The 54540-nt window shown below is 62.5% G+C and carries 60 protein-coding genes and 1 pseudogene (1 of these 61 running past the window's edge); 25 read left to right on the top strand and 36 right to left on the bottom strand.

The window, feature by feature from the left end:
• Window positions 1-573, bottom strand: the 5' portion of a protein-coding gene (locus tag EJ066_RS16615) for a hypothetical protein (protein WP_126039754.1). 108 nt of this gene lie to the left of the window's left edge; the window shows 573 of its 681 coding nt (coding positions 1-573); the start codon lies at window positions 571-573; the stop codon falls past the left edge of the window.
• Between the two features lie 128 nt (window positions 574-701).
• On the opposite strand from EJ066_RS16615, the gene thrC reads away from it, so the two are divergent.
• From thrC to EJ066_RS31650, 7 genes are all read left to right on the top strand, one after another.
• Entirely contained in the window at window positions 702-2099 is a 1398-nt protein-coding gene (gene thrC, locus EJ066_RS16610) for a threonine synthase (RefSeq protein ID WP_126039752.1), read from the top strand.
• A 14-nt stretch (window positions 2100-2113) separates the two neighbouring features.
• Window positions 2114-3406 carry a pitrilysin family protein gene (locus EJ066_RS16605; RefSeq protein ID WP_126039750.1) on the top strand — a complete coding sequence of 431 codons (1293 nt, stop codon included), beginning with the start codon at window positions 2114-2116 and terminating at the stop codon, window positions 3404-3406.
• Between the two features lie 15 nt (window positions 3407-3421).
• The gene (locus EJ066_RS16600; RefSeq protein WP_126039748.1) at window positions 3422-4018 is read left to right on the top strand and encodes a GNAT family protein; all 597 of its coding nucleotides are present in this window, start codon (window positions 3422-3424) and stop codon (window positions 4016-4018) included.
• A 3-nt stretch (window positions 4019-4021) separates the two neighbouring features.
• Complete coding sequence (locus EJ066_RS16595; protein ID WP_126039746.1) at window positions 4022-6910, top strand: EAL domain-containing protein; 2889 nt, start codon at window positions 4022-4024, stop codon at window positions 6908-6910.
• Window positions 6911-7169: 259 nt separating this feature from the next.
• Window positions 7170-7484: an antibiotic biosynthesis monooxygenase gene (locus tag EJ066_RS16590; protein WP_189644285.1), complete on the top strand. Its 315-nt coding sequence runs from the start codon at window positions 7170-7172 to the stop codon at window positions 7482-7484.
• 114 nt (window positions 7485-7598) lie between these two features.
• A complete protein-coding gene (locus tag EJ066_RS16585) occupies window positions 7599-8600 on the top strand; it encodes an MFS transporter (RefSeq protein WP_210211026.1) in 1002 nt (333 codons plus the stop codon).
• Between the two features lie 103 nt (window positions 8601-8703).
• On the top strand, window positions 8704-9051 hold the full coding sequence (locus EJ066_RS31650; protein ID WP_210211025.1) for a hypothetical protein: 348 nt from the start codon (window positions 8704-8706) through the stop codon (window positions 9049-9051).
• Between the two features lie 323 nt (window positions 9052-9374).
• Here EJ066_RS31650 and EJ066_RS16580 read toward each other — a convergent pair whose 3' ends face one another.
• Window positions 9375-9983 carry a YqgE/AlgH family protein gene (locus tag EJ066_RS16580; RefSeq protein ID WP_126039742.1) on the bottom strand — a complete coding sequence of 203 codons (609 nt, stop codon included), beginning with the start codon at window positions 9981-9983 and terminating at the stop codon, window positions 9375-9377.
• Window positions 9984-10153: 170 nt separating this feature from the next.
• Here EJ066_RS16580 and EJ066_RS16575 point away from each other — a divergent pair, with 170 nt between their 5' ends.
• The gene (locus EJ066_RS16575; protein WP_126039740.1) at window positions 10154-10960 is read left to right on the top strand and encodes a protein-disulfide reductase DsbD domain-containing protein; all 807 of its coding nucleotides are present in this window, start codon (window positions 10154-10156) and stop codon (window positions 10958-10960) included.
• A 392-nt stretch (window positions 10961-11352) separates the two neighbouring features.
• Window positions 11353-11841, top strand: a complete 489-nt coding sequence (locus EJ066_RS16570; protein ID WP_126039738.1) for a hypothetical protein — start codon at window positions 11353-11355, stop codon at window positions 11839-11841.
• Window positions 11842-11884: 43 nt separating this feature from the next.
• On the opposite strand, the gene EJ066_RS16565 is transcribed toward EJ066_RS16570, so the two are convergent.
• Window positions 11885-13579, bottom strand: coding sequence for a winged helix-turn-helix domain-containing protein (locus EJ066_RS16565; protein ID WP_189644284.1), 1695 nt, complete (start codon window positions 13577-13579; stop codon window positions 11885-11887).
• A gap of 466 nt (window positions 13580-14045) precedes the next feature.
• Between EJ066_RS16565 and EJ066_RS16560 the strand changes: the two genes are divergently transcribed.
• The 6 genes from EJ066_RS16560 (at window position 14046) to EJ066_RS16535 (ending at window position 17155) form a co-directional block, all read left to right on the top strand.
• On the top strand, window positions 14046-14243 hold the full coding sequence (locus EJ066_RS16560; protein WP_126039734.1) for a hypothetical protein: 198 nt from the start codon (window positions 14046-14048) through the stop codon (window positions 14241-14243).
• A gap of 108 nt (window positions 14244-14351) precedes the next feature.
• Window positions 14352-14726 (top strand): hypothetical protein, encoded by a 375-nt coding sequence (locus EJ066_RS16555; protein WP_245454906.1) that lies wholly within the window; start codon window positions 14352-14354, stop codon window positions 14724-14726.
• An 86-nt stretch (window positions 14727-14812) separates the two neighbouring features.
• The gene (locus EJ066_RS16550) at window positions 14813-15442 is read left to right on the top strand and encodes a DUF6647 family protein (RefSeq protein ID WP_126039732.1); all 630 of its coding nucleotides are present in this window, start codon (window positions 14813-14815) and stop codon (window positions 15440-15442) included.
• Window positions 15443-15555: 113 nt separating this feature from the next.
• Complete coding sequence (locus tag EJ066_RS16545; protein ID WP_126039730.1) at window positions 15556-15969, top strand: c-type cytochrome; 414 nt, start codon at window positions 15556-15558, stop codon at window positions 15967-15969.
• 179 nt (window positions 15970-16148) lie between these two features.
• Window positions 16149-16643, top strand: coding sequence for a peroxiredoxin (locus EJ066_RS16540; protein ID WP_126043917.1), 495 nt, complete (start codon window positions 16149-16151; stop codon window positions 16641-16643).
• A 35-nt stretch (window positions 16644-16678) separates the two neighbouring features.
• Window positions 16679-17155: a DUF2938 domain-containing protein gene (locus EJ066_RS16535; RefSeq protein WP_126043916.1), complete on the top strand. Its 477-nt coding sequence runs from the start codon at window positions 16679-16681 to the stop codon at window positions 17153-17155.
• Window positions 17156-17174: 19 nt separating this feature from the next.
• On the opposite strand, the gene rnhA is transcribed toward EJ066_RS16535, so the two are convergent.
• From rnhA to coxB, 11 genes are all read right to left on the bottom strand, one after another.
• Window positions 17175-17714 carry a ribonuclease HI gene (gene rnhA / locus EJ066_RS16530; RefSeq protein ID WP_126039728.1) on the bottom strand — a complete coding sequence of 180 codons (540 nt, stop codon included), beginning with the start codon at window positions 17712-17714 and terminating at the stop codon, window positions 17175-17177.
• Window positions 17711-18673: a homoserine kinase gene (locus tag EJ066_RS16525; RefSeq protein ID WP_126039726.1), complete on the bottom strand. Its 963-nt coding sequence runs from the start codon at window positions 18671-18673 to the stop codon at window positions 17711-17713. The genes rnhA and EJ066_RS16525 overlap by 4 nt, the downstream gene beginning before the upstream one ends.
• 7 nt (window positions 18674-18680) lie before the next feature.
• A complete protein-coding gene (gene ispH / locus EJ066_RS16520; protein WP_126039724.1) occupies window positions 18681-19691 on the bottom strand; it encodes a 4-hydroxy-3-methylbut-2-enyl diphosphate reductase in 1011 nt (336 codons plus the stop codon).
• A gap of 239 nt (window positions 19692-19930) precedes the next feature.
• Complete coding sequence (locus EJ066_RS16515; protein ID WP_189644283.1) at window positions 19931-20728, bottom strand: SURF1 family protein; 798 nt, start codon at window positions 20726-20728, stop codon at window positions 19931-19933.
• Window positions 20725-21111 carry a DUF983 domain-containing protein gene (locus tag EJ066_RS16510; protein ID WP_126039722.1) on the bottom strand — a complete coding sequence of 129 codons (387 nt, stop codon included), beginning with the start codon at window positions 21109-21111 and terminating at the stop codon, window positions 20725-20727. Before EJ066_RS16510 ends, EJ066_RS16515 begins: the two co-directional genes overlap by 4 nt.
• A gap of 81 nt (window positions 21112-21192) precedes the next feature.
• On the bottom strand, window positions 21193-22074 hold the full coding sequence (locus EJ066_RS16505) for a cytochrome c oxidase subunit 3 (RefSeq protein WP_126039719.1): 882 nt from the start codon (window positions 22072-22074) through the stop codon (window positions 21193-21195).
• 1 nt (window position 22075) lies between these two features.
• Window positions 22076-22717 carry a cytochrome c oxidase assembly protein gene (locus EJ066_RS16500; RefSeq protein WP_126039717.1) on the bottom strand — a complete coding sequence of 214 codons (642 nt, stop codon included), beginning with the start codon at window positions 22715-22717 and terminating at the stop codon, window positions 22076-22078.
• A gap of 8 nt (window positions 22718-22725) precedes the next feature.
• A complete protein-coding gene (locus tag EJ066_RS16495) occupies window positions 22726-22887 on the bottom strand; it encodes a hypothetical protein (RefSeq protein WP_126039715.1) in 162 nt (53 codons plus the stop codon).
• 2 nt (window positions 22888-22889) lie between these two features.
• Window positions 22890-23834 (bottom strand): heme o synthase, encoded by a 945-nt coding sequence (locus tag EJ066_RS16490; RefSeq protein ID WP_126039713.1) that lies wholly within the window; start codon window positions 23832-23834, stop codon window positions 22890-22892.
• A gap of 78 nt (window positions 23835-23912) precedes the next feature.
• The gene (gene ctaD, locus EJ066_RS16485) at window positions 23913-25565 is read right to left on the bottom strand and encodes a cytochrome c oxidase subunit I (RefSeq protein WP_126039711.1); all 1653 of its coding nucleotides are present in this window, start codon (window positions 25563-25565) and stop codon (window positions 23913-23915) included.
• A gap of 37 nt (window positions 25566-25602) precedes the next feature.
• A complete protein-coding gene (coxB, locus tag EJ066_RS16480) occupies window positions 25603-26505 on the bottom strand; it encodes a cytochrome c oxidase subunit II (RefSeq protein WP_126039709.1) in 903 nt (300 codons plus the stop codon).
• 374 nt (window positions 26506-26879) lie between these two features.
• Between coxB and EJ066_RS16475 the strand changes: the two genes are divergently transcribed.
• From EJ066_RS16475 to EJ066_RS32055, 3 genes are all read left to right on the top strand, one after another.
• Window positions 26880-27485, top strand: a complete 606-nt coding sequence (locus tag EJ066_RS16475) for an invasion associated locus B family protein (RefSeq protein ID WP_245454905.1) — start codon at window positions 26880-26882, stop codon at window positions 27483-27485.
• A gap of 142 nt (window positions 27486-27627) precedes the next feature.
• Entirely contained in the window at window positions 27628-29040 is a 1413-nt protein-coding gene (gene tldD / locus EJ066_RS16470) for a metalloprotease TldD (RefSeq protein ID WP_126039704.1), read from the top strand.
• 96 nt (window positions 29041-29136) lie between these two features.
• Window positions 29137-29358 carry an AbrB family transcriptional regulator gene (locus tag EJ066_RS32055; protein ID WP_126043914.1) on the top strand — a complete coding sequence of 74 codons (222 nt, stop codon included), beginning with the start codon at window positions 29137-29139 and terminating at the stop codon, window positions 29356-29358.
• Window positions 29359-29391: 33 nt separating this feature from the next.
• Here the strand turns inward: EJ066_RS32055 and EJ066_RS16460 are convergent, their stop codons facing one another.
• The 4 genes and pseudogenes from EJ066_RS16460 to EJ066_RS16445 all read right to left on the bottom strand — a co-directional run.
• Window positions 29392-29898, bottom strand: coding sequence for an RES domain-containing protein (locus tag EJ066_RS16460; protein ID WP_126039702.1), 507 nt, complete (start codon window positions 29896-29898; stop codon window positions 29392-29394).
• Window positions 29891-30262, bottom strand: coding sequence for an antitoxin Xre/MbcA/ParS toxin-binding domain-containing protein (locus EJ066_RS16455; protein WP_126039700.1), 372 nt, complete (start codon window positions 30260-30262; stop codon window positions 29891-29893). Before EJ066_RS16455 ends, EJ066_RS16460 begins: the two co-directional genes overlap by 8 nt.
• Before the next feature lie 75 nt (window positions 30263-30337).
• Window positions 30338-31579, bottom strand: coding sequence for a class I SAM-dependent RNA methyltransferase (locus EJ066_RS16450; protein WP_126039698.1), 1242 nt, complete (start codon window positions 31577-31579; stop codon window positions 30338-30340).
• 31 nt (window positions 31580-31610) lie between these two features.
• Window positions 31611-32369, bottom strand: a pseudogene (locus EJ066_RS16445) (TlyA family RNA methyltransferase); the annotation flags it as partial.
• A 175-nt stretch (window positions 32370-32544) separates the two neighbouring features.
• Here EJ066_RS16445 and EJ066_RS16440 point away from each other — a divergent pair.
• A complete protein-coding gene (locus tag EJ066_RS16440) occupies window positions 32545-32946 on the top strand; it encodes a GFA family protein (RefSeq protein ID WP_126043913.1) in 402 nt (133 codons plus the stop codon).
• 95 nt (window positions 32947-33041) lie between these two features.
• On the opposite strand, the gene EJ066_RS16435 is transcribed toward EJ066_RS16440, so the two are convergent.
• The 7 genes from EJ066_RS16435 to EJ066_RS16405 form a co-directional block, all read right to left on the bottom strand.
• The gene (locus EJ066_RS16435; protein WP_245454904.1) at window positions 33042-33281 is read right to left on the bottom strand and encodes a hypothetical protein; all 240 of its coding nucleotides are present in this window, start codon (window positions 33279-33281) and stop codon (window positions 33042-33044) included.
• 148 nt (window positions 33282-33429) lie between these two features.
• Window positions 33430-35370 carry a 1-deoxy-D-xylulose-5-phosphate synthase gene (dxs, locus tag EJ066_RS16430; protein ID WP_189644281.1) on the bottom strand — a complete coding sequence of 647 codons (1941 nt, stop codon included), beginning with the start codon at window positions 35368-35370 and terminating at the stop codon, window positions 33430-33432.
• Between the two features lie 105 nt (window positions 35371-35475).
• On the bottom strand, window positions 35476-36396 hold the full coding sequence (locus EJ066_RS16425; RefSeq protein ID WP_126039694.1) for a pirin family protein: 921 nt from the start codon (window positions 36394-36396) through the stop codon (window positions 35476-35478).
• 10 nt (window positions 36397-36406) lie between these two features.
• The gene (locus tag EJ066_RS16420; RefSeq protein ID WP_126039692.1) at window positions 36407-36673 is read right to left on the bottom strand and encodes a DUF2277 domain-containing protein; all 267 of its coding nucleotides are present in this window, start codon (window positions 36671-36673) and stop codon (window positions 36407-36409) included.
• Window positions 36674-36786: 113 nt separating this feature from the next.
• On the bottom strand, window positions 36787-37038 hold the full coding sequence (locus EJ066_RS16415; RefSeq protein ID WP_029355594.1) for an exodeoxyribonuclease VII small subunit: 252 nt from the start codon (window positions 37036-37038) through the stop codon (window positions 36787-36789).
• Window positions 37039-37041: 3 nt separating this feature from the next.
• Complete coding sequence (locus tag EJ066_RS16410) at window positions 37042-37968, bottom strand: histone deacetylase family protein (protein ID WP_126039690.1); 927 nt, start codon at window positions 37966-37968, stop codon at window positions 37042-37044.
• 171 nt (window positions 37969-38139) lie between these two features.
• Window positions 38140-38769 carry a TetR/AcrR family transcriptional regulator gene (locus tag EJ066_RS16405; protein ID WP_126039688.1) on the bottom strand — a complete coding sequence of 210 codons (630 nt, stop codon included), beginning with the start codon at window positions 38767-38769 and terminating at the stop codon, window positions 38140-38142.
• Window positions 38770-38890: 121 nt separating this feature from the next.
• On the opposite strand from EJ066_RS16405, the gene EJ066_RS16400 reads away from it, so the two are divergent.
• A complete protein-coding gene (locus tag EJ066_RS16400) occupies window positions 38891-40114 on the top strand; it encodes an MFS transporter (protein ID WP_126039686.1) in 1224 nt (407 codons plus the stop codon).
• 57 nt (window positions 40115-40171) lie between these two features.
• Here the strand turns inward: EJ066_RS16400 and EJ066_RS16395 are convergent, their stop codons facing one another.
• From EJ066_RS16395 to aroC, 3 genes are all read right to left on the bottom strand, one after another.
• Complete coding sequence (locus EJ066_RS16395) at window positions 40172-40594, bottom strand: hypothetical protein (protein WP_126039684.1); 423 nt, start codon at window positions 40592-40594, stop codon at window positions 40172-40174.
• Window positions 40595-40611: 17 nt separating this feature from the next.
• Window positions 40612-41712, bottom strand: coding sequence for a 3,4-dihydroxy-2-butanone-4-phosphate synthase (gene ribB, locus EJ066_RS16390; RefSeq protein WP_126039682.1), 1101 nt, complete (start codon window positions 41710-41712; stop codon window positions 40612-40614).
• Window positions 41713-41817: 105 nt separating this feature from the next.
• On the bottom strand, window positions 41818-42927 hold the full coding sequence (gene aroC, locus EJ066_RS16385) for a chorismate synthase (protein WP_126039680.1): 1110 nt from the start codon (window positions 42925-42927) through the stop codon (window positions 41818-41820).
• A 282-nt stretch (window positions 42928-43209) separates the two neighbouring features.
• Here aroC and EJ066_RS16380 point away from each other — a divergent pair, with 282 nt between their 5' ends.
• A complete protein-coding gene (locus EJ066_RS16380) occupies window positions 43210-43464 on the top strand; it encodes a DUF1344 domain-containing protein (RefSeq protein ID WP_126043912.1) in 255 nt (84 codons plus the stop codon).
• A gap of 156 nt (window positions 43465-43620) precedes the next feature.
• On the opposite strand, the gene EJ066_RS16375 is transcribed toward EJ066_RS16380, so the two are convergent.
• Window positions 43621-43908: a hypothetical protein gene (locus tag EJ066_RS16375; protein ID WP_126039678.1), complete on the bottom strand. Its 288-nt coding sequence runs from the start codon at window positions 43906-43908 to the stop codon at window positions 43621-43623.
• 470 nt (window positions 43909-44378) lie between these two features.
• Between EJ066_RS16375 and EJ066_RS16370 the strand changes: the two genes are divergently transcribed.
• Window positions 44379-45908, top strand: coding sequence for an adenylate/guanylate cyclase domain-containing protein (locus tag EJ066_RS16370; RefSeq protein ID WP_245454903.1), 1530 nt, complete (start codon window positions 44379-44381; stop codon window positions 45906-45908).
• On the opposite strand, the gene EJ066_RS16365 is transcribed toward EJ066_RS16370, so the two are convergent.
• The 5 genes from EJ066_RS16365 to EJ066_RS16340 all read right to left on the bottom strand — a co-directional run bounded on the left by EJ066_RS16365 (window position 45859) and on the right by EJ066_RS16340 (window position 50130).
• A complete protein-coding gene (locus tag EJ066_RS16365) occupies window positions 45859-46830 on the bottom strand; it encodes an IS481 family transposase (RefSeq protein ID WP_126039676.1) in 972 nt (323 codons plus the stop codon). The two genes, EJ066_RS16370 and EJ066_RS16365, sit on opposite strands and share 50 nt — an antisense overlap.
• A gap of 231 nt (window positions 46831-47061) precedes the next feature.
• Entirely contained in the window at window positions 47062-47649 is a 588-nt protein-coding gene (locus tag EJ066_RS16355) for a histidine phosphatase family protein (protein WP_126039674.1), read from the bottom strand.
• Between the two features lie 56 nt (window positions 47650-47705).
• On the bottom strand, window positions 47706-48524 hold the full coding sequence (gene fabI, locus EJ066_RS16350; RefSeq protein ID WP_126039672.1) for an enoyl-ACP reductase FabI: 819 nt from the start codon (window positions 48522-48524) through the stop codon (window positions 47706-47708).
• A gap of 106 nt (window positions 48525-48630) precedes the next feature.
• Window positions 48631-49554 (bottom strand): J domain-containing protein, encoded by a 924-nt coding sequence (locus EJ066_RS16345; RefSeq protein WP_126039670.1) that lies wholly within the window; start codon window positions 49552-49554, stop codon window positions 48631-48633.
• A 99-nt stretch (window positions 49555-49653) separates the two neighbouring features.
• Window positions 49654-50130, bottom strand: coding sequence for an RT0821/Lpp0805 family surface protein (locus EJ066_RS16340; RefSeq protein WP_126039668.1), 477 nt, complete (start codon window positions 50128-50130; stop codon window positions 49654-49656).
• Window positions 50131-50170: 40 nt separating this feature from the next.
• Between EJ066_RS16340 and pdxH the strand changes: the two genes are divergently transcribed.
• Entirely contained in the window at window positions 50171-50788 is a 618-nt protein-coding gene (gene pdxH / locus EJ066_RS16335) for a pyridoxamine 5'-phosphate oxidase (protein ID WP_126039665.1), read from the top strand.
• Between the two features lie 53 nt (window positions 50789-50841).
• Complete coding sequence (locus EJ066_RS16330; protein WP_126039663.1) at window positions 50842-51474, top strand: LysE family translocator; 633 nt, start codon at window positions 50842-50844, stop codon at window positions 51472-51474.
• A gap of 16 nt (window positions 51475-51490) precedes the next feature.
• On the opposite strand, the gene EJ066_RS16325 is transcribed toward EJ066_RS16330, so the two are convergent.
• Both EJ066_RS16325 and EJ066_RS16320 read right to left on the bottom strand, forming a co-directional pair.
• Window positions 51491-52243, bottom strand: coding sequence for a crotonase/enoyl-CoA hydratase family protein (locus tag EJ066_RS16325; protein WP_126039661.1), 753 nt, complete (start codon window positions 52241-52243; stop codon window positions 51491-51493).
• A 36-nt stretch (window positions 52244-52279) separates the two neighbouring features.
• Window positions 52280-54049, bottom strand: coding sequence for an acyl-CoA dehydrogenase (locus EJ066_RS16320; RefSeq protein WP_126039659.1), 1770 nt, complete (start codon window positions 54047-54049; stop codon window positions 52280-52282).
• A 210-nt stretch (window positions 54050-54259) separates the two neighbouring features.
• Here EJ066_RS16320 and EJ066_RS16315 point away from each other — a divergent pair, with 210 nt between their 5' ends.
• Window positions 54260-54496: a hypothetical protein gene (locus tag EJ066_RS16315; RefSeq protein ID WP_126039657.1), complete on the top strand. Its 237-nt coding sequence runs from the start codon at window positions 54260-54262 to the stop codon at window positions 54494-54496.
• Window positions 54497-54540 lie beyond the last annotated feature (44 nt).

The raw sequence follows: 54540 nt of genomic DNA, 5'->3' as shown, positions 1-54540 counted from the left end.
GTTCGAATCGGTGAAGACGAACTGGGTGGCACTCGAGGGATTGGTAACCTGGACCTGATATTGGTGAAGCTGCGAGTAAAGGACCTCGGTGCCATGCATCACGGCGACGCGGATCGGCATGGTGATGGTGCCCGGGCTGAACATCGGTCCCGGAACGACCTTGCCGGCGACGGCGATCTTCATCGTCAGCGAGCCATCGGCACGGTTGCAGTCGCGGGTCACATCGGTGATCGATGCCTGGTAAATGATCTTCGCGGAATCGTCCTGCTCGTCGCTGCTCGCATCAAGCGCAGCAGCTTCGGCGTCCTGAGCCGCAGCTTTTTTCTTGGGCTTCTGGCTGCCCTTGGCGTAGGTGTTGAAGAATGCCGTGCCGTCGCGCAGCGTCACTTTCGGACAATAGGCCAGCAATTGGCTGGCGAGAACCTTGGGATCGCGCGGTGGCGGCGGCGTCGTGTCTTTCTTTCCAAAGCCGAGGATGCCATTGCCGCCTGATTGGCAGCCGGCGGCGGCAAGCATAAAGCCGGTGAGCGCCAGACCCGCGATAAAACGACCATTGAATGAATGAAACGCCATGAACTGCACTTCCCTCTCGCAAAGCGGGTGACGTATATCAACCGCGCGGCAAAAATGCGACTGAGCAAGCGCGGAAATTAACCACTTTGCCGAAGACGAAACCGCCCGGCAGCAATGGACATGTGACGATGCAATATGTGAGTACCCGCGGGGAAGCGCCCGTGCTTGGATTTTCCGACGCGGTGCTGGCGGGACTGGCGCGCGATGGCGGGCTTTATGTGCCTGATAGCTGGCCGCAGTTTTCCGCGGCCGATATCCGCGCCATGCGCGGCCTTGCCTATCCCGACCTCGCCATCCGCGTACTGTCGCCGTTTCTAGGCGGCGAGATCGCGGTACCGGTCTTCGAACGCCTGGTGCGCGAAGCCTATGCGACCTTTCGTCACGAAGCCGTCTGCCCGTTGGTGCAGACCGGGTCGAACATTTTCGTTCTGGAGCTCTTCCACGGTCCGACGCTTGCCTTCAAGGACGTGGCCATGCAGCTTCTCGCCCGGCTGATGGACCATGTGCTTGCCGAACGCGACCAGCGCGCCACCATCGTCGGCGCCACGTCCGGCGACACAGGCGGGGCCGCCATCGATGCCTTCGCCGGGCGCGACCGCACCGACATCTTCGTTCTTTTCCCGCACGGCCGGGTCTCGCCGGTGCAGCAGCGGCAGATGACGACATCCACCGCCGCAAACGTCCATGCACTGGCGGTCGAAGGCAATTTCGACGATTGCCAGGGCCTGGTGAAGGACATGTTCAACGATCACGGTTTTCGCGACCGGGTGTCGCTGTCCGGCGTCAATTCGATCAACTGGGCCCGCATCATGGCCCAGATCGTCTATTATTTCTCGTCGGCGCTGTCGCTCGGCGCGCCAGACCGGCCGGTTTCCTTCACAGTGCCGACCGGCAATTTCGGCGACATCTTCGCCGGCTACGCCGCCAAGAAGATGGGCCTGCCAATCGAGCGGCTGATCATCGCGACCAATGACAACGACATTCTGGCGCGCACGCTGTCGAGCGGCGAGTACCGCACGAAGGACGTCTTTTCGACCACGTCGCCATCGATGGACATCCAGGTTTCTTCCAATTTCGAGCGCTTGCTGTTCGAGGCGGCCGGCCGCAATGCTTCGACCGTGCGGCGCTACATGAGCGGCCTCAAGCAGTCCGGCGCCTTCACCATCGAAGCGGACGAGATCGACAGGATCCGCTCCGAATTCGATGCCGGCCGTTCGACCATGGACGAAGTGGCCGCCACGATCCGCTCGACGCTCGCAGCCAGCGACTATCTGCTCGACCCGCACACGGCCGCGGCCATGCATGTTGCGGTTGCGAAGGCCGCCAAAGCCGTACCCATGGTGGTGCTGGGCACTGCCCATCCGGCAAAGTTCCCGGCAGCCGTCGAAGCCGCCAGCGGCGTGTCGCCAGCCCTGCCCGCATGGCTAGGCGAGTTGATGACATCAGAGGAAAAATACACGGTACTTCCATCCGACCTGAAAATGGTGGAAGATTATGTTAGCCGCCACACGCGGGCGGCAAATTAGGGAGTATTTGCTATATGGGTGTTGAGGTAAGCCGTCTGTCGAACGGCCTGACAGTCGCCACCGAAACCCTTCCAAGCCTCGAATCCGTCGCTCTTGGCGCCTGGGTCAAATCAGGAGCCCGCAACGAGCGTAACGAAGAGCACGGAATGGCCCACCTGCTTGAACATATGGCGTTCAAGGGAACCAGAAGGCGCAGCGCCTTCGAGATCGCCTCGGAAATCGAGGATGTCGGCGGCGAGATCAATGCCGCCACCAGTGTCGAGACCACCTCTTACTATGCCAGGGTGCTGAGCGACGACGTGCCCCTGGCCGTCGATATCCTCTCCGACATCCTGCAGGAATCCGAATTCGACCCGCAGGAGCTGGAGCGCGAGCAGCATGTGATCCTGCAGGAGATCGGCGCCGCTCACGATACGCCCGACGACGTCGTCTTCGACCGCTTCACCGAGACTGCCTTCCGCCACCAGACGATCGGCCGCTCCATCCTCGGCACGCCGGAGACCGTCAAATCCTTCACCTCGAAACAATTGCACAAATTCATCGAACGGCAATATGGCGCCGAGCGCATGGTGGTCGTCGCCGCCGGCGACATCAAGCACGACAATTTCGTGCGCGAGGTCGAGAAGCAGCTCGGCGGTTTCCGCAGCAAGTCCGACAACACGATGCCGCAATATGCGCAATATGTCGGCGGCGATTTCCGCGAGGACCGCGACCTGATGGACGCGCAGATCGTGCTGGGGTTCGAGGGCCGCGCCTATCATGTACGCGACTTCTACGCCTCGCAGGTCCTGTCGATGATCCTTGGCGGCGGCATGTCGTCACGTCTCTTCCAGGAGGTCCGCGAAAGGCGTGGGCTTTGCTATTCGGTCTATGCCTTCCACTGGGGGTTTTCCGACACCGGTATATTCGGCATCCATGCCGCGACCGGACAGAGCGATATCGCCGAATTGGTGCCGGTGGTCATCGACGAGCTGCAGAAGGCCGGCGAGAGCATACTGCAGGAGGAACTCGACCGGGCACGCGCCCAGTACCGCGCGGGCCTGATCATGTCCGCTGAAAGCCCGGCCAGCCGCGCCTCGCAGATCGCCAGGCAAATGCTTCTGTTCGGCCGGCCGATCGCCAAGGAAGAGCTGATGGAACGGCTGGCGGCGCTGACGGTGGAGCGGCTGACAGACCTGTCGTCGCGGCTGTTTTCGACCAAGCCGACGCTGACTGCCGTCGGACCGGTGGGTACGCTCGCTCCCTACGAGGCGATCCTCGACTCGCTTTCGGGCACGCAGACCACGGCCCGAAAGCTCGCCGTCTAAGTCCATCAAAGCGTCATGTTCGCGCTCCCTTTCTTTCGCCGCGACCTGCCGGCACTGAAGGGCGATCAGGTCACGCTGCGCGTGCCGCTGACCAACGACTATCGCGAATGGTCGGCGCTGCGTGGGGAAAGCCGCGCCTTCCTGGAGCCGTGGGAGCCGCGGTGGAACCCCGACGAGCTCGACCGCACGGCCTGGCGGCATCGCCTCAGCCGCTATCGCGAAGATTACGCGCAGGGAACGGCCATAGCCTTCTTCATCTTCGAGAAAAGCAACGGCAAGCTTGTCGGCGGAATCACCCTTGGCAACATCCGCCACGGCGTCGCGCAAAGCGGCCATATCGGCTACTGGGTCGGCGAGCGCTACAGTGGCCGCGGCCTGATGACCGACGCGGTCAAGGTGGTGGTGCGCTTCGCCTTCGATACGCTGAGGTTGCACCGGATCGAAGCTGCCTGTATCCCCGACAACGCCCGGTCGATCCGCGTGCTTGAAAAAGCCGGATTCCGGCGCGAAGGACTTCTGCGATCCTATCTCAGGATCAACGGCATCTGGCAGGACCATTACCTTTACGCCCGGATCGAGGACGATCCGCCGGGCGCGGGAACGAAGGACTGATTTTTGACGAATTTCCTGCGAATCGGGTCGCTGTTCGCCTTTGTCCTGACGGCAATCGTCACGCTCTGCGCGGCATCCTCGGCCTTCGCCGTCGAACCGATCAAAATCGCCCGCGACGACGTGGCGCTCGACCTTTCGGGCGCCGTCGAAATCTACCGGAACCAGGGCGAGAACTTCCAGGTATCGACCGCGCCGGGACCGGACGGCATCGTGCGGCGCATCGAGGTCGAGGCCAATGATGCGCGCTCGACCGGCGATTGGGCGGTGTTCGCGCTTGCCAACACCACCGACCAGCAGCTCGACAGGCTGATCGTCGCGCCGCATTTCCGGCTGGTGAATTCCGGCATCTTCTGGCCGGATCTCGGCTCGACCCGCATTGCCGCGATCACGCCCAGCGAGGGCTTCGCGCTCGACCGCCAGACCAGCCCCGACGCCGATGTGTTCCGGGTGACGCTGAATCCCGGAACGGTGGTCACCTTCATTGCCGAACTTGCCTCGCCCAAACTGCCGCAGGTCTATCTATGGGATCCGGAATCCTACAAGGATTCGGTCAATTCCTACACGCTGTTTCGCGGCATCGTCATCGGCATCGCCGGCCTGCTGGCGCTGTTCTTGACCATCCTTTTCGTCGTCAAGGGGACCTCGATGTTCCCGGCAACCGCAGCACTCGCCTGGGCGGTGCTCGCCTATATCTGCATCGATTTCGGCTTTCTCAACAAGGTCATCGAAATATCGCCCGGCAACGAGCAGATGTGGCGAGCCGGAACGGAGGTGGCGCTTGCGGCGACATTCGTGGTGTTCCTGTTCGCCTATCTCAACCTCAACCGATGGCATGGCCATTTCAGCTACGGCGCGCTGGTCTGGATCCTGGGGCTGGTGCTGATCGCGGGCGTTGCAATCGTCGATCCGGCGGTCGCTGCAGGCATCGCCAGGCTGTCCTTCGCCGCCACCGTGCTGACCGGCCTCGGCCTGATCGTCTTCCTCGGCATACGCGGCTACGACCGTGCCATCATGCTGGTGCCCAGTTGGGTGATGGTGCTGTTGTGGCTATGCGGGTCGTGGATGGCGGTCACCGGCATGCTCGACAACGACATCGCCCAGCCGGCGCTGGGCGGCGGGCTGATCCTCATCATCCTGCTGATCGGCTTTACCGTCATGCAGCACGCCTTTGCCGGCGGCGCGCTGCATCAGGGCCTGTTCTCCGATCTCGAACGGCAGGCACTGGCCGTCGCCGGATCGGGCGACACGGTGTGGGACTGGGACGTGATGCGCGACCGCGTCGTCACCAAGCCAGATGTCAGCATCCAGCTTGGCCTTGCGCCCGACAGTCTGGGCGGGGCTGCCCGCAACTGGTTGCCGGTGCTGCATGCCGACGACCGCGACACGTTCCGTACCACGCTCGACGTAGTGCTCGAACACCGGCGCGGCCGGGTGTCGCAGAACTTCCGCCTGCGCGGTGCCGATGGGCACTATCACTGGTTTTCGCTGCGCGCCCGACCAGTGATCGGATCGGACGGCGAGGTCATCCGCTGCGTCGGCACCATGGTCGACGTGACGGAGCAGAAGAAGTCCGAGGAGAGGCTGCTGCACGATGCCGTGCACGACAATCTGACCGGCCTGCCGAACCGGGAATTGCTGATGAACAGGCTGGAGGCGATCATCTCGATCGCGCGCACGGAAGAGAAGGTACGTCCGACCGTCTTCGTCATCGACATCGACCGGTTCAAGCAGGTCAATGACGGGCTTGGCATCTCGGCCGGCGATACCATCCTGCTCACCATTGCGCGCCGGCTGCACCGGCTGCTCAAGCCGAAGGATTCGCTGTCGCGCTTTGCTGGCGACCAGTTCGCGCTGATGCTGCTTTCCGAACAGGATCCGGCCCGCATCGCGGCCGTCGCCGACGCCATAAAGCATGCGATCAACAACCCGATCACCTTCGCCAAGCGCGAGATCGTGCTGACCGCGTCGATCGGGCTGGTTACCTGGACCTCGGCGCAGAGTTCGGCCGAGGACATGGTCAAGGATGCCGAGCTTGCCATGCACCAGGCCAAGCGTTTCGGCGGCGACAGGATCGAGCCGTTCCGCCCCGCCTTCCGCACTGTCGGGACCGACCGGCTGCAGTTCGAGTCCGACCTGCGCCGCGCCATCGAACGGCGCGAATTCACACTCGCCTACCAGCCCATCGTTCGGTTGGAAGACGGCAGTGTTGCCGGCTTCGAGGCGCTTTTGCGGTGGGACCATCCGCGCCGCGGCATGATCCCGCCGGGCGATTTCATCCCGGTCGCCGAGAGTTGCGGCCTCATCGTGCAGCTTGGCCTGTTCGCCATGCAACAGGCCGCCGAAGATCTGGCGGGATGGCAAAAGCAGATCGGCGACGCGCCACTGTCGGTTTCGGTCAACTTGTCCAGCCGCCAGCTCATCCGCCGTGACCTGGTCAGCGACGTCCGCTCGGTGATCGCGCGGGCCAATCTGAAACCACGCTGCTTCCGGCTCGAACTCACCGAATCGCTGGTGATGGACAATCCCGAGCAGACGGCCCACGTGCTGACAAAGCTGAAGAAACTTGGTATCGGCCTGTCGCTGGACGATTTCGGCACCGGCTACTCATCGCTGGCCTATCTGACGCGCTTCCCCTTCGACACGATCAAGATCGACAAAAGCTTCGTCGACGACGCGACACCGAAGCGCGCGGTGCTGCTCAGATCCATGGTAAACATGGCGCATGAACTCGGCCTTTCGGTCGTGGCCGAGGGCATTTCGGACGAAAGCAACGCGCTCGAACTGCGCCAGATGGGCTGCGAGTATGTGCAGAGCTTCATGTTCGGCGCACCGATGCCCGGCGATCAGGTTCTGAAGACGCTGAAGGAACAGTATCCGCTGACTCAGGCTTGATTTTGCAGGTCGTGTCCCAAGAACCGTTCGGCAGTTTTGGATGACATTCACTGGTGCTGAAGCCTGACGCTTGGTACCCGCTTGGAATGGCAGAGAACGCACCTTCCACGGCAATCCGTGGCGCCTGCTTGCGCTACGATTGCCGTCAGCGATTTTCTTCCCCGAGATGTCACAAATGCCTCCTCTCGAACGTCACATGGGGCATGGGCACCGAGCCCGCCAACAGCGGCCGCAGGCCGCGCTGTTCGAGGAGAAGATCATGAGCAAAAGCGCAACTTTCGTCAGGCACAAGGCAAAACCCGGCATGCGCGACGAGGTCAGGCGCGTGTGGGAAAAATACGCACGGCCCTATGTCGCCGGCAGTAACGGCGCGCTCAGCTACTACTACTGCTACGATGACAATGATCCCGATACGGTCGTCGTGTTTCAGCTTGCCGCTGATCAGACTAGCGGTCAGGAATTCGTGAAGCAGCCCTGGTTCGCCGACTACCAGCGGGAAACGGCCGATCTGCTCGCGGGACCGTCCGAGGTCCGCACGGCGACGCCGCAGTGGGTGAAAGGCGGCGCCGCTTAGCCGATCGACAAGGATCGGCGGGTGGATCGCCACCCGCCGGTTCCTCGACGAAGAAGCGAACGTTCTTCAACTCCCGACGAATTCCAACTGCAGCATCGCTGCTGGAGGTCTCCCATGAGTACGATAGAAAATGGAACGAGCGAGGCTCGCCCGGGGTGGGCTGCGCTCCTCAGCGGCAAGAACGCCGTCCACTCCATCATCCTGGCGGGCGGCGTCACGCTGCACGCGCTCAACATCTACATCGTGACCACGATACTGCCGTCCGTCGTCGCAGACATCGGCGGGCTCGAATACTACGCCTGGAGCACGACACTGTTCGTGGTTGCCTCGATCCTCGGCGCCGCACTGTCGTCGCGCCTGCTTGAACGTGCGGGTCCGGGACGCGCCTACGCATCCGCCACCGCCTTGTTCGTAACGGGCGCCCTGATCTGCGCGGCTGCCCCGGCCTTTCCCGTGCTTCTTGCCGGACGCTTCGTGCAAGGTCTTGGCGGCGGGCTTCTCTATGCCCTGGCTTACGCTGTCATCCGCCTCGTCTATCCCGAGGCGCTGTGGTCGCGCGCCATCGGCCTGATCTCGGCAATGTGGGGCGTATCGACATTGATTGGTCCCGCCGTTGGCGGCGTGTTTGCGGAACTGAGCATCTGGCGGGCGGCATTCTGGTCCCTGGTTCCGCTCTCGGTGATCTTCGGAGCGATCGCGATCACGGTTCTTCCGAGGGGACGTCGCGACGAGGCCGAGTCCTCGCCGCTGCCACTCCCCCAACTCGTCCTCCTGACTGCCTCAGTGGTCGCGGTCTCCGCCGGGAGCGTCAGCGTCAATCCCTTGTGGAACGCTGTGGGATTGGTGCTTGCCGGGCTGCTGGCGGCGCTCCTTGTGCGGGCGGAACTAGGCGCGCGTCCGCCTGTTGCCGAAGGGAGCGCTCGATATCGGCGGACGACTTGTTGCGCTCTACGCGACGATCGCCCTCCTGGTGACGGGGATGCAGGTCGATATCTTCGTGCCGTATCTCCTCCAGGTACTTCACAATCAGTCGCCTTTGATCGCCGGCTACCTCGCCGCGCTGATGGCCATGGGCTGGACGCTCGGCTCCATGCTAAGCGCGGGTCGGTCCGGTGAGGCGGGGATTCGCGCAATCCGTACCGGCCCCGTGTTTGTCCTAGCCGGTCTCGCGGTTCTGCTTTTCTTTGTTCCGGTGCCGGGTGGCGTCGGATTGCAGCTATTGCCGATATGTGCGGGCCTGCTCCTGGTCGGACTGGGCATCGGTGTCGCCTGGCCGCACCTTGTGACGAACATCTTCAAGGAGACGCCGGTGTCGGAACAGGGGCTGGCAGCAGGCTCGATCACGACCGTCCAGCTCTATGCGACAGCATTCAGCGCCGCGGCTGCGGGCATGGTGGCCAGTCTCGGCGGGCTCAGCGATCCGGGCGGCGCGGAAGGTGCCTCGGGCGCCGCGCTCTTGCTGTTCGGCGCTTTCCTGGTGTCACCCGTTCTCGGCGTCGTCTCTGCCGGGAGGCTCGCACGACGCCGCAACCCGGGGGGCGCCGCTGAGGCTGTCCGCGGAAGCTGATGTCCGGCGGCAAAGCCCTTGGTCCGATGCGGCACAGGACGCATCGGACCAATTTAGACAAAGTTGCTGTGCGGCGGTCGGGAGCAAATGAGTCCGCGATTGACGATCTGTCGGCTAGGCGGTGAACGTGCGCAACGATGGTTGCGCGCTGGCGGCCACCCCAAACAGTTCAATGACCGCTCAGCCCCAACCAGCCATTCGGACTATCAGCGTCAAAAATGCTGTTCATGGCACTGGCTTCACATTCAGGCAGTCAGTTCAGACGGCAAGATCCCACCCAGGGCAGCTGTTGTATTCGGGCCCCAAGTGTCGGGTCTTCACAACTAGGCGTGACCGGCGGCCACGCTGAGATGCGCCAGGTCAATGCCGATCGAAGCAAGGATCCGGTCGTATTTGCGCTCGATGTCAGTATCGAACAGAAGCTCGGCAGTTGCCGGGCAGGTCAGCCAGCCATTCTCGGCGATCTCGCTTTCCAGCTGGCCGGCGCCCCAGCCCGAGTAGCCGAGCGCCATCAGCGCGTGCCGGGGCCCACGGCCCGACGAAATGGCGCGCAATATGTCGACGGTCGCGGTCAGGCAGATGTCGTCGGAGACGGTTAGCGACGATTCCACCCGGTAGTCGCCCGAGTGCAGGACGAAGCCGCGGCTGCGGTCCACCGGTCCGCCGTTGCGCACGACGAAGTCGCGAGCGTGCGCGGGCAAGCGGATCGCCTCCTGTTCGTTCATGATGCCGAGCTGCACGAGAAGATCCGGAAACAGCATCTGCTGCGTCTGGTTGATGATCAGGCCCATCGCGCCTTCGTCGCTGTGCGCACAAATGTAGATGACGGAGCGCGTGAAGCGGTCGTCCTTCATGCCGGGCATGGCAATCAGGAACTGATCGTCGAGAAAGCCGCGTCCTGCGACCATCTTCTTGTGGCGCAACAAGTCCATAACCAAGAGCGTAACGCGTTTCCGGGGCGCCGAAAAGATGCGCCGCGCGCGATTTGGTATCGGCTGCGCATCCAAGGTCACGCAAAGCTGTGCCCGAGGTCACGTAAATATGATACCAGCGACATCATGAAATCATTGTGCAGCCATGAACGGACGCTCAAATCACGGCCATGCAAAGCTTGAAAATCATGCTGCTCAGCGCCGCTGTCGGATTGGGAACAGGCCTTCCCGCCGCAGCCTCCTCTTCGCTCTGGTACGACAGCGAAGGCGGCAGAGTGCGGCTTGTGACCAGCGGCCAGCCCGATGAAGCCGGGCGCATCCATGGCGTCCTCGATATTGCGCTCAAGCCCGGCTGGAAAACCTACTGGCGCGATCCGGGCGACGCGGGTGTGCCCCCGCAGCTCGATATCTCGGCCAGCACCAACATTGCCAACGCGACATTTTCGTTTCCGCCGCCGCAGCGCCATGACGACGGCTACGGCAAATGGGCCGGCTACGACCACCCGGTTTCGCTGCCGGTGACGTTCACGCTGTCGGCGCCAAACGAGCCGGCCGTCATCGACGCCGATATCTTTCTCGGCATTTGCGAGACGATCTGCATCCCGGTGCAGACGAAGCTGACCGTCGATCCCGGCGCCGATCCGGACAATGTCGAAGACGCCGCGCTGGTGAAGGCGGCGCGGGCAACTTTGCCTGCCCCCGCAAGGCCCGATTTCGGCATCAATATCCTGCCGGGCGACCTCGAGACATTGATTGTCGAGGCGAACTTTCCGGGCAATCCGGAGGCGGCGGATTTCTTCGTCGCCGGCGAGCGGGATTACATGTTCGGCGTGCCGGCTCGCAGCGAGAAGGACGGCAAGCTGGTGTTTACCGTGCCGATCCTCGATCGGCCGACGACAACGCCGACCGACGGCGGACTTTACTACACGCTGACAACTGCCGACGGTGCGGTCGAAGGCCTGCTGCCTTTCCCCTAGGCTAGCATCAAGATTCAATCAGCTGGTTGCCGCAAATGGCCGCGATGGGGGTGGAATGTTGCCACTCGTCTCATCGACCGGAACGAGCAGGTAGCGCCAATTGCAGACGGCTGACGGACAGTAGCAAAGTTTGGATTCCGATAGGAGGCCAGACGTTGAAAAACGATAGGGCCCTTCCATGAGCCACCCTTGTGAGGGTGGGTTCGATTAGGTGTAGCATTCTCCGAGATTGCAGCGGGGATGTCAGCCTTCGTGACACACAGCCCCCTTGGCATTGCAGATATTTCGTCCCCATTTAGTTAGACTTCGGCTCAGTTTCGGGACTTCCGTGACATTCCTGATCATCCTCCACCTGTAGGTCCAACGGGACCTACTACTGAGAGGAGGAAACCATGTCACTTCTAAAATACGCCGCAGTCGCGATTGTCGCCTTGTCCGCTTCGCCGGCAGTCGCCGGCGACCCATATGCGGCAGGACCCGATGTGTTAGCCGCATACAAGGCGTACAGCGTTGCTCTTAACCAAGGTGATGCCGAGGCGGCGGCTGCGGCATTCGCCGAGAAGACCTACATGGTGGCCGGCATGACCTGCACGCCGAACTCTCCATGCCTCGATCGCGAGGCGGTGAAGGCCAACATCGAGGGCTGGGTCGGCATCAGGCTCAAGGACAGGCAGGTTACCGAGCCGCAGGTGCTCGCCAACATGTTAGTCTCTCGCGTCGAGGTCGTCTGGGATGGCATCGCCGATATGGGAATCGAGCGCATTGTCGGCACCGATTTCGTGGAGGCCGAGAATGGACTGCTGATCCGGAAGATATTCATCCCCGACAGGAACGACGAGCAGACCAAAAATTTCTTGAAGATCATTGCTGACAGTCAATAGTGTGCAAAGGCACATCGGTCTCTCCGAGTGCGGAGAGACCGGCCTAATTTGCCGTATCGGCTTTCGCCCGCTCTTCCTCGCATTCCTCGAGCCGGTAGACTCCCGAATATGAGGCGATCTGGCCCGGCGTCATGCAAACCGGCAGTCCCGCCTTGGCGGCGCCTTCGGGCAGCAGAGTCTCATGTCTGAACTTCGGATAAGGGAACATGCTCTCGGCTGTCCAATCCGGCTTCATCCGCAGAACGTTTGCCGCTGCCTCGGATGCCTCCTGTGTCTTTCCGAGCTGGGCTGCGCTCATTGCAAGAAATGCGGTCTGGTTGGGCGACTCGCCGATCTGCTTTGCAGCCGCGTAAGCCTTGTCGAACCTTCGCGCCGCGAAATAGGCCTGCGCGATGGGAAAGTTCCACCAGGAGGGATAGCGCGGGTTGAGCCTCAGCGTCCGCTCCACGAGCGCAATAGCACGTTCCGGCTGCTGGCCACCACAAGCCCAAGCCAGCTGCATCAGGATGTCCGGGTTGTTGGGTGCAAGCTGTAGCGCTCGTTCCCGGTAATGTTCAGCTTGTTCCGTATCGCTTACGACGCTCGACATATTTAGGTGTGCGGTCGCATCGTTTGGGTCGAGCCTTAGGGCTCTTTCGGAATATTTCCGGAAGGCGTCCATCGATGTCCGGAAATCTACCGCCGAACCGATATCAATATCCACAATGTGGGTAAGGCCGATATCGCGCAGGATAGGCACGAAATCGGGTGCGAGGGTTAGCCCCTTCTCGAAATGGGCGCGGGCCTCGACTTGGCTTTCCGGCGTCATCCGATGCTTGGCCTCGATGCCGAGCAGCCAGTGGTCGTAGGCATCGAGGTCGGTCGCGTTCTTGCGCCGCATCTGCGCCCGTTCGGCTTCCGCCACCTGCCCTTGCCAGCCGACCAGCGTGGCCGCGATCTTGTGTGTGATCTCGTCCTGCACATCGAGGAGTTCCGCAGCGGGGCGGTCATAGCGTTCCGACCAGACATGCGCGCCTGTCCCGGCATTGATGAGTTGCGCCGTCACGCGCATGCGGTGGCCATCGACCTGCAGGCTGCCTTCCAGCACGTATTTGACGTTCAGCGCCCTGCCGATCTCACGCACATCGTGCGCCTTGCCGCGGTAGACCTCGGTCGATGTCCGCGCGATCACCGGAATATCGCGAAACTGGGCGAGATCGGTGATGATGTCTTCCGTCACGCCGACAGCGAAACGGCCCCATTTCTCGTCGCCGCCGATGTTCTCGAACGGCAGCACGGCGATCGCCGGCGGCTCGGCTTTGCTTTTCGTCGTCGGCAGGAGATACGCGCCCGCGCCGATGAGGATCACTAGCCCCGCTGCGAGGCCCAACCAGAATTGTCGGCGCAGCATGAACGAGCGAATGCCGTTAGCCTGGCCGCCACCCGCTCCCCCCTCCAGCACGTAGCCGCGCTTCGGCAGCGTCCGGACAATCTTATGCTTGTCGTCGCCGAGCGCCTTCCTGATCTCGATGATGCACTGGACGAGACTGTCGTCGGTTACGGCAATCTTTCCCCACACCGCCTGCATCAGTTCGTCCTTGGTGACGATCTCGCCCGGCTTGGCGGCCAGCACCCTCAAAACCTCCGCCGCCTGCGGCCGCAGGGTCACGACATGCCTGCTCTCATCCGTGACGGACCCGCGCTGGAGGTCGACCATGCGGCCGTTCAGGTGAAGCAGACTAAGCGCCCGATTATCCATTGAAACGCCTCCCCCGCGAGCGGTGTCGTTTCTGGACGATGAACTTAATGCAAAAACCGCCGCCATTCCAGCAAATGGCAGTATTTCCGCCGGCCATCGGGAAGATTTCGTGCAATTTCGCCTTCCGAATCGTGGCGCCCTCGTTACCGAATGACCTGATCGGGTTCACGCTGCCCCCAAGATCGCCAGCGTTCGGCGGAGCCGGCCAAAGGGGAGCAGATCATGATCGAACTCGTCATCGCCACCTGCCTCGTGACAGGTGAATGCACGAGGATCGGGCTGACCTATGTTGCAGATGCGGTCTCGGCGGCCCCTGCTTCGTGTACCCAGCGATCCCCCATTGGCCTGCGGCAGCAAGCCGCCGACAGTTCTCGATTCCCCCCAGCAACCAAGGGTATTCCCAGCGGCCTTGTTCGCACTCGGCTTTTCGGAATGGGGATCGGATGGACTTCTACAGCAGAAGCTGTTGCACCGGGTCCAAGCCTGGCTTGCCTCCCAGGAGGTCGTGTGGAGCCTGTCGCGTTCGCCGCGAACGATCGAGCATCAGGTTTTCGCCGTACTCGGCAAATTCAATGCCGCCAACCGGATGGAAGTCCTCCTGCGCCTGCGTGGCGAGCCGTGGCTCCTGTCCACCGCCGACATACTCCAAGTTCACGAAAACTAGGCAAGCGGCCGCCAAAAATTGGGCGACCGTACCGATGCGCGCAGGTGGAGCCGCGCATAGAGTGATCCCAGCCTGTTCCTGAGTTCGTTGCTTTAGGAGGAGATAACGATGACCAGACATCCTGCCACATTCGCAATGACATTGCTCGCCATGACTGCCGCCGCCACCGCTTCGGAATTGCCCCCGGGGGACGGCCACAGCTTTCATCTCGGCAGCTTCACTGGTGTTGTCTATTATACGGTCGAGCAAGACGGCTACCGGGTCGTCGCAACCCTGGCTTCTAGGGCTCAGGAGCAGCCTATCCAGTTTGTCTCCACGCTCGGACCGGGACAGCGCTTGGCGATCTCCGTGCCTCAGACCTCCGGCCAGCAATCTGTCGATTTCGAGATCCTGCGGAATGGCGAAGCGCTCGTCGTGAGCGACCCTATTTCGATGGCCGATCTGGTTGACGAAGTGTCGGCCTCGGCCGCGGTCGCCCCGTGACGGGTCCGTAGCCATCCGGCCGAGCTTAACGCGTCCTCATCACGGCGGTGTTCAGACCACCGCCGCCACGGAAGGAGACTGTCATCATGAGCGTGTCCATCAAGGCCATTGTGCCCTGGATTCTTAGTGCAGTCGCATCGGCCCCACTTGCCGCGTCCGCGGACGAGTCTGAACTTGCACGGCCCGACACCAGACCTGCCGTGCTATCACGACAGGCGGTCCTGTCCGGGGCTGGACTCGTTGCGGAGCGGGATTCGGAACCCGCCCTCCTGAAGGTGATCGCGGACTGGCTTTCGTCCGAATTCGATCTCCCATCGGTCAATGAACCACCCGCCATAGCTTTCGCATCCGAACGTCGCATGGTCGGCTTGCGCCATCGGGACGTGCCGTCGGACCGGTGGGGTGGCGGCGATGCCTATCTGGACATAGTGGGCGAACGATCCGATGTCATTGCCGTCTACGATGACGAAGCAAGGACCATTTATCTGCCGGAGGGATGGTCAGGCAAGACTCCGGGTGAACAGTCCGTGCTTGTGCATGAGATGGTGCATCATATTCAGAACGTTGCCGGAATGAGGTTCGCTTGCCCGGAAGAGCGCGAGAAAACGGCCTTTGAAGCGCAGGAACGATGGCTTGGCCGGTTCGGCAGTGACCTTGTGAGGGAATTCGGGCTTGATCCTTTCACGTTGTTGGTCCGCACGAATTGCCCATATTGATTGTTCGAGCCGTCTTCGCCGACAGGAACAGGGTCCGGACGATAAGAACGTCGCCTTGCCTCGGACAAAACGCGGCCGGCCGCATTGCGTAGGAGCTTCAAAGGCAACGGAAGATGCATCCATTGCAGCAACTGGTTCTGTTATGTTCCGTTATCTGCGGCGTCGCGGTTGGTTCTGATGCATCCGCGCAAGATCGGGCGGCGGCCGCCAAATTCTACAGAGTTGTCGACGGCAAGGCCGATGCGCGGACCTATAACGGATACCGACGTTACCATGCGGGCTGCAACCATTGCCACGGCGCAGATGGCTTGGGTTCGACCTTTGCATCCTCTCTCGTCGACCGGCTGCCCGGCGTTGAATCATTCCGCCGCGTCGTCCGCGACGGTCAGAGAAACGGCGCTTCGGTCATGAAGGGCTTCGCAGACGACCCCAACTTTGCTCCCTATATGGATGACATCTATGCCTACCTGCAGGCACGCGCCGATGGCGCGCTCGGACGCGGGCGTCCAGGCAGATTGGAGCCGTAAAACGCTTCGGGGGGTCGGGCGCATCACCGGTTGACGCCGGGCGGCTGGTCGAACAGGCCCGCTTCGGTGACACGCATGAGGAACGACCGCTCCTCCATCCTATGCGGACAACGGTTGCGGGAGCCGCCTGAGTTCGCTATCGCAAGGACACTCCCTTCATTTCCCAAGCGAGGATCATGATGACGATTGCCGTTGGCGATAAACTGCCCGATGCGACCTTCAAGACGATGACTGCCGACGGCGCGAAAGTGATCACGGCGGCCGAGATTTTCTCGGGCAAGAAGGTGGTGCTGTTCGCCGTTCCCGGCGCTTTCACGCCGACCTGCAGCAACAACCATCTGCCTGGCTACCTGGACAATTATGACGCCATCCTGGCGCGCGGCGTCGACACCATCGCCGTCGTCGCCGTCAACGATGTTCACGTCATGGGCGCCTGGGCCCGCTTCAGCGGCGGTGAAGGCAAGATCCTCTATCTTGCCGACGGTAATGGCGATTTCGCCAAATCGATCGGCCTCGACGCCGACCTTTCCGGCGGCGGCATGGGGCTGCGTTCGAAGCGATTCTCGATGATCGTCGACGACGGCAAGGTCACCGCGCTCAATGTCGAGACAAAGCCCGGCGTCGACGAATCCGGGGCGGCCCATATTCTTGGGCAGCTTTCCGCTGGCTCTTAAACCAGGGATTGCCTGCTTTTTGGGGGACCTCAATGATGTTTGACATCTTCTGGCGCGCTGTGGCGATCGGTATCGGCGCCACGGCGCTCATGGACCTCTGGGCGATTTTCCTGAACGCGGTGTTTGCTCAGCCGCGGCCGAACTGGGGACTGGTCGGCCGCTGGGTCTGGCACCTGCGTGACAAAGTCTTTCACGACGATATCGGCGAGGCAGCACCCTACGCGCATGAATCGGCGCTCGGCTGGGCCTTCCACTATTTTGTCGGCATCGTCTACGGCATCATCCTGGTGGTGGCGGTGGGGGCAGCGTGGCTGGCGGCACCGACCTTCCTGCCGGCGTTCGTCCTCGGCATGGTCACCGTCGGCGCCGGCTGGTTCCTGCTGGCGCCCGGCATGGGTGCCGGCTGGGCCGCCTCAAAGCGCCCCAACCCAATGCAGATCCGCGCCCTCAACCTCGTGTCGCATACGGTGTTCGCGCTCGGGCTTTTCGGCACGGCCCTGCTGATCCGCTGAAAATGGCGGATCAGTGTCCTCAATAGCTCTGGGTCGAGCGCCGGACGGGTTTTGATGCCGTCGGCTTCCTGGCCTGAGCGCCTTCCTTCGGCGCAGCAGCGACAGCAGTCTTGACCGGGCCTTTCTTGAACGGCGCCATGCCTTCGCGGGCAAGCTCATCGGCGCGCTCGTTTTCGACATGTCCGGCATGTCCCTTCACCCAATTCCAAATAACCTGATGGCGCCTGTTGGCCTCATCCAGCGCCTGCCACAACTCGCCGTTTTTGACCGGCTTCTTGTCGGCGGTTTTCCAGCCGTTCTTCTTCCAACCATGGATCCACTTGGAAATACCATCCATGACGTATTTGCTGTCGGTGTGAAGGTCGACCGCGCAGGGCTCCTTCAGCGCATTGAGCGCCGAGATGGCGGCCAAAAGTTCCATACGGTTGTTGGTGGTTTCGGCCTCGCCGCCCGACAGCTCTTTTGTGACACCGTTGAAGCGCAGGACCGCCCCCCAGCCGCCAGGCCCCGGATTGCCCGAACAGGCACCATCGGTGAAGATTTCAACACGTTTGGTCATGTCAGTCCGTATTCGGAAGGAGATTTGATCGCCCGGTGGAAGCGCATCCTGCGGATGTACTCGGTCGGGTCGCGTTTCACGACCAGCCCACCGTTGGCAACAGTCAGCCAGTCGTAAAGCCGGGTCAGCATGAAGCGCAGCGCCGAGCCGCGCGCCAGAATCGGCAGCGCGGCTTTCTCGTCGCCGCTCAGGGGCCGAACGCTCTGGTAGCCGGCAAGCAGCGCCGTGCCCTTGGTCAGGTTGAAGGAGAAATCCTTTTCGAAGCACCAGGCGTTGAGGCAGGTGGCGACATCAAAGGCATAGAGATCATTGCAGGCGAAATAGAAGTCGATCAGTCCGGACAGTTTTTCGCCGAGGAAGAAGACATTGTCGGGAAAAAGATCGGCATGGATGATGCCTTGCGGGAGGCCTTTGGGCCAGTTCCGCTCGAAATCGGCGAAGTCGGCGTCGACTTCGGCCGCCAGTCCCGGCTCGACCTCGTCGGCGCGAGGGCGAGCGGCGCTCCACAGCTTGCGCCAGCCATCGATGGCAAGGGCGTTCGGGCGGGTCATCGGAAAATCGGCGCCGGCAAGATGCAGTGCCGCCAGCGCCTTGCCGACCTCGCCGCAATGCGCTGACGTCGGCCGCCGCAGCGAAAGGCCTTCGAGGAAGGTGATGATCACCGCCGGCCGGCCGGCAAGCGTTCCGATGACGCCGCCATCATGCGCGGTAACCGGAAGCGGGCAGGAAATGCCCTTCCTGGCGAGATGGCCCATGAGGCCGAGGAAGAACGGCAGGTCGGCCTTGTCGACCCGCTTTTCGTAGAGCGTCAGGATGTAGGAGCCGCTGGTCGTGTGCAGCAGGAAGTTCGAATTCTCGGTGCCTTCGGCGATGCCCTTGTAGGACAGGAGATCGCCGACCGGATAGGCCTTCAGGAACGCGCCGAGTTCGCTTTCGTTGACGTCGGTGTAGACCGCCATGAGCTGTTCACGCGGCTCCGTTGACGAAGGCCATGTCGGCCTTCGTCAGTTCGACATCGCGCAAGACCCGCATCACCGGAAAATCCTCCGTTTCCGTCGCCGTCACCGCCAGCTCGATCGTGACGTCGAAGCGCTGCCGGAACGCATCGATGATCTCGTCGACGATGATTTCCGGCGCCGACGCACCCGCCGATAGACCGAGCGTCGAGATGCCGGCAATGTCATTCCACGGAATTTCGGAGGCGCGCTGCACGAGGAGCGACATCGAAGCGCCGGCGCGTTCGGCAACTTCGACTAGACGCCGCGAATTGGAGGAGTTGGGCGCGCCGACGACCAGGAAGAGATCGGCGCCCGCGGCGGTCTCCTTGACCGCTTCCTGGCGGTTGGTGGTGGCATAGCAGATCGATTCCGCGGCCGGCGCCTGCAAATCGGGAAAACGATCCTCAAGTGCACGGATGATGCCGGCGGTATCCTCGACCGACAGCGTCGTCTGGGTGACGAAACCAAGCGCCTGTGGGTCGGCGGGTACTAAACTCGCGGCGTCGGCTTCGGTCTCGATCAGGGTGACGGCGCCGTCCGGCAACTGCCCCATCGTGCCGATCACTTCCGGGTGGCCAGCATGGCCGATCAGAAGCACATGGCGGCCGAGCCGCTGATGGCGCATCGCCTGCTTGTGAACCTTCGACACCAGCGGGCAGGTGGCGTCGAGATAGAAGAGGTTGCGCGCCTGGGCGTCCGCCGGCACCGACTTCGGCACGCCATGCGCTGAAAAGACGACAGGGCTCTGGCGATGCTCCGCCGGTATTTCGGAAAGCTCCTCGATGAACACCGCACCGAGACTTTGCAGCCCCTCGACGACGTAGCGATTGTGTACGATCTCGTGGCGGACATAGACCGGCGCGCCGTATTTCTTCAGTGCCAGCACGACGATCTGGATGGCGCGGTCGACGCCGGCACAAAAGCCCCGCGGCTGGCAGAGCCTTATCGTCAGCGGTGGCTTTGTAGTCGTGTGAAGCATGATTCCCGGCCGGTTGGTCGTATCGTGAACTCAAGTCGCGAACTCAAGCGCGAAATGAGGTGTGCACCCCCGCCCTGTCAAGGGCGCTGGTGGCGACCATTAGAGCGACGTGCGTCCATTTGGACGCACAAAGTACGCTGTAGAGCCGTCGTAAAACGGCTCTACCTCTCTTTGCTTAACGCAATTCCGGACGGGAAACCGTTTCACACTTTTCCTGAAATTGCTCTGGCACTTTCAATCTACACATCGTGCTTTCCGAAAATCGATTCCGATTTTCGGGCCGATGCGTCTTTCGCCGGACGACGAAGCCTGAAGATGAGGACGCCGGCAAGGGCGGCGGCAAGTCCGTACCAGGTTACGGCGTACTGCAAATGGCTGTTCGGCAGGTCGATGACGGTAACGCCGCCGACCGGCAACCCGCCGGGATTCGGCGTGGCATCCGCGTCGATGAAGAGTGGTACCAGTCCGGCACCGGCCGGCAGACCCGCACTCGCCGCCATCGCGTCGCGATCCTTCCAGTAAAAGATGTTCTTCTGCGGATCATTGTCGGGAAGCATCATCGAGGGCTTTGCCGGCAGCGAGTTGCGGGCGAGCCCCGTCACCGTCACCTGGCCCGCTGGCTGGCTTTGTGGGCGCGTGGCCGCGTCCTTGAGATCGTAGGGCACGAAGCCGCGATTGATCAGGACGAAGCGGCCATCCTCCAGATGCAAGGGGGTGAAGACATCGAAACCGGACTGGCCTTCCCAGGTCGCGAAGAAATGCCGCTCGCCTCGATGCAGGAAAGTGCCGGTTACCGTCACCGGCATGTAGTCGACGTCGCCGGTGGCGGCGAACCGCTTTTCGACCTCGGCCAGCGGCACAGGCGCCGAGTGCGTACGTTGGTCGATGGTCTGGAGAAGACCCTCCTTCCAGTACAGGCGCTGGACCTGCCAGGTGCCGAGCGCCAGTAGGGTAAACAACAGCACGAGGCCGAGGCCAAGCAGCAATGCCGTCTTCGGCCGCGAACGGCTTGCAACCGAACCGGATGTCGCGCTCATTCGCCGCGGTCCAGCCTGCCCTCGGCTGCCTTGTTGCGGTATTGCAGCGTCAAGAGCACACCCTTGATCAGCCTGAGCGCGCCCAGGCAAAGCACCAGTGTCAGCGGTATCCACAGCACGAGATGCAGCCAGAGCGGCGGGCTCAGCGTCACCTCCATCCACAGCGCCAGCCCGACGACGATGAAGCCGATGATCAGGATGACGAACACCGCCGGCCCATCGCCGGCATCGGCATAGGAATAGTCGAGGCCGCAATTGGCGCAGCGTTTTCCGACGGTGAGGAAGCCGGAAAACAGTCGTCCCTCGCCGCAGCGCGGGCAGCGGCCGTGCAGGCCTGCCGAAATGGGATCGATTGGTGGCCAGATCGCCTTATCGTCGCTCATTCCACTACCTTATTGCCGTTCGCCCCAAAAGATAAGGCGGCCACGTCGCCGCAGCCGCCCGCTCAATTCCTCAAGAGGATTTCAGTGGCCTTCGATCACCGCGCCGCTCGAGGCCCAGACATAGACGGACGTGAACAGGAACAGCCAGACCACGTCGACGAAGTGCCAGTACCAGGCGGCCGCCTCGAAGCCGAAATGCTGCTTGGGCGTGAAATCGCCCTTCATCGCGCGGACCAGGCAGACCAGCAGGAAAATGGTGCCGATGATGACATGGAAACCATGGAAGCCGGTCGCCATGAAGAAAGTGGCGCCGTAGATCGAATCCCTGAAGCCGAACGGCGCGTGCATGTACTCGTAAGCCTGCACCATGGTGAACAGCATGCCGAGACCGACAGTCAGCACCAGGCCGTTGATCAGCCCCTTACGGTCGCCATGAATGAGCGCGTGGTGCGCCCAGGTCACGGTTGTGCCCGACAGAAGCAGGATGACGGTGTTGTAGAGCGGCAGGTGGAAGGGGTCGAGAACCTCGAGGCCCTTGGGCGGCCAGACGCCGCCGGTGAAGGCGGTGCGGGCGTATTGCTGTGCCTCACCCGGAAACAGGCTGGCGTCGAAGAAAGCCCAGAACCAGGCGACGAAGAACATCACCTCGGAAGCGATGAACATGATCATGCCATAGCGCAGATGCAGCGACACGACACGCGTGTGGTGGCCTTCATGCGCTTCCTTGATGGTGTCCGACCACCAGGCATACATAGTGTAGATGACGATCAAAAGGCCGATGAAGAACAGCCACGGATTGGCGATATTGAAGCCGAAAATGGGGAAATCGCCGCCCTTGAGATACTGCATGTAAGAGACGCCGCCGATCGCGGTGACCAGCGCGCCGACCGAGCCTAGGAACGGCCACGGGCTCGGGTTGACGAGGTGGTAGTCATGTTCTGGTTTTGCGTGCGCGTCTGCCATATCAACCCCCGAGGCTTCCTTCGGTATGTGAAACTTTGCTGCTCTTGCCTTTGACCGGCGCTGATGACACCACCGGCTTGCTTTTCTCGTTCTTCTCGACCGGGAACATCGTGTAGGACAGGGTAATCGTCTTCAAGTCCTTCAGTTCCGGCACATTGACGATGTCGGGATCCACATAGAACACGACCGGCATGTCCAGCGTCTCGCCGGACTTCAGCGTGGTGTCGGTGAAGCAGAAACACTCGACCTTGTTGAAGTAAGGCCCTGCCAGTTCCGGCTGCACGTTGAAGGTCGCGCGACCGGCGGTGGCGTGGCTGAGCTTGTTGGTCGCGCTATAGTGCGCCTGCGCCGTCTCGCCTATCTTGACGGTGATCGAGCGGGCGACCGGCTGGAACTGCCACGGCACGCCGGCTGTGTTGGCGTCGAAACGGATGGTTATATCGCGGTCGAGCACGCGATCGGCATATTGCTGCGTTGCGCGTTTTACGGTGCCGCCGTAACCGGTCGCCTGGCAGAACATCGCGTAGAGCGGCACCGCCGCATAGGCCATGCCGATCATGCCGCCGAAGAAGGCGACGCAGACGCCGGCGACGATGCGGTTGGTGTTCTTCTTTCGGGGATGGGTCACTGCCTGGCGGTCCATCTTGAGCCTCACATCGTTCCGGTGAGGTTGTGACCGAATTTCACGACGGTCGCGATATAGAAGATGACGACAAGCACCGCCAGCGCCAGGCCGATGGCTACCGAGCGGTTGCGCCGGGCCTTCTGCTGGCGCTCCGTCAGCGCGACGAGTTCAAGCTTGTTGTCGGCCATGGTCATGCTCCACCCGTGGCCAGGGCGCGCCCGACAACGCAGTCGGCAAGGTAGATAGCGAAGATGGCGAAGAGGTAGAGCAGCGAGTAGCCGAACAAGGCCTTGGCCGGCTTCATCACATGGTCGTCTTCGGCCATCCGCAGCACCTTCCACGCATACGAGACGAAGCCAGCGCCAAGCAGCACCGCAAGGACGCCATAGGCTGATGTGGTGAAACCGAGCGCCCAAGGCAGCACGCCAACCGGCGCAAGGATCAGCGCGTAGGCGAAGATCTGGCGTCGGGTCGAAGCCTGGCCGGCGACATTCGGCATCATCGGGATGCCGGCCCTGGCATAGTCCTCGGATTTGAAGAGAGCGAGCGCCCAGAAATGCGGCGGCGTCCACAGGAAGATGATCAGGAACAGGACGACGCTTTCCAGGCTGACCGTTCCGGTCGCAGCGGCCCAGCCGATCACCGGCGGGATGGCGCCGGCAGCACCGCCGATGACAATGTTCTGTGGCGTCCAGCGCTTCAGCCACATCGTGTAGACAACGGCATAGAAGAAGATGGTGAAGGCCAGGAGCGTCGCCGACAGCCAGTTGACCAGCACGCCAAGCGTCATCACCGACAGCACCGACAGCACCAGGCCGAAACTCAGCGCCTCGCGTGGCCGGATGCGGCCGGCCGGCACTGGACGGCCGGCGGTCCTGCTCATCATCGCATCGATATCGGCGTCATACCACATGTTGAGCGCGCCGGAGGCGCCAGCGCCAATGGCAATAGCCAGGATCGCGATCACCGCCAGAAGCGGATTGATGGTTACGGGTGCTGCGACCAGGCCGACAAAAGCGGTGAACACCACCAGCGACATGACGCGCGGCTTGAGCAGGGCGAAAAAATCACCCGCCGTCGCTTCCGACATGCGAAAGCCCGGTTCATCAATCAATTGGTCGTCGACAAGGGCCATGCGTACTTAAAGTCCATCATTCCGTTGGCCAAAACCGCCAGGCGGGCCGGCGGTTTCGTATTTCGCCCAGGCTGCCGCCTATTTGATCTTCGGCAGCTTTTCCCACTGGTGGAAGGGCGGCGGCGAAGGCAGCTGCCATTCGAGCGTCGTCGCACCCTCGCCCCATGGGTTGGCGCCGGCCACCCGCTTCTTCTGGAAGGCCTCGAACACGCCATAGAGGAAGATGACCACGCCGACGGCCGAAATGTACGAGCCGTAGGAAGACACCATGTTCCAGCCGGCAAACGCATCCGGATAGTCGATGTAGCGGCGCGGCATGCCGGAAAGGCCGAGGAAATGCTGCGGGAAGAAGACGAGGTTGACGCCGATGAAGGTGATCCAGAAGTGGGTGTTGGCGATGACGGGCGAATACATGTAGCCGGTCATCTTCGGGAACCAGTAGTACCAGCCGGCGAAGATGGCAAAGACCGCGCCCAGCGACAGCACATAGTGGAAATGCGCGACCACGTAATAGGTGTCGTGCAGCGGGCGGTCGAGACCGGCATTGGCAAGCTGGACACCCGTGACGCCGCCGACGGTGAACAGGAAGATGAAGCCGATCGCCCACAGCATCGGGGTCTTGAGCGAAATCGACCCGCCCCACATGGTGGCGATCCACGAGAAGATCTTCACGCCCGTCGGCACCGCGATAACCATGGTGGCGAAGACGAAATAGCGCTGCGTGTCGAGCGACAGGCCGGTCGTGTACATGTGGTGCGCCCAGACGATGAAGCCGACCGCACCGATCGCGACCATGGCATAGGCCATGCCGAGATAGCCGAAAATGGGCTTCCTTGAGAAGGTCGAGACGATGTGGCTGACGATGCCGAAGCCCGGCAGGATCAGGATGTAGACTTCAGGGTGCCCGAAGAACCAGAACAGGTGCTGGAACAGGATCGGGTCGCCGCCACCATCGGGCGTAAAGAAAGTGGTGCCGAAATTGCGATCGGTCAAAAGCATGGTGATGCCGCCGGCCAGAACTGGCAGCGACAAAAGCAGCAGGAAGGCGGTGATCAGCACCGACCATGCGAACAGCGGCATCTTGTGCATGGTCATGCCAGGCGCGCGCATGTTGAAGATGGTGGTGATGAAATTGATGGCGCCGAGGATCGAAGAAGCACCGGCGATGTGGATCGACAGGATCGCCAGGTCCATGGCCGGTCCGGGCTGACCCGATGTCGACAGCGGCGGATAGATTGTCCAGCCGCCGCCGACGCCGTAGGCGCCAGGCGCGCTCGGCATGAAGGCCGAGATGATCAGCAGGATGAAAGCCGGCGGCAGCAACCAGAACGAGATGTTGTTCATGCGCGGGAAAGCCATGTCCGGCGCGCCGATCATGATCGGCACCATCCAGTTGGCGAAGCCGCCGATCAGCGCCGGCATGACCATGAAAAAGATCATGATCAGCGCATGCGCGGTGGTGAAGGCGTTGTACATGCTCTTGCCGCCGTCGAGGGCGGCATCGGCATTCAAGCCGTAGACCATCTGCGCCAGGCCGGTGAAAATCTGGATTCCCGGCTCCTGCAGTTCCATGCGCATGACGACCGAAAGGGCACCGCCGACGCAGCCCGCGATGATCGCGAAGATCAGGTAGAGCGTGCCGATATCCTTATGGTTGGTCGAATACACCCACCGGACCCAGCCATGATACGGCTTATGGTCGTGATCGTCGTGAGCTGCAGCGTCTGCCATGTTCGGCTCCGTTCCCTGATCTTTCCTGGCCGCGGCATCAGTTGCCGGCGGCCGCTACCTTGTTTGCGCCGTCGACCTTAGCCATCAGCGCCTTGTTGGCGCCGGGAAGGTCGGTGCTGGCTGCCGCCAGCCAGGTCTTGTACTGGTCGTCGGAGACGACGCGGATCGCGATCGGCATGAAGGCGTGGTCCTTGCCGCAGAGCTCCGAACACTGGCCGTAATAGAGGCCTTCCTTTTCCGCCTTGAACCAGACCTCGTTGATGCGGCCCGGAACCGCGTCGGTCTTGATGCCGAAGGACGGCATCGCAAAAGCGTGGATCACGTCGGTCGCCGTCACCAGCACGCGGGTCATGGTGTTGACCGGCACCACCATCTCGTTGTCGACGGCGAGAAGACGCGGATAGACGGCACGATCTTCCTTGCCGGCCGCCGCGCGGTCAGAATCAAGAAGGATCGCGGAGTTGAAGGAAAGCGTGTTTTCGATCTGGTATTCGTAGTCCCAGTTCCACTGGTTTCCCGTCGCCTTGACGGTCAGCTTGGCTTCTTCCGGCGGGGTGTATTGCGCGGTCAAGAGCTGGAACGAGGGGATGGCGAGGCAGAGCAGGACCACGACCGGCCCAACCGTCCAGATCACCTCGATCAGCGTGTTGTGGCTGGTGCGCGACGGGGTCGGGTTGACGCTCGCGCGGAATTTCAAGATGCAATAGGCGATAAGAGCGAGCACGAAGAGCGTGATCGGCACGATGAACCACAACGTGTAGTGCTCGAACCAGGCGATCTGCCGCATAATGTCGGTGGCGGCGGGCTGGAAGGTCACCTCCCACGGCGCAGGCTGGGCCGCATGGGCGGACGCACCGGTGAACAGTGTGGCTGCGGCGCCTACACTTGCCAGAAAATTGGCGCTTGCTAGGAATTTGGCGCCGGCCAGGAATTTTCTCATCGCCCTCATCATCTCCCAGTTCCTCGCGATCGGACCGCAAGACTATCGAACGGGCCGGGACGGGAATCCCGGACAGTCCCAAGGCTGGTTCAAACCATACTCTATTTGCCTCCGCAAGAAAGGAGCGGACGAAACCGTGCGGCATTTTTGCGCGCAAGCGCAGATGCGCCTTTTGGCGGCGGCCGCGGCGGTGGCGGATCGCGGAGGCCCAACCGGCGGAGTGTCCCGGCAAAATACACCGGCCGGTCGCAATTCGGGCGAATTTGGCACGGAAAAAGCGCACAATTGCCTTGGTCGAAGCAGGCCGGCAGTGGTCTCGTCCTTTACTTGCCCTTGGCGCGGCTTAAAGTGCCATGATTCGCAATGGAGCCGTCATGAACTCTTGGCTTTGGGGACTTGGGCTTACGAGACTTGAGCTTTCGAGACTTGGGCTTTCGAAACCGGGGCTTTCGAAACCGGGGCTTTCGAGAACCTTGGCGAATGTCATCCTTCTCGCTGCCTCGTTTGGCATTGGCCTGTCCGGCGTCATCCCGGCCAATGCCGCGCAGCCAAGCGGCAAGGTGCGGTCAACGCATGGCGCGTGGTCGATCATCTGCGACACTCCGGCCGGCGCCACATCAGAACAATGCGTGATGATGCAGAACGTCGTCGCCGAGGATCGTCCCGAGATGGGGCTTTCCGTCGTCGTGTTGCGCACCGCCGACAACAAGGCCGAAATCCTGCGCGTGCTGGCGCCGCTTGGCGTGCTGCTGCCCAATGGGCTGGGCCTCAATGTCGACGGCAAGGACATCGGCCGGGCCTATTTCGTGCGCTGCTTCCAGGACGGCTGTTATGCCGAAGTCATTCTCGAAAAGCCGCTGCTCGACACGCTGAAGACCGGAACGTCGGCCACCTTCATCGTCTTCCAGACGCCGGAGGAAGGCATCGGCATCCCGGTCGAGCTCAAGGGCTTCGCCGACGGTTTCGCCGCCCTGCCTTGAGACTGGCCCAGGATCCCAAAATCCTAACCAACGAAAAGAGATTGTGACCGGCTTCGGCAATGACACTGGTCATTGCCGATTGTCTGGACGCACCTTCGCGCCTACATCGTGAGGACAAACTCTTTCCACGGACGGACCTGCCATGAACAGCCTCATCGGCCAATTCGACATTTCCGACGATCGCATCAAGCAGATCGTCGCCGAGACCATCAACGGCGCCGACGACGGCGAGTTGTTCCTCGAATACAGCGAGAGCGAAGCGCTGATGTTCGACAATGGCCGGTTGAAGACCGCCAATTTCAACACCGACCAGGGTTTTGGGCTACGCGCCGTCGCCGGCGAAGCGAGTGGCTACGCGCATTCCAGCGATCTTTCCGAAGCGTCGCTGCTGCGTGCGGCCGACGCCGTCTCTACGGTCAAGGGAGGCTATTCCGGCACGCTCGCCGCGGCGCCCGCCCGCACCAATCGTCATCTCTACGGCGACGAGAACCCGATCCCCTCGCCCTCCTTCGAGGCCAAGGCCAAGCTGCTTCAGGAGATCGATGCATGGCTGCGGGCCGAGGATCCGCGCGTGCGGCAGGTAACGGCCTCGCTCGCTGCCTCCTGGCAGCATGTCGAGATCGTGCGTGCCGACGGCCAGATGGTGCGCGACATCCGCCCGCTGGTCAGGATCAACGTGTCGGTGGTGGTCGGCAATGGCGACCGCCAGGAGAGCGGTTCCTACGGCATGGGCGGACGCAAGGGTTTTGGCGAATTCCTGGTCGAGGAGAGCTGGAAGCACGCGGCCAAGGAGGCGCTGCGGCAGGCGCTGGTCAACCTCGAGGCCATCCCGGCGCCCGCCGGCACCTTCGACATCGTGCTCTCCAGCGGCTGGCCGGGCGTGATGCTGCACGAGGCCGTCGGCCACGGGCTGGAAGGCGACTTCAACCGCAAGAAGACGTCGGCCTTCGCCGGCCTCATGGGCCAGCAGGTGGCCGCGAAAGGGGTCACCGTCGTCGACGACGGCACCATGGCCGAGCGGCGCGGCTCGCTGACCGTCGATGACGAAGGCACGCCGTCGGCCCACAACGTGCTGATCGAGGACGGCAAGCTTGTCGGCTATATGCAGGATCGCCAGAATGCCCGGCTAATGGGTATGAAAGCCACCGGCAACGGACGGCGCCAGGGTTACGCGCACCAGCCGATGCCGCGCATGACCAACACCTACATGACATCAGGCGACATGGAGCCGGAGGAAATCATCGCCTCGGTCAAGAACGGCATCTATGCCGTCTCCTTCGGCGGTGGCCAGGTCGACATCACGTCGGGAAAATTCGTGTTCGGCTGCACCGAGGCCTACATGATCGAGAACGGCAAGGTGACGCAGCCGATCAAGGGCGCCATGCTGATCGGCAACGGACCGGACGCCATGCACCGGGTTGCCATGGTCGGCAACGACATGAAGCTGGACACCGGCATCGGCATGTGCGGCAAGGCCGGACAGGGTGTGCCGGTCGGCGTCGGCCAGCCGCATCTCAGGATGAACCAGATGACGGTCGGCGGGACAAGGGTCTGAGGGACGCTGCCCGCTAACCTATCTTGCAGTCTGATGAGGTGCTTCGATGGCTAGCGCGGAAAGGCCTCATAATTATCGTCTCGACCAAGGGTCACCCTGCCCGACGCCATCCGGGAACGAAGGGAATGGGACGCTGGCACACGCCTTCTGGTGGAGGACACTCCGGAGGGCGTGCGGGTGAAGCCTGTGCCAGTTTTCGCCGAGACGCGGCCTGAAGACGTGTTTGGGTCTCTGCCCCATAGAGGCAACCCGAAGACGTTGGAAGAAATGGACGCGGGTATGCTCGCCGAAGCGCGGCGGCGTCATGCTCGCGATTGATGGCTCTTGTCATCTGGAACCCGCTCGGTTCGCCTACAGCCACGATGCCGGCGTTTTCGGCAGGCGATGGTCCGGATCGATGATTTCGAGACCCGGGGCGTCGTCCTCGTTCCAGCGCCAGAGTGCAGCGCATGTGCCGCCGGGCGACATGAAGGATGGGTAGATCACGCCATGCAGCCCTTCGGCCAGCAAGCGATCTCTTAGCCTGTGCGTCTCTGGCACAAGGCCTCGATCCAGCATGTCGCGCCACTCACACCGATGAATGTCAGCCGTCACATCGAGCCTGGTCAGCGTATCGGTGTCTGTCAGGTCGGCCAGCCGCGCGCCTGAGAGTTCAAGCTGGGCGATCAGTGCCGGGTGCTGGACAAAGCCCTGATTGTATTCGGCCCAGGCGGTGGACAGTTCCCGTGCCGCGTAGATCGTCGGGGCGCCCAGCGGATTCCAGCGTCCGCCGAAGCGGGCAGCACCCTCGCCCGAAAGCGGCAGATACGCCCAGCGCGGCACGAAGGCTCGCCACAGGGTTAGGCTGGCTTCAGGCATAGATGCCGGAGCGGACAGCCTCCAAATAGGCAAGCACCTTGTCCGTCTTGCCCTCGCGAACCAGATCGTAGGCGGTCTTTCCGGCCCAGCCGGGGATCGGCTGGTGCTTGAACCAGATCGCCGCGCGCTGCTCGCCGCCGGCCATTTCGCCCGCCATCGCCAGGATGCGGACGATCGGACTGAGGGCGGCGTCGACCTTGCGTGCGCCTGTCTTTGCCGCAAGCGTGTTGCGCGCGACACCGATCAGGCTCGCCAGTTCAGTTAGAGTGACGCCGAGCTGCTCGGCGACCCGCCTCGCTGACAGGAACGGCGACCGTTCCTCGCCGAAGCGCGACGCAGGGATTTCGAGGGCCACGGAATTCATGACTTTTTCCTAGCGCATATTGACACCTTTATTATCAAAATATGCTCAATGCATGCGCAATTCAAGTGTATATACCTACCGCCTTCGCCTCGGTTTCTCCAGCAGGGCGACGGCCTCGACATGCGGCGACCACAGGAACTGGTCGATCGGCGTGACGCTTTTCAGGGCATAGCCGCCATCGATGAGAATGCGCAGATCGCGCGCCAGCGTCACCGGATTGCAGGAAACCGCGGCAACCACCGGCACGTCGGAACGGGCGATCTGCTTCGACTGGTCCTCGGCGCCGGCGCGGGGCGGATCGAAGACAACGCCGTCGAAGGCATTCAACTCCTTGGAGGTGAGCGGCCGCCGGAACAGGTCTCGCCGTTCGCTGGTCACCCGCTTCAATCCGGTGGCGAAACGGAATGCCCGGTCGAGCGCCGAAAGCGCTGCCGGGTCGCCCTCCACCGCGTGGACTTCCGACTTCGCAGCGAGGCGCAGCGCAAAGCTGCCGCAGCCGGCGAAGAGATCGGCGACCTTTTTGGCGCGCGACAGATGCTGGCCAACGAGATCCGCCATCGTCTGCTCTGCCGCTTCGCTCGCCTGCAGGAAGGCGCCCGGCGGCACGGCGACCGCCACGGCCCCGAACTGCACCACCGGCTTCCTCGGCTCGACAATGATCTCGCCGTCGACCGAAAGCCTGGCCAACTCCTTTGCGATGACGAAGTTCGACGCGATGCGGCGTTGGTGCTCGCCAAGCTTGCCGGAATCGTGAACCGCGACATCGAGGCCGGACGCAGTGACGGTGACCGTCATGTGGAACGGTTTGGTGGTAGCGCAGACCAGCCCGGCGAGGGCTTTCAGCCGGTCGAGCGCGGCGACGATGGCGGGCAGCGAGATCGGGCATTCCTCGATCGGAATGATCTCGGACGACAGCGCACGAACGAAGCCGAGCCGCATGCCGGCCTCGGCGCGCCGGACGCTGAAGACGACGCGGCGGCGTGTGTGCGGCGCGCACGGCACCAGCGGGCCGATATCGCAAGCGATGCCCTTGGCCTTCAGCGCGTGAGCGACCTTGTCGCGCTTCCACTGGCGATAGGCTTCGGCCTCGAAGTGCTGGATCGCGCAGCCGCCACATTCGGTGAAATGCCGGCAGGCCGGATCGATCCTCAGCGGCGAAGCCTCCTGCACCGACATCAGCGTGGCGCGATCCTTCTCACGCGCGGCGGTGACGATCTCGCCGGGCAGCGTGAACGGAATGAAAACCTCGCCGGTCTCGGTCTTGGCGACACCGTCGCCCTGGGAGCCTAGCCCTGTGATCGTGAAGCGCGCACTCATCGGCCCGCGCCCCCCTGTTCTTCACTCCGGCGTCCTTGACCCCGGCGAGCAGGAATTCGCGATTGCCGTCGCCGCCTTCGATCGGCGACAGATGCAGCCCCAGCGAGCGCCAGCCGGGAATGCCGTCGAGCCAATCCTGCAGCAGGCCGGCAACCCGCGCGGCGTCGTAGGGGTCTTTCAACAGGCCGCCCTTGCCGATCGCCTCGCGGCCGGCCTCGAATTGCGGCTTGACAAGAAACACGGCCCTGGCGCCGTCCTTGGCGATAGCGAGCACCGGCGGCAGCGCCAGTTTCAATGAGATGAAGCTGACATCGCAGACGATGAAATCCGGAATGCGACCGGCAAGATCGGCGGCCGAAAGATCACGGGCGTTCAATCCCTCGATGTCAGTCACGCGTGGGTCACCACCGACATCCGGATGCATCTGGCCATGCCCGACATCGATCGCCGTGACATGCGCCGCGCCGCGTTCGAGCAGCACCTGGGTGAAGCCGCCGGTCGAGGCACCGATGTCGAGCGCCTCGCAGCCGGCGGGATCGAGACCGAAACGGTCGAGCCCGGCGATCAGCTTCAGCGCAGCGCGCGACACGTACGCTTGAGCCGGATCATCGATAGCGATGAGACAATCAGCCAAAACGGTCTGGCCGGGCTTGCGGGCGACGGTGCCGTCCACCGTGACGGTGCCGCGCTCGATCGCGTCGCGAGCGCGCGAGCGGCTGGGAAAGAGGCCGCGCGCGACGAGCAATTCGTCGAGCCGCTGGCGTGTGCTGGCTGGCAGAGGGGAGTTCATCGGCCTTCATTGGCGAAAGCCTGTCACGAAGGCAAGGACATTGGGGAAGACAACGAGCATCTCCGGAAAGCAGCAAACGCATCAGGCCACCCCACAATCTGTTGAATATCGCACCAGGTCCGGCACAATGTCAGGACGATATGCCGTTTTGCCGCCAGAACGCGAAGGAGGACGGATGCTGACCGGAACCTGCCATTGTGGCGCGGCCCACTGGACGTTGGAGGGCGATCCCGGCTCGATCACAGCCTGCAATTGCACGCTTTGCCGCCGCTATGGCGCGCTCTGGGCTTACGATTATGTTGACGAACGCATCCACCTTGTGGGAGCGACAAGTGCTTATAAGCGCGCCGGAAAGGATGCCTCGTCGCTTGAGATTCTGTTCTGTCCGACATGTGGCTGCGTCCTGGCCTGGCGGGGTTTGCGCTCCAGTGCCTCCGGTCGCACTCGTATCGCCGTCAATGTGAGGCTTGCGCCGCCTGACGCCGTCGCCGACCTCCCAATCGACCATTTCGACGGCCTCCATAAATTCGAGGATCTGCCGAGCGATGGTCGCTGCGTGCGCGACATGTGGTTCTAATTTTTTGCTTCGTGCACGTCGTTGTCGCAAAACCGCTGCGCGCTCATTAAAAGATCGTCCGCGAGGCCCGATGTTCGACCGCCGGCACCAAACCGTCATTGCCGGAGGCTTCCTTGCGAGGATGCCCGGTGACAACGGGCAGCCCCGGCGCGGCCTCCGGAGGAACGACCAGCTGCGGCATCTGCCCGTAGGAAAAAACTGCCGCGGATCTCGCCGATCTTGCCGGCGACGATGTCCATCACCGCTTTTTCAAGATTGCGATCATAGGCCGTTTCGGCCGCGGCCGGCATGGCGATGACCGCCAAAAGCGCCACGCCGCACAGAAGCGTTTCCATTGTTTTGGTCTCCCTGCCTGATCACATCCTAGAAGGACGCCGTTGAAAAACGGCCAAGAGACACGGTAAGCAAAACGCCAAATGGCAGCGTAAACAGTCAGTTACGACCGCCCGCCGGCAAACTGATTCAAGCCGTTGAGATTTTGATTCAGGCGCTTTGAGCGCTGGCGGCGTGTCCCAGCGCCACGAAGACGGTGCGCACGATGCCGGCGGCATCCAGCCCGGCGTCGGCATACATCTTTTCGGGCTTGGCGTGATCGACGAAGGTGTCGGGCAGCACCAGCGGGCGTACTTTCAGGCCGTTTTCCAACAGCCCTTCATGGGCCAGGAATTGCAGCACGTGGCTGGCGAAGCCTCCGACTGCGCCCTCTTCCACCGTCACCAGCACCTCGTGCGAACGCGCCAGCCGCCGGATCAGATCCTCATCGAGCGGCTTGGCGAAACGAGCGTCGGCGACCGTGGTGGAAAGCCCTGCCGCGCCGAGCTCCTCGGCCGCAGCCAAACAATCCTGCAGCCGCGTGCCGAAGGACAGCAGCGCGACCTTGGTGCCCTCCCTGACGATGCGGCCCTTGCCGATTTCAAGGACCGAACCACGCTCCGGCATGTCGACGCCGACGCCGTTGCCGCGCGGGTAGCGGAAGGCAATCGGTCCGTCATCATAGCTTGCCGCCGTGCGCACCATGTGGCGCAACTCCGCCTCGTCCGCCGCGGCCATGACGACGAAACCGGGCAGCGTCGCCAAAAAGGTCGTGTCGAAGGCGCCGCAATGGGTCGCGCCGTCGGCACCGACGAAGCCGGCGCGATCGATCGGAAAGCGCACCGGCAGTTTCTGGATCGCCACGTCGTGAACGACCTGGTCGTAGGCGCGCTGCAGGAAGGTCGAATAGATCGCGGCGAAAGGCTTGAAGCCTTCCGTGGCAAGGCCGGCGGCGAAGGTCACCGCATGCTGCTCGGCGATGCCGACATCGAAGGTCCTCGACGGGAACACCTCGCCGAAGAGGTCGAGGCCGGTGCCGTGCGGCATCGCGGCGGTGACGGCGACGATGCGATCGTCTTCCCGGCCTTCCTGGATCAGGCTTTCGGCAAAGACCTTCGTGTAGCTCGGCGCGTTGGCCGGCGCCTTGGCCTGCGCGCCGGTAATGACGTCGAACTTGTTGACGCCGTGATATTTGTCGGCAGCCGCCTCGGCCGGGCCATAGCCCTTGCCCTTCTGGGTCACGACATGGATCAGCACCGGGCCGTCGGCATTGTCGCGGACGTTCTTCAGCACCGGGATCAGGTGCTCGAGATTGTGCCCGTCGATCGGGCCGATGTGATAAAAGCCAAGCTCCTCGAACAGCGTTCCGCCAGTGACGTAGCCGCGCGCATGCTCGACCGCCCGCGTGATCGCGCGATCGGCGCGCTCGCCGAGATAGGAGGTCAGCTTCTTGCCGAAATCGCGCAAGCCCAGATAGGTCTTGCCCGACGCAAGACGGGCCAGATAGGCGCTCATCGCGCCGGTTGGTGGAGCGATCGACATGTCGTTGTCGTTGAGGATGACGATCAGCCGGGCATCGAGAGCGCCGGCATTGTTCATCGCCTCAAAGGCCATGCCGGCCGACATGGCGCCGTCGCCTATGACGGCAATGACATTGTTGCGGCCATCGGAGAGATCGCGCGCCATTGCCATGCCGAGGCCGGCTGAAATCGAGGTCGAGGAGTGTGCGGCGCCGAACGGATCGTATTCGCTCTCGGCGCGGCGGGTGAAACCGGACAGGCCGCCCTCTTGCCGCAGCGTGCGGATGCGATCGCGGCGGCCGGTTAGGATCTTGTGCGGATAGGCCTGGTGGCCGACATCCCAGATCAGGCGGTCGTCGGGCGTGTTGAAGACATAATGCAACGCCACCGTCAGTTCGACCACGCCGAGGCCGGCGCCGAGATGTCCGCCGGTGTGGGACACGGCGTCGATCAACTCGGCACGGAGCTCCGATGCCAGCTGCGGCAGATCACCTTCATCAAGCGTCCGGAGGTCGGCCGGGATGCGGACCTTGTCGAGAAGTGGCGTATGGAGCTTTGCGTTCACTGGCGGTAGGGCCTGCTTTTTATTCATCTGCGAAATAGGCCGCTGGCCGGCGAATGTAAATGCGTGTCAGTGACGCGGCGTGGATTCAAAGTGTGGAACGACCCTTGCTCGTTCAAAAGAACGCGCGGCGTTCTAATTGTCCGGCAGCGGAATGAACTCTTCTTCATCTCCAGGAACGATATCGAAGCGGCCTGTCTTCCATTCTTCTTTCGCCTGTTCGATGCGTTCCTTGGACGATGAGACGAAATTCCACCAGATGTAACGCTTGGAGCCGAGCGAGGCGCCGCCGAACAGCATGAAATGGGCTCCTCCCTCGGAGGATACGACGATCTCGTCGCCGGGCCGGAACACCAGCAGCCGCTCCGCCGGAAAGCGGTCATTGGTGATCGAAACCTCGCCTTCCAGCGTATAGATGGCGCGCTCCTCGGCATCGGCAGGGATTTTGACGCTGGCGCCGGGCGCCAGGCGAAGGTCCGCATAGAGCGTGTCGGAGGCGGTCATGACCGGAGACCGCAGCCCGAAAAACGCGCCGATAACGACGCGCCCGCCGACGCCTTCGGCATCGATTTCGGGCAGGCTTATGGCTGTTGTATTCTCGAAAACCGGCGCGACCTCCTCCTTGCCGTCCGGCAGCGCCAGCCATGTCTGCAGGCCGGAGACCGACATCGGCGCGCCGCGCAACTCTTCCGGCGTGCGCTCGGAATGGACGATGCCGCGGCCGGCGGTCATCAAATTCACGTCGCCGGGCTGAATCACCATTTCGGTGCCCAGCGAATCGCGGTGCCTGATCTTGCCGTCGAATAGGTAGGTGACAGTCGACAGGCCGATATGCGGATGCGGACGGACATCAAGCGCCTGGCCGGCCCGCAGAACCGCCGGGCCCATGCGGTCGAAGAAGATGAAAGGCCCGACCAGACGACGCCTGGCGGTCGGCAAGGCGCGACGAACCTGGAAGCCGCCAATGTCCTTGGCGTTTGGAATGACCATCAGTTCGATCTGGTCGCTGGCGAAGGCGTCACCGGGTAGCGGGTCGTTTCCGGGGAAGAAGCTCATGCGGTCTTTCTCAGGCGAAGCGGAGTGCAGACCTGGCTTTCGCCTTGGCAGCCACCTCTTCGCGATTGCGCGGATGCTGTGTCGTTTCGAGGCTGTCGAGCAATTCGCGCGCCGATGCGGCTATGGCCTCGACGGCGTGGTCGAACGCGTGCTGGTTCTGTTTCGAGGGCCGTGTCGTTCCGCTCAGCTTGCGGACGAACTGAAGTGCGGCATCGCGGACCTCGTCATTGGTTGCCGGCGGATCGAAATTGAACAGGGTCTTGATGTTTCTGCACATCGCTCGCAATCTCCTCTCGTCCTGGAGCCGTTTCAATCGGGATGAGCTCTATATCCTCAATCATGATCATGTCCAAAAGCCGGTAAGGCGAAATTATCGTTCGAGGCCGCGCCTCACTCCGCATCCAGCGGCTCTGTTCCCACCGGCTTGCCGTCGCGCGAAAGCCTGATCTTCTCGACCTTGTCCTCGGCCGCCTTCAGCAGCCGATCGCAATGTACCTTCAGCGCTTCGCCGCGCTCGTAGATGCGGATGGACTGGTCGAGCGGCACGTCGCCGCGTTCCAGATCATCGACGATTTTCTCCAGCGCGTCGAGCGCCTGCTCGAAGCTCATCGCCTTGACGTCTTCGTTGGTCTCACCAGCCATCGTCTACCCTTTCATCAGTCGCCCGACATGGGCGGCGACCGAAAATGCCAGTCCCTGCAGATCGTAGCCGCCCTCGAGCAGGCTGACGAGCCGGTTGCCGCCGTGGCGCCCGGCACGCTCGATCAACTGACCGGTCGCCCAGTCGAAATCGTCCTCGGTCAGGTTGATCTCCGCCAGCGGATCGCGATGATGCGCGTCGAAGCCGGCGGAAATTATGATGAGGTCGGGTGCGAAATCGTCGAGCGCCGGCAAGATGCGCGACAGGAAAGCGTCGCGGAAAACCTCGCTGCCGGTCTGCGGCGCCAGCGGCGCGTTGACGATGTTGCCGGCGCCGGTTTCGCTTACAGCCCCGGTTCCTGGGTAAAGCGGCATCTGGTGCGTCGAACAGTAGAGCACCGACTGGTCGTCCCAGAAAATGTCCTGCGTGCCATTACCGTGGTGCACGTCCCAGTCGACGATGGCGACGCGCTCGGCCTGGTGTCGCCTTTGCGCGTAGCGCGCCGCGATAGCCGCGGTGTTGAACAGGCAGAAGCCCATGGCGGTGGTCTTCTCGGCATGGTGGCCGGGCGGTCGCGCAGCGACAAAGACATTGTCGGCGTGACCCTGAAAGACATCGTCGACGGCGGCATTGGCGGCGCCGATCGCCGTCACGGCCGCCTGCCAGCTTTTCGGGCTGGCCGTGGTGTCGGCGTCGACGCGGGCAATGCCTGTATCGGGTATCGCGGCACGGACCTTCTCGACGAATTCCTGCGGGTGCGCGTAGAGGATGGTGGCCTCGTCGCCTTCCGGGGCTTCGGCACGATCGAGGGCCGCAAAAGCCTCGTCGTCGAGCACGCGCTCGATGGCGCGTAAGCGGTCGGGCCGCTCCGGATGACCGGGAGGGGTTATGTGCTCAAGGAAGATCGGGTGTGTGTAAAGCCTGGTGACCATGCCCCGATATAGGCGCGCCTGACGGCTTTGACCATGTTTTCGCGCAGCCAAGGGCGAACGTTCAACAGGGTTTAAGCGGCCGACGTCGGCTGGCTCCAGCGCGAACCACCGAAGGAAGCCAGCGCCTTGTCCCTGAGTTGCCTGAATTTCGAGGAGGTTTCCGACAACCGCTCAGCCAGTGCTTGCGGATGGCCAATCCCGTAGCCTACCGGCTTGCTTGAGCAGCCCCTCCAAAAGCACGTTGAATGCCTTCACCGCCTTTTTCGACGTCGCTTCGGGATCGTTGGAATTTGCGATCCACTGCGCGGCATGGAGCGAGGCGCCGCTGATCAGCCTTGCTGCGGCTTCCGGATCAACGGGAAGGATGGTTCCCTCGTCGCCTAGCCTTTGCAGATTCTCGCTCATCGAGCGGATGCATTCATTTTGGCTCGGCCATTGCGAAGGATCGCCGAGCACCGCCGGCCCATCGCGAAGGACAATGCGCTGGATCTCCGGTTCCAGCGCCATCTCGATATAGGCCGTGCATTCGTCGACAAAGCCCTGCCAGAGATTGTCCGCCCTGGCCGAAACGACTTTCAGCCGGGCCACCATTTCCGCGTCGATCTCGGCGATGACCGCCTGGAGAAGGCCCTTCTTGTCGCCGAAATGATGATAGAGGGCGCCGCGCGTCAGCCCGGCCGACGCGGTGAAGTCGTCCATCGAGGCTTCGGCATAGCCGACGGTGCCGAACGCGTGGCGCGCCGCAGCGACCAGTTTCGCGCGGGTCTCGGCAATCATCTCCTTGCGTGGTTTGTGCCCCATTCGCCCATTCCTTCACATACGTCTCGTATATTATTTGACATACGCTTCGTATGTCATTATCTCTCATTTGCATACGCCACGTATATAAGTGACTCGACCTCGAAAATCCAGGAGCGTTCTCATGCCCAATCCCTATCGCGAAATCTTCAAGGCAAAGGGGGCCAGGGGCTTCGCCGCGGCCGGTTTCGTTGCCCGGCTGCCGATCGCCATGGCTCCGATCGGGATCGTGGCGATGCTGTCGCAGACATATGGCGAGTACTGGCTGGCCGGCGCCGTGTCCGCGACATTTGCGCTGGCCAATGCTTTCGTCGCGCCGCAGGTGTCGCGGCTGGTGGACCGCCTCGGCCAGTCGCGGATCGTAGTGCCCACCACGGTCATTTCCGTGCTCGCTTTCGTGGTGCTGATTGCGGCGGCCAATCAGGACTGGCCGATATGGACGCTGTTCGCCTCAGCGCTGCTGGCCGCCGCAATGCCCAGCATCCCCGCGATGGTGCGCGCGCGCTGGACAGAGATCTTCCGGGACCGCCCCGAGATGAACACCGCGTTCGCCTTCGAGTCGGCGGCGGACGAACTGGTCTACATCGCAGGCGCATCACTGTCGGTAGGCCTGAGCGTCGCCCTTTTCCCGGAAGCGGGAATGTTGGCGAGCACATTGTTCCTCGCCTTCGGCTCGACGGCCTTCATCCTGCAGCGCGCAACGGAGCCGCGCGTACGCCCGGTGGAACATGGCTCGGGCGGCTCGGCAATCCGCCTGCGGCCGGTCCAAATCATCACATTCGCCCTGATCTTCATCGGCGCGACCTTCGCGACTACGGAGGTGAGCACCGTGGCGATCACCAAGGAGCTTGGCCAGCCGGGCGCTGCCAGCCTCGTCATCGGCGTCTACGCGCTCGGATCCTTCGTCGTCGGCATCATCATCGGCGCCCTGAACCTGAAAGCGCCGCTGCAAATTCAGCTTGCCATCGCGGTCGCCATCATCGCGCTCACCACGCTGCCGCTGCTTGTCGCAGACACGGTAGTTCTTCTGGCATTGGCTGTCTTCGTTAGCGGCGTGGCGATCTCGCCGACCTTCATCACGGCATTCGGCCTGATCGAGCGGCGCGTGCCGGAGGCGATGCTGACCGAGGGCATCACCTGGGTCATGACCGGCATTGGCATCGGCATGGCGCTCGGCTCCTTCGCCGCCGGATGGGTGGTGGACGCCTTTGGCGCACAGAACGGGTTCTGGGTGTCAGTGGCGGCAGGCACAATCGCACTTACCACCGTGCTCGTCGGCCAGCGCAGCCTTGCCACGCCGGATTGCGATTTCGCCGCATGCGAAGCGAGCGCTGTCCCTGCGGAATAACCGCACAGCCGTCCGGTTCAGCACGCGGGCCGGACGCAGCTTCTTCGAAAAGCCTCCCTACGACCGCTCAAGCCTATCGCGGATCTCGTGCCCATCAAGAACGACAACAGGACTTCCCAGTGCCTCGACCATATCCGGGTTCAGATGGGGTATGGTTTCAGCGCGCCCGACCATCGGCGGGCATTCTCCAGGGCAGTAAACGACCGAACTGGTGGCGCGGAGGATTTTCCACAACCCATCGTAGAGGCGTGGATCATCTGGCGGCCGCGCGACGGTGAAGCCGGAACATTGCGAGGCGTCACCGGGGTCCAGATTGAGATAGAGATCGGCTTGAGCGGTAGCGTTATAAGTGACCACCCAGCATGAGAATTCAGGTTCACGCCTGGTGATGAACGGCGCGAAGGTATCCTCGACGATCGACGTGGGAAAGTAGCTCTCTTCGCCATCCTCAAAGCAATTGAGATATGCCTCGAAGCTCATCCTACTGCCCCAAATGCCTAGAGAATCTCGGTCTTGGCGATATGGATGCCAAAGCCTTCGAGGCCGACATAGTGGCGCTCACGCGAGGCGATCAGGTTGATCGAGGAGATGCCGAGATCCTTCAGGATCTGGGCGCCTAGGCCGATCTCGCGCCACTCGTTCTCGCGCCGGCGCGCCTCTTCATGGTCTTCGCGGTCGCCGGGCGCCGGGCGCTTGCGCTCCTGATGGGCGACGCCGACCGAGCCCTCGCGCAGATAGACGATGACGCCGCGCCGGCGCTCGCCCATCGATTTCATGATGCCGTCCAGCCTGTGGCCGGTGCCGAACACGTCGCTCACCACGTCCTCGGAATGCAGCCTCACCGGCACCTCCTCGCCGTCGCGGATGTCGCCGAAGACGATCGCGACATGGTGCATGGAATCCCAGGGCAGCGTGTAGGTGAAGACCTGCGCCTTGCCGCCCGGCGTGTCGATGTCCGAACAGGCGACGCGCTCGACCAGCGTTTCCTTGCGCTGGCGGTAGGCGATGAGATCGGCGACCGAAATCTGCTTCAAACCGTTCTTTTCGGCGAAGGCCTGCACCTGCGGGCCGCGCATCACGGTACCGTCGTCGTTGACCAACTCGGAAATGACGCCGACCGGCGGCAGGCCGGCGAGCTTGCACAGGTCGACCGCGGCTTCGGTATGGCCCGAACGCATCAGCACGCCGCCTTCGCGCGCGATCAGCGGAAAGATGTGGCCGGGGCGAACGAAATCGGAGGCGCCGACATTGCCGTTGGCCAGGTTGCGCACGGTCAATGTGCGGTCGTCGGCCGAAATGCCTGTCGTGGTGCCGTGCTTGAAATCGACGCTGACGGTGAAAGCGGTGGTGTGGGCCGAATCATTGTCGGCGACCATCGGCTGCAGGTTGAGCCGCTTGGCCTCCTCACGCGGCATCGGCGTGCAGACGATGCCGGAGGTGTTGCGGACGATGAACGCCATTTTTTCCGGCGTGCAGTGGATGGCGGCGACGATCAGGTCGCCCTCGTTCTCGCGCCCGTCATCATCCATGACGACGACGATCTCGCCGCGCTCGAAGGCGCGCAGTGCTTCGACGATTTTCTTCTGGTCGTAAGGCATTGGCTCGCTTCGCTCGCAGGGGAGTAGGGGAATAGGGCAGTAGGGGAGTAGGGAAAAGGAAAAAAATTGCTGTCCTGGAGATGCGTAACATACTCCCCTACTGCCTTACTCCCCTACTCCCCTCCCCGTCTGTCCCCTGTGCCTCAGATAGTGATCGGCGATGGCGCAGGCAACCATTGCCTCGCCGATCGGCACGGCGCGGATGCCGACGCATGGATCGTGGCGGCCCTTGGTCATGATCTCGACGTCGTTGCCGTCCTTGTCGATCGACTTTCGCGGAGTCAGGATCGACGAAGTCGGCTTGACGGCGAAGCGCGCGACGATCGCCTGGCCGGTCGAGATGCCGCCAAGTATGCCGCCGGCATTGTTGGACAGGAAGACCGGCTTGCCGTCATTGCCGATGCGCATCTCGTCGGCATTCTCTTCGCCGGTGATGTGGGCGGCCTCGAAGCCGTTGCCGATCTCGACACCCTTGACGGCATTGATCGACATCAGGCCCGAGGCAATGTCCTGGTCGAGCTTGGCGTAGATCGGCGCGCCGAGGCCTGCCGGAACGCCATCGGCGACGATCTCGATGACCGCGCCGACCGACGAACCTGCCTTGCGGATGCCGTCGAGATACGCGGCAAAGACGGCGACCGATGCCGGATCGGGTGTGAAGAACGGATTTTCGGCGTCGCCGACGAAATTCCAGTTCCAGTTGGCGCGGTCTATTCGTTTTTCGCCCATCGAGACCAGCGCGCCGCGCACCACTAGGCCGGGCACGACCTTGCGGGCCAAGGCTCCGGCCGCCACCCGCGCCGCCGTCTCGCGGGCCGACGAGCGGCCACCGCCGCGATGATCGCGCAGGCCGTATTTGGCGTCGTAGGTATAATCGGCATGACCCGGCCGGTACTGGCGGGCGATCTCGCCATAGTCCTTGGAGCGCTGGTCGACATTCTCGATCATCATCGACACGGGCGTGCCGGTGGTGATCATGGTCTCGCCGTCCTCATCCAGGATGAAGCCGGACAGGATCTTGACCTCGTCGGGTTCGCGACGCTGCGTCACAAAACGCGATTGACCCGGGCGGCGCCTGTCGAGTTCGGCCTGGACCTCCGCGCGCGTGAAGCGGATGCCGGGCGGGCAGCCGTCGACCACGCAGCCGAGCGCTGCGCCATGGCTTTCGCCCCAGGTGGTGACGCGGAAAAGATGGCCAAACGTGTTGTGCGACATGAAAACCAGCCCTGCCGGCATCGGAGCCGGCTTTGCGCATGACCCGAAATCGGAGCGATTTTCGGAAAGGATCATGCGCAAAATCAAAAAGTGCTACAGTGTCCTTTGCGCGTCCAAGACGACGCGCGGCGCTGTAGTCTGCCTTCTATTGGCGTTTCCCGCAGTGGTCAAACTGTGATCTGGCGGATTTAGTTTTGACACATTCGGTTGGTTTCTGCTTCCCTCGACCCGTCAGTTGAACACCCGCCGCCACCGTGCCGGCGCAATGATAAGAGGACGATGATGCGTATCCTGATCGGCGCCGTTGCCGCCACGTTGCTGATTTCCACCGCCGCCTTCGCCGGCCAAACCGAAGGCCTGATCAAAGAGGTCGACAAGGACACGCTGACGCTGACACTCGACGACGGCAAATCCTACAAGCTGAATGCCGAAACCGATATCGATGCGCTGAAACCCGGCATGGATATCGTGATCGCCTACGACGAGACAAACGGCGAGAACGTCATCACCGACATGCAATTGCCGGATGGCGATTAAACCGAATAGAGTCTTCCAGCGGGCCATCCCGAAGCCGGCGGGTGGAAACGAGCACACAGCGACATAGAACGTCCGCTGTCAGGGCGCTGCACCACGGCGGCGACGAGCCCGACACCATACCGCATGCTATCGACGCGACGGGCGCCAAGGGTGACTCTATGTTCCCTTCACGATTCTCGGTTTAGTCGGTCGGCGGGATTGAGCAGCGCTCTCGAGGGTCAAGGCCAGCCGCTTCTCGTCTTCGATGGCGCGATCGACTGCCTCAATTTCCTCTTGGAGCGCCTTCAACTCGGCTCCGTAGCTGGAGCCGTCGCTGTCCCCGATCTGAAAGCCACTTGCCCGCATTGCGTCGCGAGTATGGTGCACGTTACGGATTCCCTCGCGTCGAGTCGCGACCAGGATTTCCCTGAACTCTCCAAGACGTTCAACGTGATTGCGAGTCATTGCGTTCTCCTATTTCGTCGTCATCGTCGCCGTCAGAACGGCTAAAACTTACGGAGATACTCTCGACAAAGCATGAGTGCGGAAGCTCAAATTTGAACGTCTTGCAATAGCGTAGAGCGCGGCAGGCGGAAATTGGCTTGGACCCGACCAGACCAGGTGCTAGACTCTTCGGCCGAGCACGTCTGCGGCTAGGCACGCTTGCTGGTCCATACAGCTGACGATTCTGGATCGCGAGGGTCCGTTTTGAGCGCACAGCTACGCTGGTCTCAATGTCCGATAAGCGGCGCAAAGCTGCCGCTTGCGCGGGCGCATAAGATGCACTCAGACACCTTGTAAAGTGCGCGATTCCAGCGCGCGCTTTAGCGACACAATCTCGGAACTAATTTCATGCAATCTTGCGCGGCAACCTCAGCTAACCAAGGGTCATTGCTGTGACAAGCGCGAAACCGGCTTCAGGGGGAAACAACAGCGTGCGGGAGCGTAGCATCTGGCCGGCTGCGATTGCAGTGATCCTTCTCTTAGTGGCGCTTCCAGTTGCTGTCGTCCTCGACCTGCGTGACTTCACGCATCAACTATCCGAACGTCAAGCGAACGACATCAGCAAGATCATAACTGACATTCGCACGTTCTACGCCAATGACGTGGTCGGGCGAATCCTCCAAGCGGACCCGCATACGAAAATCACCGCGACAGATAACTACCGCGACGTTGCTGGCGCGATACCAATTCCAGCGACGTTCTCGCTGGAAATCGGGCGTCTCACGAGTTCGCGTGACAACACTGTCCGGTACGAATTTGTTTCCGACTATCCTTTCGCCGGGCGGCCTCCACACAATCTTGATGACTTTCAATTGAAGGCATTGGCATCATTTCGTGCCGACCCGAATGTTCAAACGCTTGAGGCGGCGGAAGGTGGCTGGAGTCCGACCGTTCGGCTGGCTTCGCCGATCCGCATGACCGCCGCCTGCGTGGCATGCCACAACTCGCATCCGGACAGCCCAAAGAAGGATTGGAACGTCGGTGATGTCAGAGGGATTCAAGCTGTGTCTGTCTCGCAGCCCCTATCTCAAGGGTCGATCGGCTTCCACTATCTCTTCGCATATTTTGCGGCCGCCATAGCCACTGGAGTTGCATTCATCGTAATGCAGTGGCGGCAGTCGCGCGAACTCGCCCTGGTCAACGGCGAACTGAAGGAGGCCAACAACTTCTTGGCAACGGTGTCGCTCAAAATCGCAAAATATCTCTCACCTGAGATCTACAAAAGTGTGTTCAGCGGCGAGCGCGACGTGAAGGTGACTGCAGAGCGAAAGAAACTGACCATCTTCTTCTCCGACATCGTGGATTTCACTGCCACGACCGAGCGTATGCAACCTGAGGAACTGACGGCCCATCTCAACGAGTATCTAACCGAGATGTCGCATATCGCCATTTCTCATGGCGCCACCGTGGATAAGTTCATCGGCGATGCCATTCTCGCTTTTTTCGGCGACCCGCAGACGCTTGGCCCTCGCGAAGACGCACGTGCATGTCTGCGTATGGCCTTGGCCATGCAAAAGCGTTTGGAGTACCTGCAAGTCAAATGGCGGCAGCAGGGTATCGAGCACCCCTTCCGTGTGCGGATGGGAATAAACACCGGCTACTGCAATGTCGGCAACTTCGGCAGTGACGATCGTATGGATTACACCATCATCGGCGCCGAAGCTAACCTCGCTGCTCGGCTGCAGAGCATTGCACCTGCCGGCGGAATAATGCTCAGCTACGAAACATATTCCAACGTACGGGACATGGTCGATGCGTCGGCAGGTGAGCAGATCAGCATGAAGGGGATCAGCAGACCGATCGTGCCTTATTTGGTGCGGGGTGTCCGGGAACAGTTGCGCGACGACACTGTCATAACAGAAATGGACGAGGGCATGTCGTTGACGCTCGATACCGCCGGGCTCGACCCCGCTAGATGTGGAGCCTCAACAGGTTGTCCTCGGACAATCCGAGGCGACTGATGGGTGTTTTGGATTTTAGGCTGCCATGCGGGCGGTGCCAATTGTATCGGTGCAGCCAGACGGGCAGCTCGGCAGCACGGCGATCTGAGGTCGTGTAGGCTCTTGCGTAGGCCCATTCTCTGAGCGCGGTCTGGATGAAGCGTTCGGCCTTGCCGTTGGTCTTGGGCGTGTAGGGCTTGGTTCGGATGTGTTTGAGGCCGAGGGCTTTGCAGGCGGCGCGGAAGGCGCGGCTTTTATAGCAGCCGCCGTTGTCGGTCATGACCCGTGAGGTGGTGACGCCAAGGCTGGCATAGTAGGCGATGGCGGCGTTGAGGAAGGCGACGGCGCTTTCCTTTTTCTCGTCGGGCAGGATCTGGCTAAAGGCGATGCGGGAGGCATCGTCAATGCAGACGTGGACGAACTCCCAGCCCGCGCCGCCTTTACGGGAAGTCCGGCCATTGCTTTGGCCGGTGCGATCGCCGGTGATGCGATGGCCGATGCGGTCGAAACGGCCGAGCTTCTTGATATCGATGTGGATCATGTCGCCCGGCTCGTCACGCTCATATCGACGCACCGGCTCTGCTGGCTCAAGGTCCTTCAGCCGCGACAGCCCGGCCCGCGCCAGCACCCTGCTCACCGTCGCCGGCGAGACGGCGACCACACTTGCAATGTGCTTGCCCGTGAGGCGCTGGCGCCGCAGCGCAACGATCCGATCGGCCACAGCCCGTTCGGTCGCATTCGGACTGCGCCTGGGTCGCGACGAGCGGTCGACCATGCCGGCACGGCCTTCGGCCTTGTAACGCTCGACCCATCGCTTCACGACCTTCGCCGTCACCGCGAATTTCAACGCTGCTTGGGCTTGGGAAAGGTCGCCTTCCATGACCGCAAGCGCCATCTCCTCTCGACGAAGCGGCGTGAGACGGGCATTCTTATGAATGTTCATTCGGGTCCTCCGACGAATCTGAAGTGTGGTAACTCCAGTCTCCTCGGTCGGGCCCGAATGGACAACCTTCTGGAAACTCACAGCTAGAGCTGCGCGTCTGCGCGACAAACTTGAGTCGGCGCTAGCTCAACTCGAGGCTAAGTTGGGTGTGCCTTCTCCAAAGGAAACGAGCGGTTAGCGCCATCAGTGTCGAGAGGGGGCTAAATCGCTCAGAGCGATTGGATTTGACCCCTAGAGCCACTCCAGGCGCTGGCCCTCCAGCCTGAGCAAGCGATCCTGAGGCACATCCAGGTTTGCGGCTTCTTCCTCAGGCATTCCCAGCATCACGCGGAACAGGGCACGCACGACGCCGCCATGGGTCACGCAGACCGTCTGGCGGTCCAGCGCATCGAACCAGGGTTTTACCCGTTCGAGCAGCATCTGATAGCTTTCGGCGCCCTCGCCGGGCGGTTGGAAATTCCATTTGTCGAGGCGGCGTTGCCTGGTCGAACCGGAATCCTTCGCCTTGAGTTCGGCAAAGGTGAAACCCTGCCAGTTGCCAAAGCTCAACTCTACGAGAAGCGGCTCGGTACGATAGGCGTGCGGATCGAGCTTCATCGCCGTGCGCAGGCGCTCCATCGTCTCGCGTGTGCGCCGCATCGGGCTGGCGACAAAGTCGAAATCCTGGGGGTTATGGACGAGTTCGGCCAGCCGATGGCCGTTGCGGGTCGCCTGCTCGCGGCCGAGCGCGTTGAGATCGGTGTCGGCCTGTCCCTGCAACCGGGCCTCGGCGTTCCACTCCGTCTGGCCATGGCGCGCGATGTAGACGAGCGGATACATCAGGTCTTCCGGTGAAATCGGGAGCAGACAGGCAGGGTTGGCGTTCGTGGAAGGAACTAGTCCTTGACCGTCGAAATATCCGGCGCGTCGACCGCCTTCATGCCGACGACATGGTAGCCGGAATCGACATGGTGGACCTCGCCGGTGACGCCGCGTGAGAGGTTGGACAGGAAATAGACGGCTGAATCGCCGACCTCCTCTTGCGTCACTGTCTGCTTCAGCGGCGAATTGTATTCGTTCCACTTCAATATGTAGCGGAAATCGCCGATGCCGGAGGCGGCCAGCGTCTTGATCGGACCGGCGGAGATGGCGTTGACGCGGATCTTTTTGGCACCGAGGTCGACGGCCAGATAGCGCACGCTGGCTTCGAGCGCCGCCTTGGCGACGCCCATGACGTTGTAGTGCGGCATCACTTTTTCCGCACCGTAATAGGTCAGCGTCAGCAGCGAGCCGCCATCGGTCATCAGCGCCTCGGCGCGCTTGGCGATGGTGGTGAAGGAAAACACCGAAATGTCCATGGTGCGCAGGAAATTGTCGCGCGTCGTCTCGACATAGCGGCCTGTCAGTTCGTCCTTGTCGGAAAAGGCGATGGCGTGGACGAGAAAATCGAGCTTGCCCCAATGCTTGGCGATGTCGTCGAAAACCGCATCGAGGGTTGCCGGATCGGTCACGTCGCAGTGGCCGGCGATATGGGCATTGAGTTCCGCCGCCAGCGGCTCGACGCGCTTCTTGAACGCCTCGCCCTGATAGGTCAGCGCGATCTCGGCGCCGTGGTCGACGCAGGCCTTGGCAATGCCATAGGCGATCGATCTGTTGTTCGCGACGCCAAGGACAAGCCCGCGCTTGCCGGCCATAAGGCCCTGTCCACCCGCCATGTCAGCGATCTCCGCAAGATTTTCCCACTTGTGGAGTGCCTATCGCACAGGCACAGAGCCCCTTCAAGCGCTCAAGACGGACAGTTCGGGGGACAAAGGCGTCCAGTCAGCGTTTTCGGTTGCGCATCAGCGCTTCGAGATCGCTGTCGCCACCTTCAGGCAGCATCAGCCGCACATGGGCGTAGAGATCGCCGTGACCGCCGGTTTTTTCCGGCAGGCCCCTGCCCTTCAGCCGCAGGACCTTGTCCGAGCTCGACCAGGCTGGAACATTGACCGCAAGCCGGCCCATCGGCGTCTCGACCGCCACCTTGGCGCCCAGCACGGCATCCGCCAACGCCACCGGCAGATCGGCATGGAGGTCGCGGCCTTCGACGCGGTAGCGCGGATGTCGCCGGAAGCGGATCTTGACCAGCGCGTCGCCCGGCTGCCCCGGCCCTTGCTCGCCCTGGCCTTTCAGCCGGATGGTCTGGCCGTCCTCGACATAGGCCGGCAGCTTGACGGCGACCTTGCGGCCGTCGGGGAACATCGCCGTCACCTTCTCCGCTGTCGCCGCTTCCTCGATGGTGATATCGAGCGTCACGTTCAGGTCGGCGCCGGAGGGCGCCTGCCGGCCGGCGCCCATGCCGGCACCGCGGGAAAACGTCTCGCCGAAAATCTGGCTGAAGATGTCGCTGTTGCCGTCGAACGGATCGCCGCCCGGACGGCCCGAGCGAAACTCGAAGCGTGAGCCGCCCGGCCCTTGCTGCCGGCGAAAGCCGGAGAAAGGATCGCCACCGCCCGCGGCGCCCTCGAAACCCTGGAAGCGCGGCTTGCCGTCGGCGTCGATCTCGCCGCGATCGAAAGCCGCCCGGCTCTTCTCGTCGCCGACGATCTCGTAAGCCTGGTTGGCCGCGGCAAAACGATCTTTCGCCTTGGGATCATCCGGATTCTGATCCGGATGATACTTCTTGGCGAGTTTTCGATACGCCGATTTTATGTCCTTGGCCGATGCGTTCTTAGCAACGCCCAGCACCTCATAGGGGTCGCGCATGCTTCCTGCCCTGGAGAAGGAGTGAGTCCACGATTGCCACCTATATGCGCTCGCATAGGAAGAAATTCCAGTAGCGTGCGGCCATATGATGGCGGAAAATCAGAGCGCCTTGAAGTCCTGCATCCGCCAGGCGCCGGCGCCGGCCAGGCACACCTCGCCCTTGAACAGGGCGACGCCGTCGAAGCTCTCGCGCGAGGCGGTGAAGCGGCGACAAAGCTGGCCGTTGTCCCTGGACTCCGCCAGTTCGGTGATCGAGCCGCGCGAACCGGTATCGGAATTCGCCCAGGGAACGGCCTGCCCGCCAAGCTCCTGGATGTCGGCGGAAGACACAGCGTTACGGATCGTCGCCTCGTCCGAGGCGCGATCCTGATCGACCGGCGAGGCAGAAGCAGTCGTGCTGCTGGTGAGGATCGTGCGGTCGATCTCCGCCTGCTCCAGGCTGAAGCCGCCGGCGCCGCAGGCGGCAAGCGGCAGGACGACCAACGCGATCGCGGCAGCCTTGACGGCAAGCTGGGCGCTGGCCGAAGCAATAAGGCTCCATTGCCTGCTGTCAAAAGGTTGCGCGATAAGCGACAATCGGCAATCTCCCCAGCCGGCAATGGAATTTGAAAAAACTATGAGCGAAACCGGGTTAACAAGCAGTGACTTTACCGAGGCTGCCGAGCCATTCCGCCTCTTTGCCGCATGGCTCGACGACGCGACGAAGAGTGAGGTCAACGATCCCAACGGCGTGGCGCTGGCGACGGTCGATGCCGAGGGCATGCCGAATGTGCGGATGGTGCTGCTCAAGGGGTTCGATGAGGGCGGATTTGTGTTCTATACGAATTTCGAGAGCGCCAAAGGCCGCGAGATCCTCGGCAGCATGAAGGCGGCGATGTGCTTCCACTGGAAATCGCTGCGCCGGCAGGTGCGCGCGCGGGGGCCGGTGGAGATCGTTACCGAGGCGGAAGCCGACGCCTATTATGCGACGCGTCCGCGCGGCAGCCGCATCGGCGCCTGGGCATCGAAACAATCGCGACCGCTGGAGAGCCGCTTCGCGCTGGAAAAAGCCGTTGCCGAATACACGGCCCGCCATGCCATCGGCGAGATCCCACGGCCGAAACACTGGTCGGGCTTCCGTATCGTGCCGCAGACGATCGAGTTCTGGCACGACCGGCCTTTCCGGCTGCACGACCGAATCGTCTTTTCCCGCAACGCCAAGGGCGGCTGGAACAAGACAAGGCTTTATCCCTGAACCTTTCCGAAGGTACGGAATTCATGCCGCTTCAAGTCGCAAAGAGGTGAACCATGAGTCTGTTCCTGGCATTCCTCGGCGTCTCGTTCATCGTCATCGCCACACCGGGACCGGACACGGCCATCACCATTCGTAACACGCTGCTCGGCGGTCGCGCCGGCGGCGTGTCCACAGCGCTTGGCATCGCCAGCGGCCAGACGATCTGGGCGCTGGCCACCAGCGCCGGCATTGTCGCCCTGCTCGTCGCTTCGGAGCCGCTATTCCTCGCCGTCAAATATGCCGGTGCTGCCTATCTCGTCTATCTCGGCGTCAAGGCGCTGCAAGAGGCGCTACGGCCGTCCCACCAGGCGGAGGCGCTGGCCGTCGCCAGGCCTTCGCGGCGGCTGGCGGCGGCAAGCGCCTTTCGCCAAGGCCTGATCAGCGATCTCGGCAATCCAAAGATGGCCGTGTTCTTCGCCAGCCTTTTGCCCCAGTTCGTGCCGCCCGGCGGAGAGAGTTTTATTACGCTGCTCGGCCTCGGAGCAGTCTTCGCCGTCATGACCTTTACCTGGCTGGCGCTTTACGCGACGGTCGTCGCCAAGGCCGGGGATTTCCTGCGCCAGCCACCGATCCGTCGCGTCATCGAAGGCGTGACCGGAATGCTGCTGATCGGCCTCGGCATCCGCATCGCGACCGAGCACCGCTAGTCTAGCCGACCCTGGTTCACCCCTTCTTCCTGGTCATGAAGGCCACCAAGGCGGCGCGGGCCTCGTCGGACTTCAGCCGCTCGCGGAAATGCTCGCTTTCCTGGCCGATGCGGGCGACAAGCTCCTCGCGCGAACCGCGCATCAGGTCACGCGCGATCTTCAGCGCCTGCGGCGGTTTAGCGGCGATCTGACCGGCCGCGGCTAGCACCGACGCTTCGAGCGCATCTTCTTCGACCACCTCGTAGATCAGCCCTGCGGCCTTCGCCCGCTCGGCGGAAAAGCCTTCGCCGAGGCCAAGCAGCGCGAAGGCGTCTTGCCGGCCCAGAATCTGCGGCGCAAGCAGGCTCGACCCCGCCTCGGGCACCAGGCCGAGATCGACGAAGGGTGTTCGGAACAGTGTGCGCGGCGTGGCGAAGGTCAGGTCGCAATGCAGGTTGAGCGTGGTGCCGATACCGACCGCGATGCCGTCGACGCCGGAGACAACAGGCTTTTCCACCCTGGCCAGCGCCATCAGAAAATCCCAGACTTCACTGCCGCCCTCACCGCCGGTGGCGACGACCATGAAATCGGCGAGGTCGTTGCCGGACGAGAAGGCGCCGGGCACGCCAAGGAACACATGGACGCGGACCGCCGGATCGGCGTCGCCCTCGGCAAGAGTTTTGGACATTTTCGCATACATGGCGCGCGTCAGCGCGTTCTTCTTGTCCGGACGATTCATGCGGATGATCTGAACGGCGCCCTGGCGCTCGACGAGGATATGGTCTGTCACGGTGATCCTTTGTGAACGTCAGCCTTTTGTGAAGCGTCAGGCGGAAATCAGCGTCTTGCCAGCAACGGCAAGGCTTTTGGCACCGCCGATGACGCGCTCCTTCAGCGCGCTCGCCTCGCCAAGCAGGTTTTCTGCAAAGAACCGGCAAAGCGCGATGCGGCTTCGGTCGGTAAGCGCGCCGCGCGCCAGATAGGCGCCGCCGGCGGCAAGCGAGATCAGCCTCAGATACGGCGTCGCACCAGCCAGCGCCTCGTCCGAGCGCCCGTCGGCAAGCAACCCTTGCAGGAAGCGCGTGGCTTGGCCGAGGTCGTCGAGCGCCTGGTCGAGACCGTCGGCGGTGCGGCCGAAACCCCCGGAGTTCGAGGTCCGCACTTGATTGGCGACCGCTTTCAGTTCGGCGATGTAGCCATGCACATGCTCGCCGCCGCCAAGCGGCAGCTTGCGCGCCACCAGATCGATCGCCTGGATGCCGTTGGTGCCTTCGTAGATCGGCGCGATGCGCGCGTCGCGATAGAGTGCCGCAGCACCCGTCTCCTCGATGAAGCCCATGCCGCCATGCACCTGCAGGCCGAGCGAGGCGACCTCGACGCCGACATCGGTGGAGAAAGCCTTGGCCAGCGGCGTCAACAGATTGGCACGCTCCTGCCAATGGGCGGCTTCATTGCCGACAGAGACGCGTGCGGTATCGATGGCATGCGCACAGGAATAGCTGATGGCGCGCGCAGTCTGGGTCAGCGCCTTCATGGTCAGGAGATTGCGCTGCACGTCCGGGTGATGGACGATCGGCGCCATGCCGTCGCCATCATAACTTGCCGCCTTGCCTTGCCGACGGTCGCTGGCATAGGCGAGCGCCTTCTGCGTGGCCGTTTCGGCGACCGCCACGCCCTGCATGCCGACGGCGAGCCGCGCATTGTTCATCATGGTGAACATGCAGGCGAGGCCCTTGTTTTCCTCGCCGATCAGCCAGCCGATCGCGCCAGGCGCCATCCCTTCGAAACCATCGCCATAGATCATGGTGCAGGTCGGCGAGGCGTGGATGCCCAATTTGTGCTCCAGTCCGGAGCAGAAGACGTCGTTGCGTGCACCCAGCGCGCCATCGTCGCCGACAAGGAATTTAGGCACCAGGAACAGCGAAAGGCCACGCGTGCCGGCCGGCGCATCCGGCAGCCGCGCCAGCACCAGATGGATGATGTTGTCGGTGAAGTCGTGCTCGCCATAGGTGATGAAGATTTTCTGCCCGAAGATGCGGTAGGTGCCGTCGCCGGCCGGCTCGGCGCGGGCGCGCAAGGCATTCAGGTCCGAGCCCGCCTGCGGCTCGGTCAGGTTCATCGTGCCCATCCATTCGCCGGAGACGAGCTTTTCCAGGTATCTGGCCTTCAGCGCCGGCGAGGCGTGCTTGTCGAGTGCTTCGACCGCGCCCATGGTCAGCGTCGGGCCGATGCCGAAGGCCATCGCGGCGGAGTTCCACATTTCGAGCGCTGCCACACCCAGCATAGTCGGCAACGCCTGGCCGCCGAATTCCTCCGGTGCCGACAGCGCGTTCCAGCCTCCGTCGATCCAGCGGCGATAAAGCGCCTTCCAGCCCGGTGGCGTGGTAACGGCAGCACCGCTCAGCACCGCGCCTTGTTCGTCGCCGATCTTGTAGAGCGGCGCGACCTCCTCCGTGGCGAAGCGGCCGGCTTCTGCCAGAATGGCGTCGACGAGGTCTTCGCCAAGGTCGCCAAAGGCGCCGGCGTCGAGCGCCGGCTTGAGGCCGGCCACATGCTTCAGCGTGAAGGCGATTTCCTCGACTGGTGCCCGATACATGCCGCTCGCTCCTCCTCTGTCCGGCAGGGTCAACTTAAGATCCGTGCCGGCACAAAACCATCCGCTTTCGGGTCGCCTTCCCCATCTTCTTTTTACGTAAAGGTCAAATTTTGTCACGCAGATTTTGCAATTGCAGTGGCGCACGCTAAACTTGGCAAAAGCCGGACCAGTTCGACCGGCGACAGATCAAGATACCGGATCGGACCGCCCGTGCTCGCCAGACCTGACGCCTATCGCTGCATCGAATGCGGCCTGCCCTACCGAGCGGCAGGTTTTTGGCACCATCGGGGCAAGATCGAGGACGGCGCCGCCTATTGGTCGGATCGCGGCATTCTGTGTTCGCCCCAATGCTCGCTCGCCCATCACCGCAAACGCCAGGCCGAGGGAACACTGCCGCAAGTGCCGGCGCCCGATCCGTTCGAGATCCAGCCGCTCTTCCGCCGTTGAGAAACACCAGACCATCACCGGACTTGCCCGCCGCTGGCCTCCGA

The sequence above is a fragment of the Mesorhizobium sp. M9A.F.Ca.ET.002.03.1.2 genome (assembly GCF_003952365.1).
Taxonomy (GTDB): domain Bacteria; phylum Pseudomonadota; class Alphaproteobacteria; order Rhizobiales; family Rhizobiaceae; genus Mesorhizobium.
The sequence above is the reverse complement of the archived record's forward strand: the minus strand, read 5'-3'. Positions and strand labels throughout refer to the sequence as shown.

Coding starts and splice junctions, on each gene's coding strand:
- thrC (WP_126039752.1), top strand. CDS start 702: ATGCAATATGTGAGTACCCGCGGGGAAGCGCCCGTGCTTGGATTTTCC.
- EJ066_RS16605 (WP_126039750.1), top strand. CDS start 2,114: ATGGGTGTTGAGGTAAGCCGTCTGTCGAACGGCCTGACAGTCGCCACC.
- EJ066_RS16600 (WP_126039748.1), top strand. CDS start 3,422: ATGTTCGCGCTCCCTTTCTTTCGCCGCGACCTGCCGGCACTGAAGGGC.
- EJ066_RS16590 (WP_189644285.1), top strand. CDS start 7,170: ATGAGCAAAAGCGCAACTTTCGTCAGGCACAAGGCAAAACCCGGCATG.
- EJ066_RS16585 (WP_210211026.1), top strand. CDS start 7,599: ATGAGTACGATAGAAAATGGAACGAGCGAGGCTCGCCCGGGGTGGGCT.
- EJ066_RS16580 (WP_126039742.1), bottom strand. CDS start 9,983: ATGGACTTGTTGCGCCACAAGAAGATGGTCGCAGGACGCGGCTTTCTC.
- EJ066_RS16575 (WP_126039740.1), top strand. CDS start 10,154: ATGCAAAGCTTGAAAATCATGCTGCTCAGCGCCGCTGTCGGATTGGGA.
- EJ066_RS16570 (WP_126039738.1), top strand. CDS start 11,353: ATGTCACTTCTAAAATACGCCGCAGTCGCGATTGTCGCCTTGTCCGCT.
- EJ066_RS16565 (WP_189644284.1), bottom strand. CDS start 13,579: ATGGATAATCGGGCGCTTAGTCTGCTTCACCTGAACGGCCGCATGGTC.
- EJ066_RS16555 (WP_245454906.1), top strand. CDS start 14,352: ATGACCAGACATCCTGCCACATTCGCAATGACATTGCTCGCCATGACT.
- EJ066_RS16550 (WP_126039732.1), top strand. CDS start 14,813: ATGAGCGTGTCCATCAAGGCCATTGTGCCCTGGATTCTTAGTGCAGTC.
- EJ066_RS16545 (WP_126039730.1), top strand. CDS start 15,556: ATGCATCCATTGCAGCAACTGGTTCTGTTATGTTCCGTTATCTGCGGC.
- EJ066_RS16540 (WP_126043917.1), top strand. CDS start 16,149: ATGACGATTGCCGTTGGCGATAAACTGCCCGATGCGACCTTCAAGACG.
- EJ066_RS16535 (WP_126043916.1), top strand. CDS start 16,679: ATGTTTGACATCTTCTGGCGCGCTGTGGCGATCGGTATCGGCGCCACG.
- rnhA (WP_126039728.1), bottom strand. CDS start 17,714: ATGACCAAACGTGTTGAAATCTTCACCGATGGTGCCTGTTCGGGCAAT.
- EJ066_RS16525 (WP_126039726.1), bottom strand. CDS start 18,673: ATGGCGGTCTACACCGACGTCAACGAAAGCGAACTCGGCGCGTTCCTG.
- ispH (WP_126039724.1), bottom strand. CDS start 19,691: ATGCTTCACACGACTACAAAGCCACCGCTGACGATAAGGCTCTGCCAG.
- EJ066_RS16515 (WP_189644283.1), bottom strand. CDS start 20,728: ATGAGCGCGACATCCGGTTCGGTTGCAAGCCGTTCGCGGCCGAAGACG.
- EJ066_RS16510 (WP_126039722.1), bottom strand. CDS start 21,111: ATGAGCGACGATAAGGCGATCTGGCCACCAATCGATCCCATTTCGGCA.
- EJ066_RS16505 (WP_126039719.1), bottom strand. CDS start 22,074: ATGGCAGACGCGCACGCAAAACCAGAACATGACTACCACCTCGTCAAC.
- EJ066_RS16500 (WP_126039717.1), bottom strand. CDS start 22,717: ATGGACCGCCAGGCAGTGACCCATCCCCGAAAGAAGAACACCAACCGC.
- EJ066_RS16495 (WP_126039715.1), bottom strand. CDS start 22,887: ATGGCCGACAACAAGCTTGAACTCGTCGCGCTGACGGAGCGCCAGCAG.
- EJ066_RS16490 (WP_126039713.1), bottom strand. CDS start 23,834: ATGGCCCTTGTCGACGACCAATTGATTGATGAACCGGGCTTTCGCATG.
- ctaD (WP_126039711.1), bottom strand. CDS start 25,565: ATGGCAGACGCTGCAGCTCACGACGATCACGACCATAAGCCGTATCAT.
- coxB (WP_126039709.1), bottom strand. CDS start 26,505: ATGAGAAAATTCCTGGCCGGCGCCAAATTCCTAGCAAGCGCCAATTTT.
- EJ066_RS16475 (WP_245454905.1), top strand. CDS start 26,880: ATGAACTCTTGGCTTTGGGGACTTGGGCTTACGAGACTTGAGCTTTCG.
- tldD (WP_126039704.1), top strand. CDS start 27,628: ATGAACAGCCTCATCGGCCAATTCGACATTTCCGACGATCGCATCAAG.
- EJ066_RS16460 (WP_126039702.1), bottom strand. CDS start 29,898: ATGCCTGAAGCCAGCCTAACCCTGTGGCGAGCCTTCGTGCCGCGCTGG.
- EJ066_RS16455 (WP_126039700.1), bottom strand. CDS start 30,262: ATGAATTCCGTGGCCCTCGAAATCCCTGCGTCGCGCTTCGGCGAGGAA.
- EJ066_RS16450 (WP_126039698.1), bottom strand. CDS start 31,579: ATGAGTGCGCGCTTCACGATCACAGGGCTAGGCTCCCAGGGCGACGGT.
- EJ066_RS16440 (WP_126043913.1), top strand. CDS start 32,545: ATGCTGACCGGAACCTGCCATTGTGGCGCGGCCCACTGGACGTTGGAG.
- EJ066_RS16435 (WP_245454904.1), bottom strand. CDS start 33,281: ATGGAAACGCTTCTGTGCGGCGTGGCGCTTTTGGCGGTCATCGCCATG.
- dxs (WP_189644281.1), bottom strand. CDS start 35,370: ATGAATAAAAAGCAGGCCCTACCGCCAGTGAACGCAAAGCTCCATACG.
- EJ066_RS16425 (WP_126039694.1), bottom strand. CDS start 36,396: ATGAGCTTCTTCCCCGGAAACGACCCGCTACCCGGTGACGCCTTCGCC.
- EJ066_RS16420 (WP_126039692.1), bottom strand. CDS start 36,673: ATGTGCAGAAACATCAAGACCCTGTTCAATTTCGATCCGCCGGCAACC.
- EJ066_RS16415 (WP_029355594.1), bottom strand. CDS start 37,038: ATGGCTGGTGAGACCAACGAAGACGTCAAGGCGATGAGCTTCGAGCAG.
- EJ066_RS16410 (WP_126039690.1), bottom strand. CDS start 37,968: ATGGTCACCAGGCTTTACACACACCCGATCTTCCTTGAGCACATAACC.
- EJ066_RS16405 (WP_126039688.1), bottom strand. CDS start 38,769: ATGGGGCACAAACCACGCAAGGAGATGATTGCCGAGACCCGCGCGAAA.
- EJ066_RS16400 (WP_126039686.1), top strand. CDS start 38,891: ATGCCCAATCCCTATCGCGAAATCTTCAAGGCAAAGGGGGCCAGGGGC.
- EJ066_RS16395 (WP_126039684.1), bottom strand. CDS start 40,594: ATGAGCTTCGAGGCATATCTCAATTGCTTTGAGGATGGCGAAGAGAGC.
- ribB (WP_126039682.1), bottom strand. CDS start 41,712: ATGCCTTACGACCAGAAGAAAATCGTCGAAGCACTGCGCGCCTTCGAG.
- aroC (WP_126039680.1), bottom strand. CDS start 42,927: ATGTCGCACAACACGTTTGGCCATCTTTTCCGCGTCACCACCTGGGGC.
- EJ066_RS16380 (WP_126043912.1), top strand. CDS start 43,210: ATGCGTATCCTGATCGGCGCCGTTGCCGCCACGTTGCTGATTTCCACC.
- EJ066_RS16375 (WP_126039678.1), bottom strand. CDS start 43,908: ATGACTCGCAATCACGTTGAACGTCTTGGAGAGTTCAGGGAAATCCTG.
- EJ066_RS16365 (WP_126039676.1), bottom strand. CDS start 46,830: ATGAACATTCATAAGAATGCCCGTCTCACGCCGCTTCGTCGAGAGGAG.
- EJ066_RS16355 (WP_126039674.1), bottom strand. CDS start 47,649: ATGTATCCGCTCGTCTACATCGCGCGCCATGGCCAGACGGAGTGGAAC.
- fabI (WP_126039672.1), bottom strand. CDS start 48,524: ATGGCGGGTGGACAGGGCCTTATGGCCGGCAAGCGCGGGCTTGTCCTT.
- EJ066_RS16345 (WP_126039670.1), bottom strand. CDS start 49,554: ATGCGCGACCCCTATGAGGTGCTGGGCGTTGCTAAGAACGCATCGGCC.
- pdxH (WP_126039665.1), top strand. CDS start 50,171: ATGAGCGAAACCGGGTTAACAAGCAGTGACTTTACCGAGGCTGCCGAG.
- EJ066_RS16330 (WP_126039663.1), top strand. CDS start 50,842: ATGAGTCTGTTCCTGGCATTCCTCGGCGTCTCGTTCATCGTCATCGCC.
- EJ066_RS16320 (WP_126039659.1), bottom strand. CDS start 54,049: ATGTATCGGGCACCAGTCGAGGAAATCGCCTTCACGCTGAAGCATGTG.